This window comes from Micromonospora sp. RV43 (genome assembly GCF_001029515.1).
GTDB classification, from domain to species: Bacteria; Actinomycetota; Actinomycetes; order Mycobacteriales; family Micromonosporaceae; genus Micromonospora; species Micromonospora aurantiaca.
Genome location: NZ_LEKG01000003.1, coordinates 1 through 57,671, shown reverse-complemented (window position 1 = coordinate 57,671; position 57,671 = coordinate 1). Strand labels below are relative to the sequence as shown.

Sequence of the window (57,671 nt, the reverse complement as noted above, 5' to 3'; positions counted from 1 at the left end):
CGCGCGGGGTCGCGCGGTCGCGCCGCGGCGCCGGATCCGGCGAGGCAGGCCGTCGCCGTCGGCGGGTGGCTCCACGGTCGAGGCGCGGGCCGACTGCAACGGGACGACTGTGTTCTCCGACCGGTCCCGGCCCGGCCGGGCCGGCCGCCCCGGCCGGGGCACAGTGGTCAGCCGGGTCACCTTGGCCAGGCGCCGCCGTTCCGGCCCGGCGGAGGCGTCCGCGCCCACCGGCGGCTCGTCGGTGATCAGTTCCGACGGTACGAACACCGCGGCGACGATCCCGGCCGGGCGGGACGGCCGCAGCTCCACCCGTACGCCGTGCCGGGCGGCCAGGCGGGCCACCACGAACAGCCCGAGCCGGGCACTGCCGGCCGGGTCGAACTCCGGCGGCTCGGCCAGCTTGCGGTTGGCCTCGGCCAGAGCCGGCGCGGACATGCCCAGCCCCCGGTCGGTGATCTCGATGGTGTAGCCGCCCGGGACGCTCCGGCCGCTGACGTCCACCCGGGTGCCGGGCGGGGAGAACGTGGTCGCGTTCTCGATCAGCTCGGCGAGCAGGTGGATCACGTCGCCGACGGCCCGCCCCAGCACCCCGGCCGACGCCACCTCGCCCACGTCGACCCGGTCGTACGCCTCGACCTCGGAGATCGCGCCGCGCATCACGTCGACAGCCGCGACCGGGCGGCGCCAGCCACGTCCGGGCGCGGCACCGGCGAGGATGACCAGGTCCTCGGCGTGCCGCCGCAGCCGTGTCGCCAGGTGGTCGACCTGGAACAGCCCGGCCAGCTCGTCCGGGTCCTCGGTCCGCCGTTCCAGCCGGTCCAGCAGCGCCAGCTGCCGGTGCACCAGCCCCTGGCTGCGCCGGGCGAGGTTGAGGATCACCTCGTTGAAGCCCCGGCGCAGCGTGACCTCGTCGACGGCGGCGCGGACAGCGGTCCGGCGCACCTCGTTGAAGGCGCGCGCCACCTGGCCGATCTCGTCGCCGCCGTGGTCCAGCTCGGGCGCCTCCCGGGCGACGTCGACCTCCTCGCCCCGGCGCAGCCGGGCGACCACGTCGGGCAGCCGGCGTTCGGCCACCTCGGTCGCGGCGGCGCGTACGCCGGTCAGCCGCTGCGCCAGCGACCGGCCGACCCGCAGCGCCACCAGCACGCACACCACGATCGCGATCAGGCCCAGCACACCGGCGGCGGCGAGCTGCACGAGGATCCGGGTGGCCATCGGCACCGACCGCTCGGCCAGGGCGTCCGCGCCGCGCAGCTCGAAGTCGCGCAGGCTCTGCCAGACCTCGGCGTGACCGGTGTCCCACGCCCGCATGTCGAACCGGGCGGGCAGCGCGGACGAGCGGATCAGGCTGTCCTGGAGCGCGCGCAGCTTGAGGAACCCGGCACCCTCGGTCATCCGCTGGTACGCGGTCCGCTCCCCCGGCGGCAGGTCGGCGACCGCGATCTCGGCCAGGAAACGCTGGTTCTCGACTGTGCGTACCAGTTGCTCGTGCTCGCCCTCGGCGTACCGGCCCGCGGTGACGGCGCCGGCCAGCAGCGCGTCGGCCTGGCCGAGCAGCTCCCGGGACCGGCCCAGCGCGGTCAGCGCCGTCGCCTCCCGGTTGAGCTGCGCGTCGGGCAGCGCGGCCATCGCGCCGAACGCCTGGAACGCCGAGCCGATCATGCCGCTGTAGAGCCCGACCGCGCCGGCCCGGTCGACCTTGCGGTCGTCGATGAAGGCGCGCCCGGCGGGCAGCGCGTCGAGCGCCGAGACCAGTTGGTCGAGCCGGTTGTCGAGCTGGGCGTCGGCGACGTCGCGCAGGTCCCCGCCGTCGACCTTGCGGCGCAGCTCGACGATCGCGTCGTCGGTGCGTACCCGCTGCTCGGTCAGCTCGGGGAGGGCGCGGTCACCGGCGAGCTGGACCACCGACAGCCGCCGCTCCCGTTGCAGCTCGGCCACCACGGCCTCGCCGGGACGGCCCAGATCGTAGAGGAGGGTACGCGCGGAGAGCAGGTCGAGCGCGGGCCCGAAGGTGAGCGTGGTGGCGAAGATCCACAACGCCAGCAGCCCGGTCACCGGGCCGATGACCAGCGCGGTCAGCTTGGCGCGGATCGGCCAGTCACGGGTGTTCAATCAGACCTCGCCCGGGAAGGTGTCGCTCGGTGGCGCCGGCAGCGGCCGTCACGTTCGGCGGCCACGACGCCGGGCCCCGGCCCGGACGCCTTGGGCAGGATACGTAATCCGGGGCGGATGCACTACCGGCCGTCTCGGCTCTCGCTACGGTCCGAGACGGGCAGGAGGGCCTCAGTCGGACATCGGCCCGGCACCGGACGGCGGTCGCGACATCGCGCCTTTTCCCGGCCGGGGCGGAAAGTACGGCACAACGGGATTGGCGATCACCCGCGCGAGGGAATACCAGCGTGCGAAGGAGGAGCCATGTCGTCCACCCAGGTAGTCGTCATAGTCATCGTCGTCGCCGTCATCGCCGCGCTCGTCGCGGTCGCCGTGGTCGCCAGCCGCCGCCGGGCGCTGCGCGAGCGCTTCGGCCCCGAGTACGACCGGGTCGTCGCCGAGCAGGACAGCCGCAGCGCCGCCGAGCGTGAGCTGCGGGAACGCGAGCGCCGGCACGCCGAGCTGGAGCTGACCCCGCTGAGCCCGGAGTCCCGGGCCCGCTACGCCGCCGCCTGGGAGGAACTCCAGGTGCGCTTCGTCGACTCCCCCGCGGAGACCGTCGGCGAGGCCGACGAGCTGGTGAGCCGCCTGATCGCCGAGCGCGGATACCCCACCGGGGACTTCTCGGACCAGATCGCCCACCTCTCCGTCGAGCACGCCCGCACCCTCACCCACTACCGCGACGCCCACGAGATCCGGCAGCGCAACGAGCGCGGTGAGGCCGGTACCGAGGACCTCCGGCAGGCGCTCGTGCACTACCGGGCCCTCTTCGCCGACCTGCTCGGCGAGGAGCCGGTGCCCACGTCCACGCAGCAGCCGGAGCAGCGCCACCCCGACCACGACCACGACGTCCCGAGCCGCTGAGGAGGCCGCCGCCATGCGCCAGGAGGAACAGCAGGTCACGCAGGACCACCCCGAGGCCGTCCGGTCCGCACCGGTGCCGGTGCCGCAGCCGGGTGAGCACACCGACGCCGGCCGGCGCGACGCCGACCGGGCCGACGTACCCGAGGACGCACTGGACGACCGGGGCACCTTCGACGACCCGGCGGTCGCCGACGAGCGGCGCGACGCCGAGGTCGACGAGACCCGCGCCTACGACGCCGGGGAGCTGCGCGACGCGGCCGACCGGACCGACGACGACGGGCGGGCCCCGTACCACGAGCCGGCGCCGCTGCCGACGGCGTTCGGGGCGGCCACGGTGGGCGACGCGGTCGCCGCCTCGGCCCTGGCGGGCGGTCGCCCGCAGGACGAGCGCGACGCGCGCGACGAGGACACCGCGGCGCCGGGCGACGGCGCGCCGGGACGTACCGGCCCGCTGGACGACGAGCGGGCCGACCCGACGGCCGGGGACCGCCTGCACGACCGCGACCGCTGGGACGCCGAGCACACCGACGGCGACGGCCGGGACGACCGAACCGGCGACGACGTGGCCCGGGACGACCGCGTGGTCGACGGCGTCCGCCGGGACGACGCGGTCGCCGATGGCGCGGTCGGGTACGGCAGCGCCGAGCCCGGCCTGGTCGACCCGGACGCCGAGCCGGTCCCCGCCACCGACGACACCGACCGGCGGCACGACCGGGTGGACACCGACACCGCCACCGCGGCGGCGGGCGCGGCAGCCGCCGGCGCGGGCCTGGCCGGCGGCGAGCGGCCCACGCCCGGCGCGGTACCGGCCGACGCGGCGACGCTGTTCGCGCCGGAGGCCGCGCAGGGTTTCCGGGACCGCTGGCGCGACGTGCAGCTCCGCTTCGTGGACGACCCGCGCGCCGCGGTCGGCGAGGCGGAGTCGCTGGTCGAGGAGGCGATCGAGGCGCTCTCCACCGCCCTGCGGGAGCAGCGCACCCGGCTCGGCGCCTGGCAGGAGTCCGGCTCCACCGACACCGAGCAGCTCCGGGTGGCCGTACGCGGCTACCGCGACTTCCTGGACCGCGTGCTGGGCCGCTGAGAAACCGCCACGAAGCCCCGGCCGGTGACCGGCCGGGGCTTCCGCGTACCCGGACCGAACAGCAGGTATGAAACCTCGCAATCCGGGTAGGTGCAGGCAGCGGTGCACACGAGGGGAGCACGGGCATGGGCGGCGGCGGCCTGCGGTTGAACATGAACGCCCTGGACTATCTGATCCTGGCGCTCTACTTCGTCACGGTGCTCGGCGTCGGTTTCGCCGCCCGGCGCGCGATCCGTACCAGCGTGGACTTCTTCCTCTCCGGCCGATCTCTGCCCGCCTGGGTCACCGGCCTGGCGTTCGTCTCGGCCAACCTGGGCGCGCTGGAGATCATCGGCATGGCCGCCAACGGCGCCCAGTACGGCATCATGACCGTGCACTACTACTGGATCGGCGCCGTGCCGGCGATGGTCTTCCTCGGCATCGTGATGATGCCGTTCTACTACGGCTCCAAGGTCCGCAGCGTCCCCGAGTACCTGCGGCTGCGCTTCAACCGCCCCACCCACCTGCTCAACGCGATCAGCTTCGCTGTCGCGCAGGTGCTCATCGCGGGCGTGAACCTCTACGCGCTGGCCCTGATCATGCAGGCGCTGCTGGGCTGGCCACTCTGGTTCGCGATCATCGTCGGTGCGGTGATCGTGCTGGCGTACATCACCGTCGGCGGGCTCTCCGGCGCGATCTACAACGAGGTGCTCCAGTTCTTCGTGATCATCGCCGGTCTGGTGCCGATCACGGTGATCGGGCTGGTCAAGGTCGGCGGCGTCAGCGGCCTGATGGACGCGGCCCGCGACTCCAGACTCGGCGAGGCCGGACTGCACGCCTGGGAGGGCACCGGCAGCACCGGCAACCCGCTCGGCGCGCACTGGCTGGGCATCGTGTTCGGCCTGGGCTTCGTGCTCTCCTTCGGCTACTGGACCACCAACTTCGCCGAGGTGCAGCGCGCCCTGTCCGCACGGAACATGAGCGCCGCCCGGCGTACGCCGATCATCGCCGCGTACCCGAAGCTGCTCATCCCGGCGGTCACCGTGATCCCCGGCCTGATCGCCCTGGTCACCGTGAAAGGGCTGGGCGCCGACGAGGGCGACCTGGTCTACAACAACGCGATCCCGCTGCTCATGCGCGACCTGCTGCCCAACGGCGTCCTCGGTATCGCGGTCACCGGCCTGGTGGCCTCGTTCATGGCCGGCATGGCGGCGAACGTCAGCGGGTTCAACACCGTCTTCACGTACGACATCTGGCAGGCGTACTTCCGGCGGGACCTGCCGGACGAGCACTACGTGAAGGTGGGCCGGATCGCCACCGTCGGCGCGGTGGTCATCGGCATCGGCACCGCGTTCATCGCGGCCGGGTTCAGCAACATCATGAACTACATCCAGGCGCTGTTCTCGGTCTTCAACGCGCCGCTGTTCGGCACGTTCATCATCGGCATGTTCTGGCGGCGGATGACGCCGCTGGCCGGGTTCTGGTCGCTGCTGTCCGGCACTGTCGTCGCCACCGCCACGTACCTGCTCTACAAGGGCGGCGTGATCAGCTTCAACTCCGACCTGGAAGAGAGCTTCTGGGGCGCGGGCCTGGCCTTCGCCACGGTCGCTGTGGTGGCCGCGATCGTCACGCCGCTGACCCGGCCGAAGACCGACGACCAGCTGACCGGGCTGGTGTACGGCCTCAGCGACACCACGCTCGCCGACGACTCGCTGGCCGGCGACACCGCCTGGTACCGCTCCCCGGTGCTGCTCGGCGTCGTCGCCGTGATCCTCGCCGCCCTGTTCTACATCCCGGTCTTCTGAAGGAGGGGACGCACGCCATGGCAGACAACGCGGACCGCCACTACCAGGGCGGCGAGGCGCACGACCCGCTGGTCGACGAGACCGAGGACGCCCGGGAGGAACGCTCCGCCGCGGCCCGGCTGTTCGACATCCGCCGGGTCATCGGCGGCCTGTTCGTGGTGTACGGGCTGATCGTCGGCCTGATGGGGCTGTTCGACACGTCCGCCGAGATCGACAAGGCGCAGGGCGTCCGGATCAACCTGTGGGCCGGCGCGGCGATGCTGGTGTTCGGCCTGCTGATGCTGCTGTGGCAGCGGCTGCGCCCGACCGAGACGCCGGAGCCGCACCGCGACGAGTCCTGACCCCTCCGCCCGCATGGCGCGGCCCGCACCGGGTAGGCCACGGGGATCACGCGAAGGGACAGGAGGGCAGCAGCATGACCGATCGTGACCGCGGTGGCGAGCGGCCGCTGGAGGAGACCCCCGAGGTGGCCGCGGCGGTGGACGACGACAGCACGGTGGCCCAGTTGCGCAACGACGGCACCGACCCGGACAACCCGACCTTCACCGAGCCCGACGGCGCGGTGCCGGACACCGGGTCGCCGAACCTCATCGGTGACCCGTACGCGGCCGGGACCGGCGCGACCGGCACCGGTACCGGCGCCGCCCCGGACGACATCCGCACCGGCGCCGAGCAGCCCTGGGATCCGGAGGACCTGGTGCAGGCCCGGGGTCAGGACGTGACGCCGGAGAACCTGGAGCGGGCCCGCCGCGACCTGGCCGAGCTGGGCCGGGCGGCGATCGAGCGCACCGTTCCCTGACACCGGAACGGCCGAGGGCCCCTGGCCGACGTGGGCGTCGACCAGGGGCCCGGGGAACCCGCGCGGCGGTGCCTCACTCCCGCCGCCGCGGGTGGCCCTCACCGCGGCTCAGGAGAGCGGCGGGTACGCGTTCTGCATGAGCTGCTGGAACTGGGCCGGGAACCACGCGCCGGAGATCGGCGCGTCCGGCAGGGCGCCGGACATGCTGTTGCCGTTGCGGGCGTTACCGGTGTAGGTCGGGTCGCACATCCGGTCGAAGCCCTTGCCCTCGTTGTTCGGGATCTCCTTGCTGGAGCCGTCCGACTCACCCGGGGGCTTCACCCAGACGTAGGCGTCGATCCCGGTCTCCGGGTTGGCCCGCGGCCGCTCGCCGAGACCCGCGCCGGCCTGGTTGCACCAGTTGCCGGCGTGAATGCGCCGGTCGACCCGGCCACCGTCGACGTACGCGTCCACGCTGGTCATGGGGCCCGGGCCGGTGGGCCGGGCGGAGCCGCCCCAACCGTTACGGGAGGTGTCGATCAGCATGCCGATGTTGCTGTCGAAGCCGACCGAGACCAGCTTCTGCCGGAACGCCTGGGCGAACGACAGCTCGTCGACGTACTGGTTCCAGTCGATCCACTTGGACTGCCGGACCGTCTGGCCGTTCACCGAGTCGGTGACCTTGACGTACGGCTCCTTCAGGGCGGAGTAGTTCGCCGTGTTGACGATGAAGCCCTGCACGTTGGCGACGGTGCTGCCGGACGCGACGGCGGCGGCCTTGAGCTGGTCGGCGACCGGGCCGAAGTTGCTGTCCCAGCCGATCCAGCCGTGGTGGGCGGCGTCGATGTAGTTGTAGACGTTGCCGATCGCGCCCAGCTTCGCCAGGGCGTAGCCGACACCGTTCACGTACGCGCCGTTGGCCTTCACCGTGTCGCACATGACCGTGCCGCCCGGGTTGCCCGAGGTGTTGGTCACCAGGTTGGGCAGCGAGTCGATCTCGATGATGTTGACGATGCGCAGGTTCCGGTACTTCGAGTCACCCTGGATCGCGGCGATCGGGTCGATGTACTCGGCCTTGTAGCGGGGCAGTTCGTCCGGGCCCAGCTCGCCGTTGGAGGCCAGCGCTGCGCAGTCCCGGCCGGGCAGGTTGTAGATGACGAACTGGATGTAGCCGGCGCCCTGGGCGAGCGCGGCGTCCAGGTGGTCACGGACGCCCATCGCGCCGTTGGAGCTGCTGTCCGGCGTGCCGTTGATGGCGGCGATCCGGTCGATCCAGACCGCGGTCGGGTTGTTCGACACCCGGCTGCCGCCGGACACCGATTCGGCCTTGGCCTTCCACTCGGGGTTCACGTACCCCTTCACACCGACGTACGGGTTGTCGACCCGCTGCCCGGGCGGCGGGGTGCTCGTCGGCGGCGTCGAGGTCGGCGGGGTCGACGTCGGCGGCGTGCTCGTGGGCGGCGTGCTGGTCGGCGGCGTGCTCGTCGGCGGCGTGCTGGTGGACGGCGTGCCGCCGTTGCACACAGTGCCGTTGAGCGTGAACTGGGTCGGCTTCGGGTTGCTGCCGCTCCAGGAGCCGTTGAAGCCGATGGTGGTGCTGGCGCCGCTGGCGAGCGACCCGTTGTACGACTCGTTCTGCGCGGTGACGTTCTGGCCGCTCTGGGACCACCTCGCGGACCAGCCGTTCACCACCCGCTGCGAGCTGTTCGGGAAGGTGAAGCCGAGGTTCCACGAGCTGAGCGCGTCACCGATGTTCTTGATGGTCACGGTGCCGGTGAATCCACCGGGCCAGTCGCTGGTCGTGTACGTCACGCTGCACTGGGTGGCGGCCTGCGCCGCGGTGACCGGGAGGGTCACCAGTCCACCGGCTACCAGGACGCCGGCGCCGGTGAGCGCGAGCGTCCGGTTCCGGCCGGACAGCCTTCTCCACAGATTCATGCCACTGATCTCCTTGGGCGAGACCGGATCCGCGTACGGCCCGGCGCAAATGGCGGCGGCAGTCGTCCTGCGGGAACGACCGTGCGCGCCACGGGTTTCTTCGGGGGACGCCCGACCCGGACGGGCGTTGTGGGGGTGGTGGTGCCGACCGGTCCGCAGGACCGGCCGATGGAGCCGGACGTCGGCCGGTGGTGCCGGCTGCCCTCGACGTCTGAGCTCGCGGTGTGGCTCCCCGAACCGCGTGCAGCGATTCTTGCATGGGAGCGCTTCCATGGCAATGGCTCGATACGCCTGCCGCCCACCCTACCGGCGCCCGGCGCCACCACACCCCCACTCCCCGCCGCCCACCGGCGCCCTTCAGCTCGGGTGGAACGTCATGGGTGTCAAAACGACCCGGAGACACCCATGACGTTCCACTCGGTACGCGGACCGCGCGGAGGGGCGCCGACAGCACGAGTGGGACCGGCGTCGCGGGACCGCCGTGGAGAGCCTGATCGGCGCTACCGGTCGGGCAGCGCGCCGGGGCCACATCACCGGCAAATCCCTAAAAGCGAATCTTTCCCCGGATAAGTCGCGAAAAGGTCTAACGTCAGCCTTAGCTCGACTGACGTCGGGCTCAGGACGAACAGGGATGGAGACGCTGGTCATGGCTAAGAAGATGCTCGGGAAGGTGGTCGCGGGCGCCGCCCTCGGCGGAGCCGGCCTTCTCGCGTTCACCCCGGGAATGGCCTACGCGGGCGGGCACGACGAGGGCAAGGTCATCGCCAAGCCCCACGTGGTGAAGGCGGGGGACACCGTCGAGCTGCTCGCGATCTGCTCCGAGCCGCAGAAGCACGTCACCGTCTGGTCGAAGGTGACCGGCAAGGTCGACCTGCACCCGGCCCGCGACGGCGAGCACGGCGACTGGGCCGACCGCGGCGGCGACTGGGGCGGCGACCAGGACTGGGGCTGGGACGACAAGGGCCCGGACGGCAAGGACGACCACGGCAAGGGCCCCGACGGCAAGGACGAGCACGGCAAGGGCCCGGACGGCCGCGGCGAGCCGGGCGGGGAGGGACACGGCCCGGACGGCAACGGCCCCGGTGGCAACGGCCCCGGTGGCGACGGGCCGGGCGGGAACGGGCCGGGTGGCGACGGCATGCCGCAGCCTCCGGCGAACCAGCCCCAGCCGCCCGCCGGCCAGCAGGAAGGGCAGCCGCAGCCGGGTGGCGCGGGCGCCGGCGCGGCCGTCGACCCGGGCGACTGGCAGGGGCACGACGAGTACGGCCAGGACGCCGAGCCGGGCTGGGAGAAGGAGAAGGCGGGCGCGCCGGACTGGACCAAGGACGAGCACGGCCCCGACGGCAAGGACCGGTACGGCAAGGACGCCAAGGACGAGCACGGCAAGGACGACCGTGGCGGCCGGCCGGACGACAAGGGCAAGGACGGCAAGGACGAGCACGGCTCCTGGCAGGACGGCAAGGACGACTGGCAGGGCGGCAAGAACGACTGGCAGGCGAGCGGAGGCGCCTGGCAGGAGGACAAGGGCGACTACGGCAAGGACGCCGAGCGCGACTACGGCAAGGACGAGTGGGAGCACGGGAAGGACTTCGTCTACTACGGCGAGGCCACCGTGTCGCACGACGCCCGGCCGGGCCGGTACGAGCTGCGGGGCACCTGCGGTGAGGGCGAGCTGGTGGTACTGCCGCGCGGTGGGGTCGACGGCGGCGACGGTGGCATGACGACCACCGGCGTGGACCGCAACCTCGCCACCGGTGGCGCGGGCATGATCGGCGCCGCGGCGCTGGGCGGCCTGGTGCTGCTGCGTCGGCGGCGGGCCGGTGGCCTGGTCTGACCGGACGACGACCCGGGCCGGCGGCCGTCACGGAAGTCCGTGGCGTGCCGCCGGCGCGGCCGTCGTCGTCCTGCTCGCCATGGCCGGGGCCGGTCTGATCGGCGCGTCCGTCCGGACCGCCCCGCCACCGTCCCCACCGCAGCCGATCTCGCAGGCGGCTCCCGTCACCACCGACCCGCTGAGCGATTCCCCCGGCGCCTACGCCGACCCGGACGCCGAGGGCCGGCCCGCACCGGGCACCGAGGGCCAACCGGCACCGGGCACCACCGGCCAGTCCACACCGGACGGCACCGGCCAGCCGGCAGCGGACGCCGCGGGGGGCGGCCCGGCGACGCCGGGGCCACTGACCGGCGCACCCGGCGCCACCCCGGGCGCCGCAGCCGTCCCGGGCACCCCGGACACGACGGGCGCCGCCCCGGCTCCACTTCCCCGGTCCGCGCCGGTCACCATCTCGATCCCCCGCATCGGGGTGCAGGCGCCGATCATGTCGCTCGGCACGAACCCGGACGGCACGGTCCAGGTGCCCCCGCTGGACCAGGCCATGAACGCCGGCTGGTACTCCCCCGGCGCCAGCCCGGGCGAGGCCGGCAACGCGGTGATCGTCGGTCACGTCGACTCCGCCCAGCTCGGCCCGGCGGTGTTCTTCAACCTCGGCGCGCTGGTGGCGGGCGACACGATAGTGGTCGCCCGGCAGGACGGCTCGTCCGCCACGTTCACCGTGCGGGAGGTCGCGTCGTACCCGAAGACCGCCTTTCCCGCCGCGCAGGTCTACGGTCCGTCGGACGTCCCGGCCCTGCGCGTGGTGACCTGCGGCGGGGTGTTCGACAAGACGGCCGGGAGCTACCTGAACAACATCGTCGTCTACGCCCCGATGACCAGCTGAGGGCGGCAACGGCAGTGGCCCGGTGGTCGGGGAACCGACCACCGGGCCACTCGTGCGTCAGCGGTCAGGCCGCCGCCGAGGTCCGGACCAGGGTACGGATCTGGCGCAGCAGCACCGACAGCGCGGACAGGTCGGCACGGGACTCGTCGAACTCCCCCATCGCCCGGTGCGCCCGGTGGATCGAGGTGGCGTTCGCCTGCTCCCACTCCTGCACCCGCTCCACCGGCGGCACGTCCTCCGGCGTGGACCCGAGCACCTCGGCGGTGAGCGCGGCCAGCGCGGCGTACAGGTCGTAGCGCAGCGCCATCCGGGCCAGCGTCTGCCACCGGTCCTCGCGGGGCAGCAGGGAGATCTTCGACAGCAGCGCGTCGACCCGGAACCGGTCGGAGAGCACGAAGTAGACCGAGGCCACCTCGCTCACGTCCCGCCCGGTGCCCTGCGCCGTCTCCACGATGTCCAGCAGGCCGAAGCTGTACATCAGGCGGGTCGCCTGCTCGGCCAGGTCACGCGGCAGCCCACGCTCGACCAGCGACTCGATGTGCGCCGCGATGGCCTCCCGCTCGGTGCCCCAGAACCGGTTCTCCAGGTCCGGCAGGAGCCGGGCCACACCGTCGCGCAGCCGGGCGATCTCCGCCGGCACGTCGATCGGTGACCTCCGGTTGGTGACCAGCCAGCGCACCGCGCGGTCGAGCAGCCGCCGGGTGTCCAGGTAGACGGCCGTCTGCAACTCGGGCGAGACCTTGTTGTCCAGCGCCTCGACCGCGTCCCACAGGTCACGCAGGCCGAACACCTCGCGGACCACCACGTACGCCCGGAGCACGTCCGCCGCGGACGCCGCCGTCTCCTCGACCACCCGGAAGACGAACGAGATGCCGCCCCGGTTGATCGCCTCGTTGACGAGGACGGTGGTGACGATGTCCCGGCGCAGCCGGTGCCGGCCCATCCGCTCGGCGAAGCGCTGCCGCAGCGGCGTCGGGAAGTAGTTGACCAGGACGTCGGTCGTCCACTCCTCGTCCGCCAGGCCCTCGCCGACGATCTCGCGCTCCAGCACGATCTTGACGTACGCGAGCAGCACCGCGAACTCCGGCGCGGTCAGGCCGCTCTCGGTGCGGACCGCCAGTTCCTCGTCCGACGGCAACGCCTCCAGCGACCGGTTCAGCGCGCCGGACCGCTCCAGCTCGTTGATCATCCGCCGGTGCACCGGGAGCAGCGAGGCGGCCTGGGCCTGGGCGTTGTTGAGCGCCCGCGCCTGGTCGTAGTTGTCCCGCAGCACCAGCTCGGCGACCTCGTCGGTCATCTGGGCCAGCAGCTCGTCGCGCTCCGGCCGGTCCAGCTCGCCGTCGGCGACGGCCGTGTTGAGCAGGATCTTGATGTTGACCTCGTGGTCGGAGCAGTCCACACCGGCCGCGTTGTCGATGAAGTCGGTGTAGATGCGGCCGCCGGTCGAGGCGTACTCGATCCGGCCCTGCTGGGTGAAGCCCAGGTTGCCGCCCTCGCCGACCACCCGGCAGCGCAGGCTCTTGCCGTCCACCCGGATGGCGTCGTTGGACTTGTCCCCCACCTCGGCGTTGGTCTGGCTGGACGCCTTGACGTAGGTGCCGATGCCGCCGTTCCAGAACAGGTCGACCGGCGCGGTGAGGATCGCCTTCATCAGCTCCTGCGGGCTGATCTGCGTGACGTCCTCGTCGAGGCCGAGCACCGCGCGGACCTGCGGCGAAACCGGCACCGACTTCGCCGTACGCGGGTAGACGCCGCCGCCGGCGGAGATCAGCTCGCGGTCGTAGTCCTCCCACGACGAGCGCGGCATGTCGAACAGCCGCTTGCGCTCCTCCCACGACCGGGCCGAGTCCGGGTCCGGGTCGAGGAAGATGTGCCTGTGGTCGAACGCGGCCACCAGCCGGATGTGCTGCGACAGCAGCATCCCGTTGCCGAACACGTCACCGGACATGTCGCCGACGCCGACCACAGTGAAGTCCTGCGTCTGGGTGTCGTGCCCCAGCTCCCGGAAGTGCCGCTTGACCGACTCCCAGGCACCCCGGGCGGTGATGCCCATCTTCTTGTGGTCGTAGCCGGCCGAGCCGCCGGAGGCGAACGCGTCGCCCAGCCAGAAGCTGTGCGCCTCGGAGATCTCGTTGGCGATGTCGGAGAACGTCGCCGTGCCCTTGTCGGCGGCCACCACCAGGTACGGGTCGTCGCCGTCGTGCCGGACCACGTCCTCGGGCGGCACGATCTCGCCGCTGACGATGTTGTCCGTGACGTCGAGCAGCGCGGAGATGAACTCCTTGTAGCAGATCACCGCCTCGTCCCGGTCACCCGGCTTCTGCTTGAGCACGAAGCCGCCCTTGGCGCCGACCGGCACGATCACGGCGTTCTTCACCATCTGCGCCTTGACCAGGCCGAGCACCTCGGTCCGGAAGTCCTCACGCCGGTCGGACCAGCGCAGGCCGCCGCGGGCCACCGGCCCGTAGCGCAGGTGCACGCCCTCGAACCGGGGCGAGTAGACGAAGATCTCGAACTTGGGCCGCGGCGCCGGCAGGTCCGGGATGGCCTGCGGGTCCAGCTTGAACGCCACGTACGCCTTGGGCCGCCCGCCCACCGGCTTCTGGTAGAAGCTGGTACGCAGCGTGGCCTGGATCAACGTCAGGTACGACCGCAGGATGCGGTCCTGGTCGAGGCTGGCCACCTCGTCCAGCGCCTCGCCGATCGCGTCGACCAGCTCGCCGCTGCGCTGCCGGCGCTCGTCGAGCGTGGTGGCGCCCGGCGCGAACCGGGTCTCGAACAGCTTCACCAGCAGTTCCGCGATCTGCGGGTACGCGATGAACGTCTGCTCCATGTACTCCTGGGAGAAGACGGTGCCGGCCTGCCGCAGGTACTTCGCGTACGCGCGCAGCACGACGACCTGCCGCCAGGTGAGCCCGGCCCGGAGCACCAGCTCGTTGAAGCCGTCCACCTCGGCCTCGCCCCGCCAGGCGGCGGCGAAGGCGTTCTCCACGTGCGGACGCACCTCAGCCAGGTCCTGGTGCCGCTCGGGCAGCTCCAGACCGAAGTCGTAGAGCCAGATCCGGCCGTCGACGCGCTCCACCTCGTACGGGTGCTCGTCGACCACCTTCACGCCGAGCGAGTGCAGCACCGGCAGCACGGCGGAGAGCATCATCGGCTCGCCGTACCGGTAGACCTTGAACCGCACGTCCATCGCCTCGTCGGCGTCGGCGGCGCGGGCGGCGTACGGACGCGGCGGCGCCTGCTTGCGGAACAGGTGCATCTCCAGCTGGCCGGGCTCCTCCAGCAGCTCCAGCTTCGCCAGGTCCTTCATCGCCTCGTACGGCGTGTGCCCGTCCTTGTAGCCCTCCGGGAACGCGTCGGCGTACCGGGCGAACAGGTGCTTGGCCTGCTCGTCGCCGAGCTTGCGTTCCAGCACCAGCCGGTAGTCGTCGTCCCAGAGGCGGGTCGCGTCGGCCAGCTCCTCGGCGAGCAGGTCGGCGTCGATGTCGCCGGGCGGGTTGTTCGGGTCGGTACGCACGATGAAGTGCACCCGGGCCAGCATCGACTCGGTCACCCGCGTGGTGTAGTCGACGCCGACGCCGTTCAGCTCACGCAGCAGGATGTCCTGCATGCGCAGCCGGTTCTGCGTGGTGAACCGGTCCCGCGGCAGGTAGATCAGGCAGGAGATGAACCGCCCGTACGCGTCGCGGCGCAGGAACACCCGCAGCTGCCGGCGGCCCGCCATCCGCAGCACGCCGATCACCGCGTGGTAGAGGTCGTCGGTCTTGATCTGGAACAGCTCGTCGCGCGGGTAGGTCTCCAGGATCTGCAACAGGTCCTTGCCGGAGTGGCTGCGCAGGCTCAGGCCCGAGCGGTCGAGCACCTCGGCGACCTTGCGCCGGACCACGGGCAACTCCTGCACGCTGGTCCGGTACGCGGCGGTGGAGAACAGGCCCAGGAAGCGCCGCTCCCCGACCACCTCACCGGCCTCGTTGAAGATCTTGAAGCCGATGTAGTCGAGGTACGCCGAGCGGTGCACAGTGGCACGCGAGTTGGCCTTGGTGATGATGAGCAGGCGCTTCTCCAGCACCTTCTCGTGCGCCTCGGGCGTCATCGAGTTCAGCGACCGGGCCTCCGGCGAGTCGGAGCGCAGGATGCCCAGCCCGGTGCCGAGCACCGCCTCCAGGGCCTGCCCGCCGCGCGCGCCGTCGGTGTCGACCAGCCGGTACTCCCGGTAGCCGAGGAACGTGAAGTGGTCGTGCGCCAGCCAGCGCAGCAGCTCCACCGAGTCGGTGATGTCCTTCTCCGGCACCGGCGGGCGGTTGTCCGACGTCCGGGCGGCGGCCAGCTCGTCGGCGAGCGCGAGGGCCCGCTGCCGCATCTTCGGCCAGTCCTCGACCGCCTCGCGCACGTCGGTGAGCACCCGCTGCAACTCGCGCCGCAACGTCTCCCGCTCGGCCGGGTCGCGGACCGGGTCGATCTCGATCCGCATCCAGCTCTCGACCAGGTCACCGGCGATCGCGTCGTCCGGCTCCACGTCCGCCGACACCTCGGTGAGCCGGCCCAGCGGCTCGCGCCGCACCACGACCAGCGGGTGCACGAGCAGGTGCACGTCCAGGTGGCGGGAGTTCAGCAGGGCGGTCACCGAGTCGACCAGGAACGGCATGTCGTCGGTGACGATCTCCACGACCGTGTGGTGCTGCTCGGCGTCCGGCTCGTGGATGCGGAGCTTCAGCTCGCCCGGCACCCGCTGCTGGGCCAGGTCCCGGTGGGCCCGGGCCGCCTCCAGCATCTCCTCGGCGGTGAAGCCGATCAGCTCCTCGTCCGGCGCGAACCGCCAGAAGCGGTCCACGAGTGTGGCCGCGTCGTGGTCGTCGCCTGCCAGCGCGACCGCCTGGGCGACCAGCCGCTCCGCGTTGGGAACGGGCTCGTCCAGCTCGGCGTCCTCCGACTCGTCGGCCAGTGCCTGCGCAGGCAGGCCCAGGTCGTAGAGGGTGTCGATGCTGGAACCGGTCATCCCGGTCACTCCTGTGTCGAGACGGCTGAAACCGTCTCCGTCGGTCGCCGAATCGAAGCTGTCGTCGTCCCGGCCGGTGTCAGCCTGCCGGAGGTCGGGTCCCGGTTTGATCGCCGGACGCCGGTCCATCGGTGCCACTCCCCTCGACCCACCGCGTTGTGGGTCACTCTGCCGCCCAGCCTAGGCCCTACCGCGCGGTACCTCCCGCGGCGGACCACTGGCCGGACGTCCGGATCGGGACTCTGTCCTTTCACCCGTTGCGGGTCCGTGGTCGGCCGCTCGCGGAGTACCCCGACTGGCGATGTTCATCACACTGCCACACGCCGCTTCTGGCGCTGCCGGAGGCCGTGGCGGGGCGGTGGGGAACGCCGGGCCGTACTAGCGTGCAGGGCAGTTGAGCACCGGAGGGACTGCTTCATGCCCGTGTCGTACCCCGTCCGCCCCCGCCGTCACACCCGTCACCGCGCCCTCGCGGCACTGACCGCCGTCCTGGTCACGGCCGGCGCGCTGACCGGATGCTCCGGGGACGACGGCCCGGAGACAGCCGTCGAGGCGTTCCTCGGCGGCTGGCGCTCCGGTGACCTCCAGGCGGTCGGCTTCGTCGAGCCGACCGGCGGGCGGCTGCCCGCCGGTGAGGTGACCAAGCAGATCCAGGCACTCGCCGGCGCGCTCGCGGCCGACCCGCCGGAGCTGGCCCGCACCGGCGACATCACCACCAAGGGTGACGTCGCCACCGCCCGGGTCAAGGTGAGCTGGGCGCTGCCCGGCGGCGGCACCTGGGCCTACGAGAATCCGGTACGCCTCAAGCGCGGCGGCGACGACCGGTGGCAGGTGATCTGGGAGCCGTCGGTGGTGCACGAGAAGCTGGAGAGCGGTGACAAGATCGCGCTGCGGCGGGAGCCGGCGCAGCGCGCCGGTGTGCTGGACGCGGCCGGTCAGCCGATCGTCGCGCCACGCCCGGTGGTCCGGGTGCAGCTCGTTCCCGGCGAGGTCGACGACGTCCCCGGCATGGTCCGGAAGCTGGACGCCGCGTTCAAGGCGATCCGGCCCGCGCTCACCCCGCCGGTCGACCTGGGCGACCTGCCGAAGCGGCTCAAGGAGGCCAAGCCGGACGGCCTGGTCGAGGTGGTGACGTTGCGCGACGAGGCGTACCGGCAGATCAAGCCGCGCATCTACGACCTGCCCGGCACCCGGTTCGTCTCGGAGCAGCTCATGCTGGCGCCGACCCGCGAGTTCGCCCGGGCGCTGCTCGGCTCGGTCGACCAGGCCACCGCCGACGACCTCCAGGCCCACCCCGACCGGTACGCGCGCGGCGACCTGGTCGGCCACGGCGGTCTCCAGGGCCGGTACGACGAGCGGCTGCGCGGCGTCCCCGGCGTCACCGTGATCACCCAGCGGACCACCCCGGACGGCAAGGTGGAGCCGACCGGCACGGAGCTGTTCCGCGCCGACCCGAAGCCCGGTCAGCCGGTGAAGACGACAATCGACGCGGCCACCCAGAACGCCGCCGACGCCGCGTTGCGCGGGCAGACCCGCCGCTCCGCCCTGGTCGCCGTGCGGATCAGCGACGGCGCGGTGCTGGCCGCCGCGAACGGCCCGGGTGCGGCGGGCGACAACCTCGCCTTCACCGCCCAGGTGCCGCCCGGCTCGACGTTCAAGATGGTCAGCGCGCTCGGCCTGCTCGACCGGGGCGCGGTGACGCCGCAGACGACAGTGGACTGCCCGAAGACGTCGACAGTCGAGGGCCGGGTCTTCAAGAACTCGGACGACTTCGAGCTGGGCCCAGTGCCGTTCGCCACCGACTTCGCCAAGTCGTGCAACACCGCGTTCACCGCGCTGGCGCCGAAGCTCGGCCCGGACGGGCTGGCCCAGGCCGGCCGTACGCTCGGCCTGGAAGCCGCGTGGGATCTGGGCACCGAGGCGTTCACCGGCAAGATCTCCGCCAACGGCTCGGCCACCGAGCAGGCCGCCGCCGCGATCGGCCAGGGCACCACGCTGGTGAGCCCGCTGGCCATGGCGAGCGCCACCGCGGCGGTGGCCCGGGGCAGGTTCGAGCAGCCGAAGCTGCTGCTCGAACCGGCGCCGGCCAAGCCCGCGCCGGCCGGCGAGGCGCTCAAGCCGGAGTCGGTGGCGGCGCTGAAGACGATGATGCGCGGGGTGGTCACGTCGGGCAGCGGCAGCGTGCTCGCCGACGTCCCGGGCGAGCCGGTGCACGGCAAGACCGGCACCGCGGAGTACGACAACAACCCGGCGCACACGCACGCCTGGTTCGTCGGCTGGCAGGGCGACGTGGCCTTCGCCGTCTTCGTGGAGCAGGGCGGGGCGGGCTCGAAGGTGGCGGCGCCGATCGCCGAGAAGTTCCTGCGCGGCCTGGCCGCGAGCTGAGGCGTACCGGTCAGGCGATGTCGATGCCGGAGCGGGCCGGGTCCGGCTCGTCTCCGGCGGGGGCGCGGCGCAGCAGGCCAGGCCCCAGCGGGTCGTCGCCGAGGTCGTCGCCGGCGGTCGGGTCGGGGCCGATCGGCTCCACCGCGACCGCCGGCGCCGGTACGGCCGCCGGGGCGGGCAGCGGCTCGGGCTCCGGCCGGCTGTCGGCGGCGCGGGGCGCCGGTGCGACAGGCCCAGCCGGCAGCAGCCGGGGCGGCACGGCACCCGGCGCGACCACCGGGGCGAGCCCGGCCACCACTGTGTTCACGATCTCGGCCGCGTACGCCCCGTCCGGGTCGTAGTCGGGGTCGAAGACTGTCAGCTCGACGCCGAGGCAGTGCGGGGTGTCGACCAGCCCGGCGAGCAGGATCTCCAGCTCGGCGAAGGCGATGCCGCCCGGGTCGGGCGCGTCCACGGCGGGCATCACCGCCGGGTCGAGCACATCCACGTCGATGTGCACCCAGTAGCCGGCGCAGTCGACGAGCTGCTCGTGCGCCCACTGAGCGGTACGGGCGGCGCCCTCGGCGCGCAGCGCCGGCACCGGCCGGGTGGTGATGCCGGCGGCCTGGAGGTCGAGCCGGTACTCGTCCTGCGCGCGGATGCCGAGCACCACCACGTCGATGTCCCGGAAGTACGGCCTTCGGCCCTCAATCGCGGCCAGGTCGGGCTGTCCACGGCCGGTGACCAGGGCCAGGTCCTCCCCGGCGGCGGCGCCGACGTAGGAGGCGTTGCCGGGGTGCCGGAAGTCGGAGTGGCCGTCGACGAAGACCAGCCCGATCCGCCCGCCGACCGCCTCGCCGAGGCGGTGCATGGCCAGCGCCGAGCCGAGCAGCACCGAGCAGTCGCCGCCGAGCACCAGCGGGAACTCGCCCCGGTCGATGATCGCGCCGATCCGGTCGGCGAGCGCCACCGAGTACGCGGAGATCTCCGGCGCGTGGCAGACGCCGTCGCCGGGCCGCCAGTCCCCCGGGTCGTACCGGGGCGGGGTGAGGCAGCCGGCGTCGCGGGCCCGCAGCCGGGCGAGCAGGCCGTGGTCGCGCAGCGCACCCGGCGCCTTGGCGCAGCCGGGGACGGAGCTCGCGGTGGGCGGGCGCAGTCCGAGGTTCGTCGGCGCGTCGAGGACGGCGATCCGGCGCATCATGGGCTCCCGTCCTCGGTGGTCGGGCGGGCCGGCGGTGCGCCGGCCCGCGCGGGTTGACTCAGAACAGTGCGCTGGCCAGGGCGCGTCGGGCGGAGGCCACGGCGGGGTCGTCCGGGCCGGCGATGGTGAACAGGCCGAGCAGGTGCTGGCGTACCCGGTCCCGGTCGTCCCCGGCGGTGCGCCGGACCAGGCCGACCAGCCGCTTGTACGCCTCGTCGGCGAGGCCGCTGAGCACCTCGATGTCGGCGGCCAGCAGCTGGGCGTCCACGTCGTCGGGGGCGGCCGCAGCGGCGTCCAGCGCGCCCTGCGGGTCGGCGCCCGCCACCCGGCGGGCCAGCCCGACCTGCGCCAGGCCCGCCTCCGCAGCCGCGTCCGCCGGCGACTCGGCCAGGATCTTCCGGTACGCCGCCTCGGCCGCGTCGAGGTCACCGCTCATCAGCGCGTCGTCGGCGGCGTCGAGGCGCGGGTCCTCCGGCTCGGCGACTGTGACGCCACCGGCCTTGAGGACCGCCTGGAGCCACTGTCGCAACTGCGACTCCGGCACCGGGCCGGGGAAGGCGTCGATCGGACGGCCGCCGACGATGGCGTACGTGGTGGGCAGCGTCTGGAGCTGGAACATCTGCGCGAGCCGCGGCTGCTGCTGCACGTCGACCCGGGCCAGCAGCCACGCTCCGCCGCCCTCGGCGGCCAGCCGCTCCAGCACCGGGGCGAACTGGTCGCTCTCCGGGTAGCCGGCGGCGCCGAAGAAGACCACCACCGGTGTGGTGAGCGAGCGTTCGAGCACCTCGGACTGGATGTTCGCCTCGGTCACGTCGATCACGGCGGCGGAGCCGGCGGGGCTGCCCGGCAGCCCGGTCGGCCCAGCGCCCTGGGACGGTGTGGCGGAGGAGGTGTCGGCCGGTGCGGGGGTGCGCAGCGCGCTGAGGTCGACCGCGCCGCGGGTGAAGATCGACGAGGTGATCCGTGGGTCGCTCATGGTTGTCTAGTCTCGCACGTACGCGACGGATCTCCGACCAGCCGCGACGGCGACAGTCGCCACTCTCCCCCAGCTCAGCCCGCCCGCAAGGAAGGGCCCCCTGTTAACGCCTCCGGTAGAGGAAGGGCCCCTTCTTAACAGCAGCTGTTAACAAGGGGCCCTTCCTTGCAGAGCGGGGTCAGAAGCGGGCGGGCTCTCGGTAGACGCCCCACTCGGCGCGGAGGGCGTCGCAGATCTCGCCGAGGGTGGCCTCGGCGCGGACCGCGTCGAGCATGGCGGGGATCATGTTCTCGCCGGTCCTCGCCACCTCGACCATCCGCGCGACGGCGGCGGTGACCGCGGCGTCGTCGCGGGCCGACTTGCGCTCGGTCAGCACCCGGCGCTGCTCCAGCTCCACCTCGTGCGAGATGCGCAGGATCTCCAGGTCCTTGGCGACGGTGCCGGTGTGGCAGTTGACGCCGACGATCCGCTTGTCGCCCTTCTCCAGCGCCTGCTGGTAGACGAACGCCGACTCGGCGATGTGCCCGGTGAACCAGCCGTCCTCGATGCCGCGCAGGATGCCGGAGGTCATCGGGCCGATGGTGTGCGGACCCTCGCCGCCGAGCTGCTTGATCCGGGCGAAGATCTCCTCCGCCTCGGCCTCGATCCGGTCGGTGAGCGCCTCGACGTACCAGGAGCCGCCGAGCGGGTCGGCCACGTTCGTCACCCCGGTCTCCTCCATCAGCACCTGCTGGGTCCGCAGGGCGATCTCGGCCGACTCGTCGGTGGGCAGGGCGAGCGTCTCGTCGAGGGCGTTGGTGTGCAGCGAGTTGGTGCCGCCGAGCACCGCGGCCAGGGCCTCCACGGCGGTGCGGACCACGTTGTTCACCGGCTGCTGAGCGGTCAGCGACACCCCGGCGGTCTGCGTGTGGAACCGCAGCCACTGGGCCTTCTCGCTGGTGGCGCCGTACACGTCGCGCAGCCAGCGGGCCCAGATCCGGCGCGCGGCGCGGAACTTGGCGATCTCCTCGAAGAAGTCCACGTGGGAGTCGAAGAAGAAGCTCAGGCCGGGGGCGAACGTGTTCACGTCCAGGCCGCGCGACAGGCCCAGCTCGACGTACCCGAATCCGTCGGCCAGCGTGTACGCCAGCTCCTGCGCGGCGGTCGAGCCGGCCTCGCGGATGTGGTAGCCGGAGACGGACAGCGGCTTGTACCGCGGGATCTCCCGGGCGCAGTACTCCATCAGGTCGCCGATGAGGCGCAGGTGCGGCTCGGGGTCGAACAGCCACTCCTTCTGCGCGATGTACTCCTTGAAGATGTCCGTCTGGAGTGTTCCGTCCAGCGTGGACAGGTCGGCGCCCTGCCGTTCGGCGGCGACCAGGTACATGCAGAAGACCGGCACGGCCGGGCCGGAGATGGTCATCGAGGTGGTCACGCCGGCCAGGTCGATGCCGTCGAACAGCACCTCCATGTCGGCGGCCGAGTCCACAGCGACACCACAGTGGCCGACCTCGCCGAGGGACTGCGGGTCGTCGGAGTCGCGGCCCATCAGCGTCGGCATGTCGAAGGCGACGGAGAGACCGCCGCCGCCCGCGCCGAGGATCATCTTGTAGCGCTCGTTGGTCTGCCGGGCGTTGCCGAAGCCGGCGAACTGCCTGATGGTCCAGGTCCGCCCGCGGTAGCCGGTCGGATACAGACCCCTGGTGTACGGGAACTCGCCCGGCCAGCCGATCCGCTCGAACCCGGGGTACGCGGTGTCCTCCGGCGGGCCGTACACCGGCTCGACCGGCATTCCGGACAGCGTGGTGAAGTCCGCGTCGCGCTTGCGGGCGGCGTCGTAGCGGGCCTGCCAGCGGGCCCGACCGGCGGCGATCTCGTCAGCGTCCATGCGCGGAGCTCCTTCTCAAGTCGTCGTCCCGAGTCCGAGTGTAGAGCGAGATCCTGAACGATCCTTAAGGGCTCGCGTACCGGCCGGTAACCCGGCGATCGGCCCCACCGAGGCGACCCATCACCGTCGATCCGCAGGTCAGGGCCCTGTCTCACGTGGCGGACGGCTGCCCGGCGCAGCCTCCCGGCGAGCCGGTTCCCGTGCCACACTCCCGCCGTGGGCAATCGAATCGCGACCCGGCTGATTACCTAGGCGGCGTACGCCTCCGCGTGCGTCGCCGGCCAAGCGATCCTGTCGGCTCGTCCTAGTGAGGCCCCCGTGAGCGTGTCCGCATCCACCCCCGCAACCGTCGACCATCCCCGGCCCGCCCCCGGCCGCCCGTACGACGAGCCCGCCGCCGAGCACGGCACGCCGAGCACGATGGTGATCCACCTCGGCGTGGGCCACTCCACGACCGGCCTGCTCAAGGTGCTGTCCGTGCTGCACTCCCGCCGGGTCGCCGTCTCACACGTCCAGTACGTGCAGTGCCCCGACCGCTCCGCGGTGATGATCGTCGAGTGCACCCCCGGCACGGCGCCGCTGGAGACGGTCCGCAAGAGCGTCGCGAACGCCGTACCTGTGGTCAGCGTCAGCGTGCACAGCGCGCCGGCCCGCGACGGCGTCCGGCGCCTGCGGTCGGGCCGCGGCACCCACAGGTGACCGTCAGCCGGTGGCCTCCGGGCCACCGGCGCGCATGACGTCCCGGGCGGTGAGCGCCACGTGCAGCGACAGGCGCCGCTCGCTCGAATCCAGGTCGACGCCGAGCACCCGCTCGATCAGCTCCAGCCGCTGGTAGAGCGCCGACCGCGACAGCGACATCGCATCCGCCGCGCGCCGCTTGTTGCGCCCCTCCACCAGGTACGTCTCCAGCAACGCGACGTGGTTCGTGCCGTGGCGCTGGTCGTAGGAGAGCAGCGGGCCCAGCTCGCGCTCGACGAACGTCTGGAGGCGCACGTCGTCGCGCAGCAGGTACAGCAGGCCCCGGAGGCGGACGTCGTGCAGCCGGTAGAACGGGCGCGGCTCGGCGGTGTGCACTGTCGCATCGGCCACCTGCGCCGCCTCGACCAGCGAGCGCCGGGCCAGGTCGAGCGTCCGGACCACCGACCCGGCGGCGACCACGACGTCCGCGCCGGCCCGGTGGCCCGCCCGGGTGAGCGCGGCGGACAGGCTCCCCAGCGCCGCCTCGTCGGAGCCGGTCTCGTCGAGCGCGACGAGGAGGGTGACGCCGGTGCCGCCGGCCGCCTCGTCCACGTCGCCGGCGAGCGCGGCGAGCCCGCACTCGCGTACCGCCGTCTCCACCGCGTCGAGCAGTGCCCGCCGGTTCGCGTTCCCGTCGGCGCCGGTGCCCGGGGCCGGCCGGCGCCGCCGGACCACGACGCCGAGCAGCAGTCGCTGCTCCAGTACGACACCGAGCCCGCGCGCCCGCAGCGCCACGTCCCGGGTGGGCGCGGAGTGGTTGACGATGCTCAGCAGCAGACTGCTGCGGGCCTGCCGCTCGACCGACGACGAGTCCCGGGCGACGAGCTGGTTCAGCGCGATGGTGGACGCGGCGCGTTCCAGCAGCACCCGGGTCCGGGCCGGTGGCTCCTGGTCGCACAGCAGCACGAGCCGCCCCCACCGGTTGCCCCGCGCCTCGACGCTCGTCACCAGCCAGCCCGATCGCGGCTCGTAGCCGGTGCCGGACGGGACCTCGACCGCGCGCGAGCGGGTCTCCCAGCGGTCGAGCAGCTCCTCGGCGGTCAGCGGGCCGGTCTCGTACGCCAGCACCTGGTGGGCGAGGTTCTCCAGCACCGCGGGACGCCGGGACAGGCGGGTGACCTCGCGGAGCACCTGCCGGGGCTCGGCGCCCTCCACCGACAGCTCGGTGAAGATGCGGTGGATCTCGTCCTTCGCGAGCAGGTCCGCCGTCTGCTCCTCGACGATCACCGAGTGGACGACCTCGGTCACCGCGACGAACCGCATCTCGCGCCGCAGCGCGATCAGAGGCAGGTTCCGGCTGCGGGCGTGCTCGACCAGGCCGGCCGGCAGCGTGCCGCCGAACCGGCGGCCCAGCTCGACCACCACACCCGCCACCCCGACGGCCGCCAGGCCGTCGATCCACCGGCGCAGCCCGTCGTCGTCCGGGGGCAGGCCGATGCCCGTGGTCAGGACCAGCTCGCCACCGCGGAGCAGGTCGGCGATCTCGGGGATCTCGGCGACGTGCACCCAGCGCACCGGCGCGTCCAGCCGGTCCCGGCCCGCCAGGACGCGCGGCCCGGCCTGCTGCAGAGCCGGCAGTTCGAGCACGTCACGGACGGTCATCGGCATCGGAGCGCCTCCCCCTCTCCTCCGGCGCACAGTATGTGCGCTTCCCGCGGACGGGAACGACACAGTGCCCATTGCCCGGACCTGGGGAAGCACAGATGATCCCGGGCATGACCCAGACAGCACCCGGCACCGCGCCCGCTCCCGTCCCGCTGGAGCGGGTGACCCACTGGATCGACGGCAAGCCGTTCGCCGGCGTCACCGAGCGTACGGCCCCAGTTTACGATCCGGCGCTGGGCGCGGTCCGGACGGAGGTGCCGCTGGCCTCGGTCGACGAGGTGGACCAGGCGGTCGCCTCCGCCGCCGCCGCGTTCGCCTCCTGGCGGACCTCGTCGCTGACCAAGCGCACCCAGGTGCTGTTCGCGTTCCGGGAGCTGGTCAACCGGCACAAGCAGGAGCTGGCCGAGCTGATCACGGCCGAGCACGGCAAGGTCGTCTCGGACGCCCTCGGCGAGGTCACCCGCGGCCTGGAGGTCGTCGAGTTCGCCTGCGGCATCCCGCACCTGCTCAAGGGCGGCTACTCCGAGGGCGTCTCCACGAACGTGGACGTCTACTCGATCCGGCAGCCGGTCGGCGTCTGCGCCGTCATCTCGCCGTTCAACTTCCCGGTGATGGTCCCGATGTGGTTCGTGCCCATCGCCATCGCGGCGGGCAACACCGTCGTGCTCAAGCCCAGCGAGAAGGACCCGTCCGCGTCGCTGCTCGTGGCCCGGCTGTGGGAGCAGGCCGGCCTACCCGCGGGCGTCTTCAACGTCGTACACGGCGACAAGGTCGCGGTCGACCGGCTGCTGGAGCACCCCGAGGTCAAGGCGGTGTCGTTCGTCGGCTCCACGCCGATCGCCCGGTACGTGTACGAGACCGGCACCCGCAACGGCAAGCGCGTCCAGGCCCTCGGCGGCGCGAAGAACCACATGGTGGTGCTGCCGGACGCCGACCTCGACCTGGCCGCCGACGCGGCGGTCAACGCCGGGTTCGGCTCGGCCGGCGAGCGGTGCATGGCCATCTCGGCCCTGGTGGTCGTCGAGCCCGTCGCCGACGATCTGGTGGCCCGGATCCGGGAGCGCATCGCCACCCTGAAGGTCGGTGACGGGCGGCGCTCCTGCGACATGGGTCCGCTGGTCACCAAGGAGCACCGCGACCGCGTCGCGTCGTACCTCGACGCGGGTGTCGAGGCCGGCGCCGAGCTGGTGGTGGACGGCCGCGACGTGCGGGCCGACGGCGACGAGTCCGGGTTCTGGCTCGGGCCGAGCCTGCTGGACCGGGTGTCGCCGGAGATGAGCGTGTACACCGACGAGATCTTCGGGCCGGTGCTCTCAGTGGTGCGCGTCGGCAGCTACGACGAGGCGCTCGCGCTGGTGAACGCCAACCGGTACGGCAACGGGACGGCCATCTTCACCAACGACGGCGGCGCGGCCCGCCGCTTCCAGAACGAGGTCGAGGTCGGCATGGTCGGCGTCAACGTGCCGATCCCGGTGCCGATGGCCTACTACTCCTTCGGCGGCTGGAAGGACAGCCTCTTCGGCGACTCGCACGCCCACGGCGCCGAGGGCGTGCACTTCTTCACCCGCGGCAAGGTCGTCACCTCCCGGTGGCTCGACCCCAGCCACGGCGGCATCAACCTCGGCTTCCCCGAGAACGTCTGAGCAGCGGAGAGAGAACGCCGATGAGCAGCAGCGCACAACGCACCTACGAACTCGACCGGGCGCACGTCTTCCACTCCTGGTCCGCCCAGTCGCTGCTCGACCCGATGGTGGTCGAGCGCGCCGAGGGCTCGTACTTCTGGGACGGCGACGGGAACCGCTACCTGGACTTCTCGTCGCAGCTCGTCAACACCAACATCGGCCACCAGCACCCGGTGGTGGTCGCGGCGATCCAGGAGCAGGCGGCCCGCCTGTGCACGATCGCGCCGTCGTACGCCAACGACGCCCGCGGCGAGGCGGCCCGGCTGATCACGGAGCTGACCCCGGCCGGCCTTTCCAAGGTGTTCTTCACCAACGGCGGCGCGGACGCGATCGAGCACGCCGTCCGGATGGCCCGGCTGCACACCGGCCGGCCGAAGGTGCTGTCGCAGTACCGCAGCTACCACGGCGGCACCCAGACCGCGGTGAACCTCACCGGCGACCCGCGCCGCTGGCCCAGCGACAACGGCACCGCCGGGGTGGTGCACTTCTTCGGCCCGTTCCTGTACCGGTCGGAGTTCGGCGCCACGACCGAGGAGGAGGAGTGCGCGCTCGCGCTGCGCCACCTCGAACGCGTCGTGGAGATGGAGGGCCCGTCCACCATCGCGGCGATCGTGCTGGAGACGGTGCCGGGCACCGCCGGCATCATGCCGCCACCGCCGGGCTTCCTCGCGGGCGTACGGGAGCTGTGCGACAGGCACGGCATCCTCTACATCGCCGACGAGGTGATGGCGGGCTTCGGGCGTACCGGCGCCTGGTTCGCGCTGGACCACTACGGCGTGACGCCCGACCTGATCACCTTCGCCAAGGGCGTCAACTCCGGTTACGTCCCGCTCGGCGGTGTGGTGATCGCCGAGCACGTCGCGGAGACGTTCGCCACCCGTGCCTACCCCGGCGGCCTGACCTACTCCGGTCACCCGCTGGCCACCGCCGCCGCCGTCGCGACCATCAACGTGATGCGGGACGAGCGGATCGTCGAGAACGCCGCCACGATCGGCGCCGACGTGCTGGGCCCGGGGCTGCGCGAACTCGCCGAACGGCATCCGAGCGTCGGTGACGTCCGCGGACTCGGCGTGTTCTGGGCGCTGGAACTGGTACGCGACCGCGAGACGAAGGAGCCGCTGGCGCCGTACGGGTCGTCGTCGCCGGAGATGAACGAGGTGCTGGCCGCGTGCAAGCGCGGCGGCCTGGTCGCGTTCGCGAACTTCAACCGGATCCACGTGGTGCCCCCGTGCACCGTGTCGGAGACGGAGGCCAAGGCGGGCCTGGCGATCCTCGACGAGGCGCTGACACTCGCCGACCGCCACACGGTCTGAGGCACTGCCCACCACCGCCCGCCGGGTCCACCCCGGCGGGCGGTCCCGTATCCGAGAGATCCGCGAGACGGCCGGCGACCCCGGTGACGCGGAGACCGACGCACCCAGAAGGTGACGAATGACTACCGTAGATCTCGCCGACCCACCGGTCACCAACCCCTTCACCGGCACCACCGACCTTCCGCGTACGTCCGAGGGCTGGACCCAGCTCGTCACCCCGGACGGGCGCCTGCACCCGGACGTCGACGCCGACCGCGACGCCCTCGGCCGCCTCACCCGTGACCTGTACCGGGGGATGCGGCTCGCACGCCGCCTCGACGACGAGGCGTTCGCGTTGCAGCGGCAGGGCGAGCTGGGCCTGTGGCTGCAGTGCCGCGGCCAGGAGGCCGCCCAGGTCGGCTCGGTCGCGGCGGCACGCGCCGACGACTACGTCTTCCCGAGCTACCGGGAGCACGCCGCGGCGCTGTGGCGCGGCATCGGCCCGGCCGACCTGCTGCGGCAGTGGCGCGGCGTCGCGCACAGCGGCTGGGATCCGGAGCCGTACTCGTTCCACATCTACACGCTGGTCCTGGCCGCCCAGCTGCTGCACGCCACCGGGTACGCCCTCGGTGTGCAGCGCGACGGCAGCGACACGGTGGTCGTGACGTACTTCGGTGACGGCGCCGCGAGCGAGGGCGACGCGAGCGAGGCGATGAACATCGCCGCCGTCAACGCCGCGCCGATGGTGTTCTTCTGCCAGAACAACCAGTGGGCCATCTCGACGCCGACGGCGTCGCAGACGCGTACCCCGATCCACCGGCGCGGCGCCGGATTCGGCCTGCGCAGCGAGTGGGTCGACGGCAACGACGTGCTGGCGGTGTACGCGGTGACGTCCGCGGTGACCGAACACGCCCGGTCCGGCGCCGGCCCCGCGATCGTCGAGGCCACCACGTACCGGATGGGCGGGCACAGCACGTCGGACGACCCGACCCGGTACCGCACCGACGACGAGCTGGCGGCGTGGCGGGCGCGGGATCCGCTGGCCCGGGTGGAGGCGCTCATGCGCGCCGAGGGCTGGAGCGACGAGGCGTTCCTCGGCGGGATCCAGGCCGAGGCGGACGAGCTGGCCGACCGGACCCGCCGGGAGTGCCTGGCGCTGACGGCGCCGGACCTCGCCGACGCCTTCGCCACAGTGCTGGCCGACGTGCCCCCGCTTCTGCGGGAGGAGCGCGACGCGTTCGTCGCCTACCGCGCCTCCTTCCTCGACTGACGCCCGCCCCGATCGGAGAACTCGTTCATGCTCACTCTCTGTCAGGCACTGAACTCAGGCCTTCGCCGTGCCATGGAGGACGACGACAAGGTCCTCCTGATGGGCGAGGACGTCGGCCGGCTCGGCGGCGTCTTCCGGGTCACCGACGGTCTCCAGAAGGACTTCGGTGAGGCCCGGGTGGTGGACACCACCCTCGCCGAGTCCGGGATCGTCGGCACCGCCATCGGGCTGGCGCTGCGCGGGTACCGCCCGGTCTGCGAGATCCAGTTCGACGGCTTCGTCTACCCCGCGTTCAACCAGATCGTCTCCCAGCTCGCCAAGATGCGGGCCCGCACCGGCGGCCGTACCGCCCTGCCGGTGGTGGTGCGCATCCCGGTCGGTGGCGGCATCGGCGCGGTGGAGCACCACAGCGAGTCGAACGAGGCGTACTTCGCGCACACCGCCGGGCTTCGGGTCGTCTACTGCGCCAACCCGGACGACGCGCACTGGATGATCCGGCAGGCCGTCGCCGGTGACGACCCGGTCATCTTCTACGAGCCGAAGCGACGCTACTGGGTCAAGGGCGAGGTCACGCCCGAGGAGGCCGGGCCGCCGCTGCCGCTGGACCGCGCCCGGACCGTGCGGCCGGGCACCGACGTGACGCTGCTGACGTACGGCGGCACTGTCGCCACCTGCGTCGCCGCCGCCGAGGCCGCGGCGCAGGAGGGCCGCGACATCGAGGTGATCGACCTGCGGTCCATCTCGCCGCTGGACGTGGCCACCGTCGAGGAGTCGGTGCGCCGCACCGGCCGGGCGGTGGTGGTCCACGAGGCCCCCACGTTCGCCGGGTTCGGCGCCGAGGTCGTCGCGCAGGTGACGAGCCGGTGCTTCTACTCGCTGGAGGCGCCGGTCGAGCGGGTCGGCGGATTCAACCTGCCGTACCCGCCGGCCAAGGTCGAGGAGGAGTACCTGCCCGACCTGGACCGGATCCTCGACGCCGTCGACCGCGTCCTGGCCGCGTGAAGGGAGAGGTACCAGTGAGCGTTCAGCAGTTCCGTCTGCCCGACGTCGGCGAGGGCCTCACCGAGGCCGAGATCGTCACCTGGCGGGTCGCCCCGGGCGATCCGGTCGGCCTCAACGACGTCATCGTGGACATCGAGACCGCCAAGGCCGTGGTCGAGCTGCCCAGTCCGTACGCCGGAGTGGTGGATCGCCTCCTGGCCGGGGAGGGGCAGACAGTCGAGGTCGGCTCGCCGATCATCGCGATCCGGACCGGGGACGGCTCGGACGCCCCGGATGCCGCGCCGGCCGCCGCATCGCCGCCGGCCGAGGAGCCCGCCGAGGAACGTACCGCGGTGCTCGTCGGCTACGGGGTGTCCGCCCAGGCGCGGACGCGGCGGCCCCGTCGCGCCACACCGTCCGTCCGGCCGGCCGACACCTCCCGCCCGGCGCACACGTCCCGGCCGCCGGTGCTCACCAAGCCGCCGCTGCGCAAGCTCGCCAAGGACCTCGGCGTGGAGCTGGCGGACGTCCGCGGCAGCGGCCCCGACGGCCGGATCACGCGCCAGGACCTGCTCGACCACACCACCGGCCCGGCGCCGGTGGCCGACCAGCGGCGGGACGAGCGCCTGCCCGTGCGCGGGGTGCGCAAGGCGACAGCCGCCGCCATGGTCGCCAGCGCGTTCACCGCGCCGCACGTCACCGAGTTCCTCACCGTCGACATGACAGGCACCGTCGAGTTCGTGGACCGGCTGAAGCAGGACCCTGCCTTCCAGGGGGTGAAGGTCAGCCCGCTGCTCGTGGCGTCGCTGGCGGTGCTGGACGCCGTCCGCCGGCATCCGGACGTGAACGCCAGCTGGGACGAGGAGAACCAGGAGATCGTTCGGTTCGCCGACGTCAACCTGGGCATCGCCGCCGCGACGCCGCGCGGCCTGCTCGTGCCGAACATCAAGGCCGCGCAGAACCTTCCGGTACGCGATCTCGCGGTCGCCCTGAACGAGCTGGCGAGCACCGCGCGGGAGGGCCGCACCCGTCCCGCCGACCTGTCCGGCGGGACCATCACCATCACCAACATCGGGGTGTTCGGGGTGGATGCCGGCACCCCGATCCTCAACCCGGGTGAGGCGGCGATCCTCTGCCTCGGCGCGCTGCGCCGGATGCCGTGGGTGGTCGACGAGCAGGTCGTTCCCCGGTGGACGGCGCAGTTGTCGCTGTCGTTCGACCACCGGCTGGTGGACGGGGAGCTGGGCAGCCGGGTGCTCGCCCACGTCGGGCGGTTCCTGGAGGACCCGCTCTGGGGCCTGGCCCTGCGCTGAGGCCCCCGACAGACGGACGGCGCGTGGACGGACGAGGAGGTCCGTCCACGCGCCGTCGTCGTACGCGCGGGCGCGCGTCAGTCCACCACCTCGAACCCGACGCCGGCCGACGGACGCGGCGCGACGCCGCCCGCCGGCGCGATGGGCTCGCCGACGTCCTCGGACGCGGCGAGCCGGAACCGCACGTACTCCAGTTCGCCGGAGAACTCGTGCCGGGCCGGGTAGCTCTGTGACACCGGCGAGTGGATGCTGCGACCGACGTCCATGCCGGCGAAGCCGTGGAAGAACGGCAGCAGGCGCGGGAACAGCGCCTCCCCCGCCGCCTCGCCGTCCACGTACAGGCGGCCGGTGCCCTGGCAGTCGGCCGTCTTCGTCAGCTCGAAGGTCAGCTCCACCGGGCCCAGCGGCAACTCGCCCTCGGACCGCAGCACGTAACGGGTACCGAGGTGGTTGTACTCGTACACCAGGTGGTTGTCCTTGATGTGCAGCACGTACCCGCCGCTGACGTTGCCGAGCACCACGATCACGCCGCCCTGGGTGGCGTCGGTGCGGTGCACCCGCGCGGTGATGGCGTGCGAGCGGTTCATCGTCGGCGGCACCGCCGCGCCGGAGATCGTCGGCACGCCGGCCAGGTAGGTGAAGTCCAGCCGGTCCCGCACCGAGCCGGGGCGCGGCACCCGGGCCCGGATCGCGAATCCCCTGTCGTCCAGCGGCAGCACGTCGTAGCGGGCCGCCTCGATCCAGAACTCCTCGATAAGACGCCGCAGCACCTCCGGATGCTCGGCGGCCAGGTCCCGGCTCTCGGTCGGGTCCTCGTCGATCCGGTACAGCTCCCAGCGGTCCTCGTCCCAGGAGGTGCCCCGCTCGTGGAACGCGACAGCCTTCCAGCCCTGGTGGTAGATGCCGCGGTGGCCGAACATCTCGAAGTACTGGCGGTCCCGCGACGGCGGCGCCGCCGGGTCGCGCAGCCCGTCGCGGAAGCTGCGGCCGTGCAGCGGCATCTGCGGGATGCCCCGGCGCACCGCCGGCGGCTGCACCCCGACCAGGTCCAGCACCGTCGCGGTGACGTCGATGCTGTGCTGGAACTGCGTCCGCACCTGCCCGCCGGGTACGTCACCGGCCGGCCAGCTCAGCACGAACGGCACCCGCACCCCGCCCTCGTGGGTGTGCTGCTTGTAGCGGCGGAACGGGGTGTTGCTGACCTGCGCCCAGCCCAGCGGGTAGTTGCTCTGCGCCCGCGGGCCGCCGATCTCGTCGATCCGGTCCAGGCTGTCCTGGAGGTTCTCCGGCACCCGGTTCTGGAACGCGGTGGGGTTGAGCGTGCCGAGCGGCGTGCCCTCGGGGCTCGCGCCGTTGTCCGACATGACCACGAAGATCGTGTCGTCCAGCCGGCCGATCCGCTCCAGGAAGTCGACCAGGCGCCCGAGCTGGGCGTCGGTGTGGTCGACCATCGCCGCGTACGCCTCCTGCATGCGGGCGAACAGGCGCCGCTGCTCCGGCGGCACGTCGTCCCACGGCACGACGCCCGGGTTGTGCGGCGGCAGCGGCGCGTCCGGCGGGATGATGCCCAGCCCGATCTGCCGCCGGTGCCGGTCCGCGCGGATGACGTCCCAGCCGGCGTCGTAGCGGCCGCGGTACTTCGCCAGGTACTCCGGCGGGGCCTGGTGCGGCGCGTGCGCCGCGGCGTACGCCAGATAGAGGAAGAACGGCTTCTCCGGGGTGAACGAGGTCTGGTCCCGGACGAACCCGATGGCCCGGTCGGTCAGGTCCTCGGTGAGGTGGTAGCCCTCCTCCGGGGTGGCCGGCGGGTCCACCTGGTGGTTGTCGTACACCAGCTCCGGATAGAAGTTGTCGGTCTCGGCCTCCAGGAAGCCGTAGTACCGCTCGAAACCGCGTCCCAGCGGCCACTGGTCGTACGGCCCGGACGGCGTGGTCTGCTCCAGCGGCGCGACGTGCCACTTGCCGACCGCCATGGTGTTGAACCCGGCGTCGGCGAGCATCTCCGCGACGGTGGCGGCGGCGTGGGTGATCCGCCCCCGCCCGCTGGGGAAGCCGCTGTCGAAGTTGGACAGCATGCGCATGCCGACGCTGTGGTGGTTGCGGCCGGTGAGCACGCTGGCCCGGGTCGGCGAGCACAGCGGCGAGGTGTGGAAGTTGGTGTACCGCAGCCCGGAGGCGGCCAGCCGGTCGATCGTCGGGGTGTCGATCTCGGCGCCGAAGCAGCCGAAGTCGGCGAACCCGACGTCGTCCAGCAGCACGTACACCACGTTCGGGGTACCCGCGGCGGCCGACGGCGGCGTGCTCCAGTGCTCCGTCGACTCGCCGTAGGTGCGTCCGATGGTCCCCTCGTACGGAGGGTCCGCCAGAGGTCCGGTCACGGTACGCCTCAGCCGGCCGTCGTGCCGCCGTCGAGGACGAGCGTGTGGCCCGTGACCATGCGCGCCTCGTCGCTGGCGAGGAAGACCACCGCGTCGGCGGAGTCGCGCGGCGTCGCCATGCGGCCCAGCGGGATCGACGCCCGGAAGTTCTCCCGCGCGCTGTCCGGCACGTCACCCATCCCGCCCAGGAACGCCGAGAGCATCGGCGTCTCGGTCGCCGCCGGGGCGATCGCGTTGACCCGCACGCCGTGCGGCGCGAGTTCCAGCGCCAGCGCCTTCATCAGGCCGATGACGCCGTGCTTGGCGGCGGTGTACGGCGCGTACCGGGGGCGGGCGATGACGGCCTGGAGCGACGCGGTGAACACGATCGCGCCGCCACCGGCCTCGATCAGCGCGGGCGCGGCGGCCTGCGCGGTCCAGAACGCCCCCTTGAGGTTGACGTCGACCACGCGGTCCAGCGTCGCCTGGTCCACCTCGTCCAGCGGGCCGGTGAACGGCGTACCGGCGTTCGCGTGCATGAGGTCGAGCCGGCCGAACCGCTCGACGGCGGTCTCGACGGCGGCGCGGCAGTCAGCGGCCCGGGTGACGTCGCAGGCCACGCCCACGACGGCGGACCCGAACCCGGCGGCCGCCTCGGCGGCGCGGTCGCCGTCGAGGTCGGCGATGACGACGCGGGCGCCCTCCTCGACGAGCCGGCCGACTGTGGCCAGTCCGATGCCGCTGGCGCCTCCGGTGACGACGGCGACGCGGTCAACCAACCTCATGTGCTGCTCCTGTTGAATCGGTCCAGGAGGTCGCCGCTCAGGGTGGGCACCGCGGACAGCAGCCTCTGGGTGTAGGGGTGCCGGGGGTCGGAGTAGATCGATTCGGTGTCACCCGTCTCGACGATCCGGCCCTGGTTCATCACCGCGATCCGGTCGCAGAGGTACCGGACGACGGACAGGTCGTGGGAGACCAGGATCAGGGTCAGCTTGAACTGTTCGGCCAGGTCGGTGAGCAGGTTGAGGATCTGCGCGCGCACCGAGACGTCGAGCGCGCTGACCGGCTCGTCCCCCACGATGACCTTCGGCCCGGCCGCGAGGGCGCGGGCGATGGCGATGCGCTGCCGCTGGCCGCCGGAGAACTGGTGCGGGTAGCGGGTCACCGCCTCCTCGGGCAGACCCACGGAGTGCATCAGCTCGGCGACGCGGGCCCGGTGGTCGCCGGGCAGGCGCAGCGCGCGCATCGGCTCCGCGATGATGTCCGCGACCCGCATGCGCGGGTTCAGCGACGACATCGGGTCCTGGAGCACCATCTGCACGTCGCGGCGCAGGAACCCGAGCCGCCGCTCCGGTACGCCGCTGATCCGCTGCCCCTGGTAGAACGCGGTGCCGGAGGTCGGCTGGTCGAGTGCCATGAGGATGCGCGACAGCGTGGACTTGCCGGAGCCGCTCTCCCCCACGATGCCGAACGCCTCGCCCTCGTGGACCTGCACGCTCACGCCGTCGAGCGCGCGGATCGGCCGGCCCGGCGTACGCAGCGACCGCCGCGGGGCGCGGTACTCGCGCACCACGTCGACGGCTTCCAGCAACGGGGTGGTGGTCATGCGCTGGCCTTCCCGCTTCCTAGGGGCTGGTCGCTCTCGATCGGGTGGTGGCAGGCCGCCCGCTGGGTGCTGCCGGGCGGCGCCGTCAGCAGCGGCACCGTGCCGCAGACGTCGTCGGCGCGCGGGCAGCGGTTGCGGTACACGCAGCCGGTGGGGAACGACCCGAGCGACGGGACGCGGCCCGGGATGGTGGACAGCCGGCCGCTCCCGTCGGTGCTCTCCAGCACCGTGGACGCCCGCAGGCCCGCCGTGTACGGGTGCCGGGGCGAGTCGAACACCGTCGCCACGTCGCCGTGCTCGACGATCGAGCCGCCGTACATGACGAGCAGTTCCTCGCAGATGCTGGCGACCACCGGCAGGTCGTGGGTGATGAGCAGCAGCGACGCGCCCTCCTCGCGCACCAGCGTGTCCATCAGCCGCAGCATCTCCGCCTGCACCGTGACGTCCAGCGCCGTGGTGGGCTCGTCCGCGATCAGCACGGCGGGGTCGCACGCCAGCGCGATGGCCAGGACGACGCGCTGGCGCTGGCCGCCGGAGAGCTGGTGCGGGTACTTGCGCGCGGTGCGGTCGGGCTCGGGCAGCTGGACCCGTTCGAGCAGTTCGACGGCCCGGGCCGAGGCCGCCGCGCGGCTCATCCCCTTGTGCAGCCGCAGCGACTCGGCGACCTGGTTGCCGACCCGCATCAGCGGGTTGAGCGCCGTCATCGGCTCCTGGAACACCATGGCGATGTCGTTGCCGCGGACCGCGCACATCTGCTTGTCGGACAGGTCGAGCAGGTTACGGCCGTTCAGCAGCACCCGGCCGGACGCTGTCACGCCGTGGGGCAGCAGGCCCATCAACGCGAGCGCGGTCAGGGACTTGCCGCAGCCGGACTCGCCGATGAGTCCCATCCGGCGGCCCGGCCCGATCTCGAACGAGACGCCCTTGACGGCCTGGATGTCGTGGACCTCGACGACGAGGTCCTCCACCACGAGCCCGCTCACGCCGCTCACCGTCCTCTCAGCCGCGGGTCGAGGGCGTCGCGCAACCCGTCGCCCATGAGGTTGAAGCCGAGCACCGACAGGGCGATCGCCAGACCGGGCCAGACGGCGAGCATCGGCTGCACGACGAAGTAGTTCTGGGCCTCCTGGAGCATCCGGCCCCAGGTGGGGGTCGGCGGCGGGGTGCCGTACCCGAGGTAGGACAGCGCCGCCTCGGCGAGCACCGCGTGCGCGAACGACACCGACGCCTGCACGATGAGCAGGGCCGCGATGTTGGGCAGCACGTACCGGACCATGAGCACCACGCCCCGGCGGCCGTAGCTGCGCGCGGCCAGCACGAAGTCGCTCTGCAGCACCTGCATCGCGCCGGCCCGGGTGAGACGGCCGAACACCGGCACGTTGGCGACGCCGATCGCGATCATGCCGGTGAGCGTGGAGGCGCCGAAGCCGGCGGCCAGGATGATCGCCAGCAGGATGGCCGGGAAGGCGAACACGATGTCCAGTGCCCGCATCACCGGCTCGCTGAGCCAGCGGTGCCCGGTGGCGGCGAGCAGACCCAGCGGTACGCCGACGGCGGCGGCGATCGCGACGGCGACCACACCGACGAACAGTGTGGTCCGCGCGCCGACGAGGAGCTGGCTGACGATGTCCCGGCCGAAGTGGTCGGTGCCGAGCCAGTGGTCCCCGCCCGGGGACAGCAGCGTCTGCGACGGGTCGACCCGGGTGGGGTCGTACGGCGTCCAGAGAAACGACGCGAGCGCGGTGAGGACGACCAGGCCCACCAGGCCGGCGCCGATCACCAGCGTGAGGTTCCAGCGGCGGCGCGGCTTGACCGGGCCGGCCGCGACGACGTCGGCGGTGGCGTCCGGTGGGGCGTCGGCGACTGATGTCATGCCTTGCTCCTCAGCCTGGGGTCGACCGCGTGGTACACCACGTCGACGACGAAGTTGATCAGAAGCACCGCGGCGGTCAGCACCATCACGGTGCCCTGCACCTTCAGCAGGTCGCGGTTGCCCACGTCCTGCAGCAGCATCCGGCCGAGACCGGGCAGGCCGAAGACGTTCTCGATCACGACGGTGCCGATGAGCAGCGTCGCGAGTTGCAGACCGAGGACCGTGATGACCGGGATGGCCGCGTTGCGCAGCGCGTGCCGGGTCAGCGCCTGCGAGCGGCTCAGCCCCTTGGCCCGCGCGGTCTGGATGAAGTCCTCCTGCATGACCTCGACCACAGCGGACCGGACGTAGCGCATCAGGATCGCGCCCTGGGCCACGCCGAGGACCAGCGCCGGCATCAGCAGGGCCTGCACGGCGCCGCCGACGTCGTCCCATCCGGTGAACCCGCCGGCGGGCAGCCACTGCAACTTCACCGCGAACACGGTGATGAGCAGGATGCCCAGCCAGAACGACGGCACGGCGATGCCGACCTGGCTCAGCGCCGACAGCGCCGTTCCGATCGCGGTACGGCTCTTCACCGCGGCGAGGATGCCCAGCGGTACGGCGATGAGCAGCGCCAGCGTCATCCCGGCCAGGATCAGCGGCACCGTCACGCCGAGCTTGTCGGCGATCTCCGAGCCGACCGACACCCCGCTGAGCGGCGAGATGCCGAAGTCACCGCGGATCAGGCCGCCGGCCCATTCGAGGTACCGCTCGGTGAACGGCCGGTTCGTCCCGAACTGCTCCCGCAGCGCCTCCAGCGCCTCCGGGGTGGCGTTGACGCCGAGCATCGCCTGCGCCTGGTCGCCCGGCAGCAGCGCCAGCATCGTGAAGACGAGGATCGACGCGGCGAACAGCGATACCGCGAGGATGGCCAGCCGCCGGACGAAGTAGATCACCATGCGTGTGTGCTCCCACTCCGAGTCATGGCCTGATCATCACCATCTTGGTCACGGTCAGCTCCTCCATGGCGAAGCGCGGTCCCTCCCGGCCGATGCCGGAGTCCTTGACGCCGCCGTACGGCATGTTGTCGGCGCGGAAGCCGGGCACCTCGTTGACGAGCACGCCGCCGACGTCGAGGCGGCGTACGACGTCCAGGGCGACAGCCAGGTCGCGGGTGAAGACGGCGGCCTGGAGCCCGTAGCGGGACCGGTTGACCAGCTCGACCGCCGCGTCCATGTCGGGCACCGACCGGACGCAGACCACCGGACCGAAGATCTCCTCCGCCCAGCACTCGGCGTCATCGGGGACGTCGACGAGCACAGTCGGTTGCAGCACCCGGCCCTGCGCCGTACCGCCGGCCAGGCAGCGCGCCCCGGCGGCGACCGCGCGGTCCACCCACGAGTGGACCCGCTCGGTGGACGCCTCGTCCACCAGGGCGGACACCCGGGTGTCGGCGGACCGGGGGTCGCCGGTGGTGACCGAGGCCAGCAGCGGCCGGAGGCGGTCCAGCAGCGCCTCCCGGACCGGCTCCTCGACGATCACCCGCTGCACGCTGATGCACGCCTGGCCGGAGGCGTAGAACCCGCCGCGTACGACGGCTTCGGCGGCCCGGTCGAGGTCGGCGTCGCGGCCGACGACGAGCGCCGCGTTGGACCCGAGTTCGAGCAGCACCTTGCGCGGGGCCGCGGCGCGGGCGATCTGGTGGCCGACGTGCGCCGACCCGGTGAAGGACACGGCCGCGACGCCGGGGTGCGTGGTCAGGAGCTTGCCGACCTCGACGCCGCCGGTGACGAGCTGGACCCCGGCGGCCGGGCAGCCCGCCCGGCGGAACAGGTCGACCAGCACCAGCGTGGCCAGCGGCGTGTTCGGCGCCGGCTTGACGATCACCGGGCAGCCCGCCGCGACCGACGGCGCGACCTTGTGGGCGGCCAGGAGCAGCGGGTAGTTGAACCCGGTGATGCCGACGACGACACCGACCGGACGGCGTACCCAGAAACCGAGCATGCCCTCGCCGGACGGCTGCATGTCCAGCGCCACCGTCTCGCCGGTCAGGTGCCCGACCTCCTCGGCGGCCGTCTCCAGCGTGACCAGCGTGCGGGCGACCTCGACCCGGCAGTCCACGAGCGGCTTGCCGGTCTCCAGGACCAGCAGCTCGGCCAGCGAGCCGGCGCGGGCGCGCACCTCGGCGGCGACTGCCGTCAGGATCGCGCGCCGCCGGTGGCCGGGCAGCCCGGCCATCTCCGCGGCGACCTCCTGCGCGGCTTCGACAGCCGCTTCCGCGTCACCGGGGTCGCCCCACGGCGCCTGGGTGACGGTGCTGCCGTCGTACGGGAAGCGCACCGGCGCGGTCTGCGCGGTGCTGGTCCAGCCCGCGCCGATCGGCAGGCCGGTGGGCAGCCCGGTCAGCAGCTCCTGCGCGGTCACGACGCCGCACCCGCCCGGGCGCCGGTGGCCCCGGTCAGGAAGGCCAGGGCCGCCTCGGCGTAGACCTTCGTCTTACGGACGACGTCGTCGACCTCGACGTACTCGTCGGGCTGGTGGGCGATCCACTTCGGGCCGGGTCCGTACACCACGTTCGGGATGCCGCTGTCGCGCCACAGGATGGTGCCGTCGGTCGCGCCGGGCACGCCGCCGAAGACGGGCTCGGCGCCGGTGACGGCGCGGTGCGCCTCGGCCACGGCGAGCGAGACGGGGTGGTCCTCCGGGGTGACCGCGCACGGCCGGTCGTCGACGACCTCGACGGCGAAGGTGACGCCGTGCCTGGTGCCGATGGCGTCGGCGTCGGAGCGGACGCGCGCGGCGAGCGCGGCGTGGTCGACACCGGGTACGGTCCGGCAGTCCACGCCGAGGACGGCGCGCCCGGGGATGACGTTGAGCTGGTCGGCGGAGCCGGCGTCCAGGACCGTGGGGGTCAGGTACGGCAGGCCGAGGTGCTCGTGCTCACCCGGGTCGGCCTGCAGCTCCTTCTGGTACCGGCCGAGCGCGGCGACCAGCTCGGCCACCGCCGGGACGGGGTTGCGGCCGTGCTGCGGCATCGCGCCGTGCGCCATCTTGCCGGTGCAGGTGACAAGCAGCCGGACGGCGCCCTTGGCGACCGCGCAGATCTCCTCCGCCTCCGGCTCACAGATGATCGCGGCGTCCACCTCGCGGGCGAGCGCGGTGGTGGTGAAGTGCTTCGCCCCGAGCATCTGGCCCTCCTCGTCCACCAGGGCCGCCACCACGATCCGGCCCGGGAACGGCCCGGCCAGCTCGACGGCCCGGGTCGCGTGGATCATCGCGGCGACACCGGCCTTCATGTCGGCGGAGCCGCGACCGTACAGCCGCCCGTCGACGATGTCGCCGCCGAACGGGTCGACGGTCCACTCCTCGGGAGCGCCCTCGGTGACGACGTCGGTGTGCCCCTCGAACATCAGCGTCGGACCGGGCAGGCCGCCGTCCACCACCGCGACGACGTTGGGGCGCCCGGGGACGACCTCGGTGACCTCCGGCCGCCAGCCGAATCCCCGCATGACCTGCGCGACGAGTTCCGCCACTGGCTGCTCGCTACGCCCTCGGCCCGCGTCCCAGGTCGAGGGGATGCGGACCAGGTCCTGGGTGAGCGACACGACGGCTTGTTCGTCCACGAGATGGCCGGCGCGGAGGGAGGCGTGGGTGTCCGACGTCATGGCGTCGGAGGTTACGAACTCCGCCCTCGGAGGGGAACGTCCAGTTTCCGGGTCGGTGGGGGTACCAGCCGTGGCCGGACCTGGTCTTCTACGGCAGCGGCGACCCGCCGCACCCCCTCCTCGATGCGGTCCAGCGGCATCACCTGGTACCCCAGGCGCAGGTGGTGACGCGGGGCGGGCCGGGTCGCCCAGTACGGCGCGCCGGGGTCCAGCAGGACGCCCTGCCGGCGCAACTCCCGGGCCAGTTCTCCGGCGTCCAGCCCCGGCGGGCCGGTGATCCAGCGGGCCAGCCCGCCGCGCGGCACCGGCTGCGGTCCCCAGCGCACGTGCCGCTCGACCGCCCGCACCATCTCCTCGTACAGCCCCTGGTAGTGGGCGCGGACGCGGCGCACGTGGCGGGCCAGGTCCCGGCTGGCGATCATCTGCGCGAGCGCGCGCTGCATCGGGCCGGGCGGGTGACGCAGCACGTAGCGGGAGCGGGCCCGCATGGCGTCCACGAGCGCCGGGGACGCCACCACGTAGCCGAGCCGCAGCCCGGGTGCCAGCAGCTTGCTGAAGCTGCCGAGGTAGACCACGCGGTCCTCGTCGTCGAGCGCCCGCACCGCCACCGCGGGCATCCCCCGGAACGTCATCTCCGGGTCGTAGTCGTCCTCGATCACGACCGCGTCCGCCGCGCCGGCCCGGCGCAGCAGCTCCTCACGCCGGGACGCCGACATGGTCGCGCCGGTCGGGTACTGGTGGCTCGGCGTGACGTACACGAGCTGGGCGCCGTGCAGGTCCGCCGGCAGGTCCTCGACGACCAGGCCGTCCTCGTCGACCCGGCCGGGCACCACGTCGGCGCCGGCCATCTGCATGATCGTCCGGGCGTCCGGGTAGCCGGGGTCCTCGACGAGCACCACGCTGCCCGGCCGGACGAGGACGCTCGCCAGCAGGTGCAGCGCGTGCGTCGAACCCAGCGTGATCATCACCTGGTCCGGGTGGGCGGAGATGCCGCGCGCGGGCAGCACGTGCTCGCAGAGCTGACGCACCAGCTCCGGGTCGTCGGCCTGGCCGGCGTCCCCGATGACCCGGGACAGCCCGTCCTGCCGCAGCGCCTCACGCTGCGCCCGCTCCCACGCGCCGATCGGGAACATGGACGGGTCGGGCTGGCCGACCACGAACGGGAACGGCGCCCGCGCCCAGGCCGGATCCCGGTGCACCGGAGTGGGCGGCGGTTCCGGCAGCCGCGCCTCCCAGTCGATCGGCTGCATCGGCGAGCGGGCGGTCCGCCGCGCGGCCCGCATCCGCACCACCGCGTCGGAGGAGACGTAGAGACCGCGCCGCGGGACGGTCACGATCAGACCCTGCTCCATGAGCCGGTCGTACGCGGTCAGCACGGTGTTCCGGGAGACGCCGAGCGCCTCGGCCAGGCGGCGCGTGCTGGGCAGCGGGCCGTCGTCGTACTGCCCCGCGAGGATGGCGTCCTCAAGCCCGGTGATGATCTGCTCGTAGAGCGGAACCGTGCTCTGCGGGTTGACCGGCAGCAGGAAATCCGCCACCTCGACCTCCCACTCCCGCGGGGGTCTCGCCTCGTCCCGTCGTCGTACGCCCTGCACACGCCCTGTGCGTCCCGCTGGTACTAGCCTAGCCGGAGACCTGGACCTGTTGCGGAGGGCCCGTTCCCGCCACGCTTGGCCGGGCGATGGCAGGTGACGGTCTCCTGCACGCGGACAGGGGTGGACTCATGAGCGCCCAGCGAATCGCGCTGGTGCCCGGCGACGGCATCGGACCGGAGGTCACCGCGCAGGCGGTCAAGGCGTGCGACGCCGCCGCCCGACGGTTCGGGATCGACCTGGTCTGGGAGGACTACGAACTCGGCGCGGACTACTGGCGGATAACCGGCCAGGTCGTACCGCCGGACGTGGAACAGGAACTGGCCAAGGCGGACGCCATTCTCTTCGGGGCCGTCGGTGACCCGTCGGTGCCGCCCGGCGTGCTGGAACGCGGCCTGGTCATCCACCTGCGGACCGCGTTCGACCAGTATGTGAACCTGCGGCCGGTCAAGCTGCTGCCAGGCGTGCCCACGCCCATCGGCGGGCTCCGCCCGGAGCAGTGCGACCTGGTGATCCTGCGGGAGAACACCGAGGGCGCCTACGTCGGCGCCGGCGGCTTCATCCACCGGGGCGGGCCGGACGAGATCGCCACCCAGGAGTCGGTGAACACCCGCAAGGGCGTCGAACGCCTCATCCGGCACGGCTTCCGGCTGGCCCTGAGCCGCCGCAAGCACGTCACCCTGGTGCACAAGGCGAACATCCTCACGTACGCCGGCGACCTGTGGCAGCGGACCTTCGCGGAGGTCGCCGCGGAGTATCCGGACATCGAGGTGGACTACGTGCACGTCGACGCGATGTGCCTCTACCTGGTGACGCAGCCGGAGCGGTTCGACGTCGTGGTCACCGACAACCTGTTCGGCGACATCATCACCGACCTGGGCGCGGCCGTGCAGGGCGGTCTCGGCCTGGCCGCGAGCGGCAACCTCAACCCGACCGGGTCGGCGCCGAGCATGTTCGAGCCGGTGCACGGTTCCGCGCCGGACATCGCCGGCCGCGGCTGGGCCAACCCCGCGGGCTCGATCCTCAGCGCCGCGCTGATGCTGGAGCACCTGGGCCACCCCGAGGCGGCCCGCTGCCTGGAGGACGGGGTGAAGGCGGTGCTGCCGCGTCTGGGCGCCATGCGCGGGCCGGAGATGGGCATGTCGACCGAGGACTTCGGCGACGCGGTCGCCGCCGTCATCGGCGAGGGCGCGTACCAGGCGGACGCCCTGCCGGCGTGACACGGATGTGAGCACCGAACCGGTCGATCCGGGCGACGGCGGGGGCACTCCCCCGCCGTCGCCGTGTTGCGCGCCGCGACGCCCGCCCGCCGCCGCCGACACCGGCGCCGCGGCGGGCGCGAGCGCCGTCCGCTCACCACACGGGGGTACGGACGACCTGATCGCGCTGCCCGGCGGCACCTTCCTCATGGGCACCGACGACCCGGAGGGCTTCCCGGAGGACCTGGAGGGACCGGTCCGGCCGGTGGCTGTGGCCCCGTTCGCGATCGCCGCGACACCGGTGACGAACCGGCAGTTCGCCCGCTTCGTCGACGCCACCGGCTACCGCACGGACGCGGAACGGTACGGCTGGTCGTTCGTCTTCCACCTGCTGCTGGCACCGTCCGCGCACCGGTACGTGCTGGACGCGTCGGTGCCGCAGGCGCCGTGGTGGCTGGCCGTCGAGGGAGCGCACTGGGCCGCCCCGGACGGGCCCGGTTCGGACGTACGCGGGCGCGAGCGGCACCCCGTCGTGCACGTCTCCCACCGGGACGCCGAGGCGTACTGCCTGTGGTCCGGCACCCGGCTGGCCACCGAGGCCGAGTGGGAGTACGCGGCGCGCGGCGGCCTGTCCCAGGCGCGCTACGCCTGGGGCGACGAGCTGACCCCGGACGGGCGGCACCTGTGCAACATCTGGCAGGGTGCCTTCCCTGCTGTCAACACCGCGGAAGACGGGTTCGCAGGCACCTCTCCGGTGACCGCGTTTCCGCCGAACGGCTACGGCCTGTACGACGTCGCGGGCAACGTTTGGGAACTCACGGCCGAACCCTGGCGCGACCGCCGCGGCCGTATCTCACCAGGTGAGAGCGTCATCAGGGGTGGTTCGTACCTGTGCCACGACTCTTATTGCAACCGTTACCGCGTGGCAGCACGGAGTCGGACCACCGTTGACTCCTCAAGTGGCAACACCGGGTTCCGCGTGGCGCGGTAGTCCGGCGCTGATTGGTACCTGCCGACCCCGCTGAACTGGCCCTTTTGCATCGGGTAGCACGCTCATAGTGTCCCGCCTCACAGGCTACGAGCGCCCTTGGCGTTCTTCGCGATGGGACACACGAATGAATCGGCTGAAGATAACGCTGCCCGCCGTGCTGCTCGCCACGGCGCTGGCTCTGACCGCGTGCAGTAGCGATGGTGACTCGGAGACCACCTCCGGCGGTGGTTCCGGCAACGGTACGGTCACCCTCGGCGCCTACCTGGAGCCGGTGAGCCTCGACCTGACCGCCGAGGCCGGCGCCGCGATCCCGCAGGTCCTGCTCTACAACGTGTACGAGGGCCTGGTGCGCCAGAACGCCGGCACCGGCGAGGTGGAGCCGCTGCTGGCCAGCGAGTGGAAGGTGTCCGACGACGGCACCAAGTACTCGTTCAAGCTGCGCGACGGCGTGACCTTCCACGACGGCCAGAAGCTCACCGCGCAGGACGTGGTGTGGAGCTTCAAGCGGGTCACCGCCGAGGGCTCGACGAACCCGTTCAAGTCGCAGATGACAGTCGTGAAGACCGTCGAGGCGCCTGATGCCTCCACCGTGGACGTGACGCTGTCCCGGCCCAGCCAGAGCTGGCTGTTCGACGTCGCCGGCCGCGTCGGCGTGGTGCTCAAGGAGAACTCCACCGACCTGGGGACGAAGCCGAACGGCACCGGCCCGTTCAAGTTCGACAAGTGGAACCGCGGCGACAGCATCACGCTGGTGCGCAACGACGGCTACTGGGGTGAGAAGGCCAAGGTCGGCACCGCCGTCTTCCGGTACATCACCGACGCCAACGCGCTGAACAACGCGATGCTCTCCGGTCAGCTCGACATCGTGGCCAACATCCAGGCGCCGCAGCTGCTCGAGGTGTTCAAGGGCAACAAGCAGTTCGAGGTGGTCGAGGGCAAGACGACCGGTGAGGTCGTCCTGGCGATGAACAACGCCAAGGGCCCGCTGGCCGACGCCCGCGTGCGCCAGGCCATCCGCCACGCGATCGACCACGACGCGCTCATCAAGACCGTCTGGTCCGGGTACGGCACGAAGATCGGCAGCATGGTGCCGCCGAGCGACCCGTGGTACGAGGACCGCACCGGAGACTTCCCGCACGACCCCGCCAAGGCCAAGCAGCTGCTCGCCGAGGCCGGCCACGCCAACGGGCTCACCCTGACCATGGACGTCCCGCCGCCCGGCTACGCCCGCGCCTCCGCGCAGTTCGTCGCCTCGCAGCTCGCCGAGGTCGGCATCAAGGTGACCCAGAACAACGTCGAGATGCCGCAGTGGCTCGACAAGGTGCTCGGCAAGGCCAACTACGACCTGTCCATCATCGCCCACGTCGAGCCGCGTGACCTGGTCCGCTACGGCCAGCCGGAGTACTACTACCGCTACAAGAACCCGGCCGTCACGCAGCTCATGAACGAGGCCGACACGGCTCTGGACGCGGCGACCCGGGACAAGAAGTTCGCCGAGGCCGCGAAGGTCATCTCGCAGGAGGCCGCCAGCGACTGGCTGTTCCTGCTGCCGAACCTCGCGGTGATCCGCGACGGCGTCGAGGGTTACCCGAAGGACGCGGTGACCCAGTCCTTCGACGTCACCAAGGTGTCCAAGAAGTAGTCCAGCACCACGCACAGAAGGACCTGGTGGGCTCCCGCCCACCAGGTCCTTCCGTCATTCCCCCGCTCCCCCTCCCCGCTCCCGCTCCCGTTCCCGCTCCCCGCGATCTTGCACTTGCTGCCCCTGGTGCGGGGGATTTGACCCCGTTCGTCGGGACACCAAGTGCAAGATCGACGGTCCAGGAGGGCCGGGGTTGCCCGGGAGCCGTATTCGGTGCGCAGTGGACTGACGCAGTCGAGGTGTGTTGCCTCCGTGAAACCCTGCGTGCCCGGGGGCTCGGGGCGTCGACACAACGCACGGCCGAGCGAGGGCTGAACCGCGGGTGTACGCGTTCCGCCCCGTCGACGACCACGCCCAGCCCTACGGTGTGGCCTCTGTGCTCTGCGCCAGCGCGACGCAACGAGCTGCCGAGGGCAGCTCGTTCCCGCTCCCTCGGCACACCGAAGGGCTGACGTGCTGCCAAGTGGCTCGGCCTTGAACGCCCTCCTCCGTCGATCTTGGAGTTGTGGCGCCTGGGATGCCCTGTATGCGAGCTGCGCGAGGTGCCACAGCTCCAAGATCGACGGTCACACCGAGCGTGGACGATCCACCGGCCGGCGACCTGGGAACGACGCGAGGCGGGCCCCGTCCGGGTGGACGGAACCCGCCTCGATCGTCACGCGCCCACTGTGCCGGCGCGAGGTGAGACAGCGGCCGTGTCAGCTGAGCCCGCCGGACGGCGCCCGGCGGCGTCCCCGCAGGTGCATGCCCAGCAGGCCGACACCGAGGACGGCGGCGGCCAGCAGGCCCGTGGTCACGCCCGTCGAGAGCGTGGGGCCACCGGTGTTGCCGGAGGCGAGAACCATGCCGTTCTGCGACTCCTGACCGGCGTCGTTCGTGGTGTTGCCCGCCGGAGCGGCGTTCGGCTTGCCCTTGTCCTTGCCCTTGTCGGCACCGGTCGGCGCGGGGACCGGCGTCTGCGCCAGCGCCTGGGTCGCCTGGGCGAAGGTCTCCGGCGTCACGTCCGGGGCGTTGCCCTGCGTACGCCACTGCTTGAGCTGCTTCATGCCCTTGCAGGCCGAGGGGTAGCGGTCGCAGTAGCTGGTGGTGTTGCCGATGCTCTCGGACGAGAGGACCGCCTTGGCGATGGCACGGGCGAGCGTGCTGGCGCCGGCGTTGAAAATGGCGTTGAGCTGGCGGCTGTCGGCCGGGTCGTTGATCTGGAGCGCCTCGCCCTTGCCGGTGGACACCGCGAACACGGTGTCGCCGTCGCCGAGCGTGTGGATCGGGCTGATCGCGCGGGCCATGCCGTCGTGCGCGTTGCCGGACATGCGCTGCGCGGCGGCCTTCTCCAGCGGGGCGTTGGTGGCCACCACGGCGATCGTGGTGTTGGCCGGCTGCTCGGCGGCGGCGGCCGGCGGGGTCGGCGGGTTGCACTCCTTCTTCTTGGGAGCCTTGTACCCGGCGAACTCGTTGCCGATGCCGTACTTGACGCCGTACAGGGTGCAGTCGGCCGGGTCGACCGGGGAGCCGGCCGGGTTCACGATCACCATCGCGCCGACGTAGATGCCGTCGCCGAGGTGGACGCTCGCGGTGCCGACGCCGCCGCGCATGCCGCCGCCACGGGCGCCGGTGCCGCCGCCGACGCCGCCCTGGCGAACGGGACCGTCCGAGGTGGCCTGTGCCGCGAGGTAACCCCACTCGGCGGAGGTGCGGGCCTTCGGGTCGCCGCCGCGGCCGAGGTCGAAGATGTCCGCGGCCGGCACGATCGGGGCCACGCCGCCGGCGCCGACGCGTACGCCCTCACCGCGGTCCTCCAGCCAGCGGATGATGCCGTTGGTGGCCGACAGCCCGTACATGCTGCTGCCGCCGAGCTGGATCGCGTTGACGCCCGGGTTGGAGTTGAGCGGGCTGAGCAGGTCGGTCTCCTTGGTGGCGGGGGCGCCACCACGCTGGTCCACACTCGCCACGGACATCTGCGGCATGTAGACGACCGAGGTGCCGGTCAGGTACGGAGCGGTGTCGGACTGGACCTGGCCGACCTGGATGCCGGGAACGTCGGTGATGGCGTTGTGGGCACCCGGTGCGCCGGCGGCGGGGTTGGCCGACGCGGGCGACGCGACGAGCACGAGTCCCGGACAGACCAGGGCTGCCGCGGCGAGCGCGGCGAATCTGGACGACTTCATGCAGCTTCTCCCATGCGAAGCGGTGCGACCTCCGCCCCGATCCGGGGCGGTCGATGCATTGGGCAACTGGTGGTCCCCCGTGGTACACGACGAGATGTGGGGGAGGCTACTGGTCAGACCAGTTGAAGGGAAGAGCCTGCTCAGCTGATGGCCGCCTCGGATAATCCGAGGTCAGGCCACATCAGGCGGATTCAGAGCAATACGTCCACCATCGAGCGCCGCGCCTCCGGCACGTACTCGGCGTAGTAGTGGTGCAGCTCCTGGCGGGTCAGCCGGGCCACCTCGTCGGCCTCGCCCGCGCGCATCGCGTCGATGACCCGGCGGTGGTGCGCGAGCGTGCGCTCCATCAGCGCCTCACGATCCGGGGCCTCCGCGAGCTTCGTGGAGATCAGATCGAGCACCATGCTGCGGACCGCGTCGAGGCAGAGCACCAGAAGTTCGTTCCCGGACAGGCGGGCGACGTGCTCGTGGAAGCGGACGTCCGCCGCGCTGAACGCCTCGTAGCCGTCGGCCACCGCGTCCCGCATGCCCGCCAGCGCCTGCTCCAGTTCGTCCAGCTCGGACGGTGACGCCTGCCGGGCCGCGACCGATCCCGCCGCCGATTCGATGATCATGCGGAACTGGAGCAGCTCCGCCACGCCGAGCCGCCGGCTGTCCACGACCCGGGCGAACAGCTTGCGCATCGCCGAGGCGGTCGAGGCGATCACCTGGGGCCCGAGCGGGTCACCGGGGCGCGAGCGGACCAGGCCGCTGCTCTCCAGCACGCGCAGCGCCTCACGCACGGTCGACCGGCTGACGTCGAACTGGGTCGTCAGCTCGCGCTCGCTGGGCAGCCGGTCCCCCGGCCGCAGATCGCCGGCGGCGATCCGCTCCTCGACCTGCCGGACGATCCCCTCGTACGCCCTCACGGTTCGCACTGGAGCGAACGAGACAGCCTTCGGCATGGCGAACCTCCCGACGCACGGCGGCCTCGCGCCGCTGGGAACAACGGTACGGGTCGTCTGCCCGCCGGAGGGGGAGGGTCAGGCGGCAGGAGGCGGCGAGCCCATCGCCACGTCGTCGACCTTGATGTTGATCTCGTCGACCCGCAGCCCGTACGCCTCGACGGCGGACGCGACAGCGGCCCGCACCTCGTCGGTGACCTGCGGAACCGGGTGACCGGCCGCGATCACGAGGACCAGGTTGATCACCGCCGCGCCGTTCGTGACGTGGGCCGAGCAGCCCCGGCGGGCGTCGCCGACCTGATCGAGCCCGACCCGGTCGAGCACCGCGTTGAAGAACCGGGCCACGTCACCGCCCAGCTCGGCCACCCCGGGCACCCCGCGGGTGGCGGCCACCGCGATCTTCTCCACCACCTCGTCGGAGACGTGCGTGGTCCCGCCCGCCACCGCGTCCGGCGTGATCGACAGTTCCTGGGTCGCCTCGTCAGCCATGCTCTCCCACCCGTCGCACCGCCCCGCGCCGACGGCGTGGGGCGGTGCGAGCGTACTAGGCGCGGGCGCTCCGCAGTGGACGGAGCCCGGTTCAGCGCGCCCCGGCCGGCGCCGGCTCGCCGACGATCCCGTCCAGCTCGCCGGAGGTGTCCGGCGCCGGGTGCGGCCCGGTTCCGCCGGCCGTCCGCTCCCGGCGCCGGAGCCACCAGTCGACGCCGAGGTTGAGCAGCAGGCCGACCGCGGCCCAGATCGCCACGACGGCGAGGTTCCGCCCGACGCCGACGCCGTCGAAGTAGGTGAGCGACCGGGCCGTGTCCACGGCGGCGGGCAGCGGCAGGACGCCCTGGAGCGTCCGGAAGAACTCCGGCACCATGTAGATCGACAGGCCGCCGCCGGAGGCCGGTACGCCGGCCATCATCAGCACCACCATCATCGGGACGATCGCGGCGAGGCCGAAGGTGCGGGTGAAGACCCCGGTCACCGACGACACGGCGAAGATGGTGAGGGCCCCGAAACCGATCATCTCCAGGGCGCTCCGGTCGACCGCGCCGATGATCACGTCGAACAGCAGCCACAGCCAGGTGGCCATGCCGATCGCCCAGCCGCCGAGGATCGGCAGGAACTGGCGCAGCCGCCGCAGGTGCGGTGCCCCGCCCCGGAGCACTGCGAGCATCAGGAACCCGGACATGATCCAGGACATGCCGACGTACAGGCTGTTGCTGCCCATCGTGTCGGTCCTGCTGAGCGGCGCCACGTCGGTGACCGCCAGCGGCGTCTGCTGCCCGGCGGCGACCTGGCGGAACATGGTCTGCACCATCATGTGCTGGCTGGAACCGGCGGCCGACGACGAGTACAGGGTCGCCTCGCCGCCCGGTGTCGCGGGCAGCACGTACGCGGCGACCAGGTCCTGGGCGAGGATGCGCTCCCTCGCCTCGTCCACCGACGCGGCCACGGAGACGTCGGCGACCCCGCCGAGACCGGCCCGCAGGCCGACGGCGACCTGCTCCGCCTGCTCGGGGACGGCGGCGACCACGGCTACCGGGATGTCGTGCGGCTCGGGCTTGTGCATGGAGAAGCTCATCAGGCCCACCACGGCGACCAGGATGCTCAGCGGGAACGCCGCCACCGTCACGTACCGGAACCGCTTGGACCGCGGCGGGCCGCCGGCGAGTGCGGGCAGCGGCGTGTCCGGGCCGTCGACCTGCGGCGCCTGCGGGATCGGCGCCCCGCCGCGCTCCTTGAGCAGGCAGAGCAGCACGGCGGCGACGATCCAGGCGGCGAGCGTCAGCAGGTGGACGCCGATGCCCCGGCCGTCGAAGTAGAGCGCCGACCGCAGCGCCTCACCGGCCGCCGGCAGGGGCAGCACCCCGTGCAGGAACTGGAAGAAGCCGGGCATCGTGTCGACCGGCAGCGCCAGGTTCGACGCGGGCATGCCGAGCACGACGAAGAACAGCATCCCGAGCAGGACCGCCAGCGGCCCCATCACCTTGGTGAAGAGCAGCTGGGCGAGACCGACGGCACCGGTCGTGAGCATGCCGACGCCGAGGAACGTGAGGTAGTGGCCGTCGACCGCGCCCACACCGGGTCCGAGGATCAGCCAGATGATCGTGCTGGTCAGCGCCGACCAGCCGGCCGCCAGCGGAACGAACCGCCGCAGGCGCAGCAGGTGCGGGGTGGCCATCAGGAGCATGCTCAGCGGTACGTAGCCGGCGAGCATCATGCCCATCGCGGCGAACAGCACCGAGATGCCGGCCCGGTCGTCGTCGGGCAGCGGCGCGACGTCCTCGGTGGTGGACGCCCACTGCTGCTGCACGGCGACCGGGGCGAGGAGCTGTTGCGCGGTGCCGGCGCGGGAGGCGCCGGCCGCCGACGCGGTGATGATCGTCGCCTGGTCCGAACCCGCCACCGGGAGCTGCAACGCGCCGCTGATCTCCCGGTCCCGCAGGAGTTCCACGGCGGCGTCCCGGGACGCGACCAGCCGGGCCTCGACCGGCTCGCCAGCTGCGGCGTTCAACGCGTCGACGACGCCCTGAGCCTCGGCACCGCTGCCGATCACCGCCACCGGCATCTGGCGGGGGTGCGGCGAGTGCATCGTTCCCACGTAGGTCGCGAACATCATCGTGACCATGAGGAACGGCATGACGAAGAGGGCGACCGAGCGGATGATCCGCTCCTTGCGGTCGGCGGCGGTCGGCTCGGCGGGCGCCGGGTCGGTGGAGGGCGGCACAGGCAGGCTCCGGAGGGGTTCACGGCTGCGTCGGCAGCCAAACGTAAGTCAAGTGACTTACGAAGTGTAGGTGACGCGGTCGCCGGAGGACGAAACGACTAGGTTTGGCCTGCGCCACAGCTGGGCGCCGGTCCAGGGGAAGAGAGGGTTCATGGCACGGTCGGAGGCGGCCCGTACCGCGCTGCTCGACGCCGCCGAACGCCTGTTCGCCGAGACCGGGATCGCGCAGGTCTCCGACCGCAGGATCGCCGAGGTCGCGGGCAACACGAACCACTCCGCGGTGCGGTACTACTTCGGCGGCCGGGAGGGCCTGCTCCGGGCACTGGTCGCCCGGCACATGGACGCCCTGGCCGAACCCCGCCGGGCCATGCCCGAGCAACCCGACTCGGTGCTCGGCGACGTCCGCAGCCTCGTACAGCCGTCCATGGCGGTGCTCGCCGGCCTGCCCCGGCCGAGCTGGCGGGCACGTTTCCTCGCCCAGGCCCTGCACGACCCGACGCTGCGGGTGCTGATGCGCGAGGCGTTCGAGTCGGCCTTCGTCGACCTGCCGGTCCGCGCCTCACTGGCGTCCCGCCTGGCGCACCTCGATCCGGGGGTGGTGGCCGGCCGGGCAGCCCTGATCGCCCGCATCGTCATGACCGCCACCGCCGAGGTCGAGGCCCGCGCCGAACAGGACGGGCAGGACCCGCGCTGGCTGGACGTCGGGGACTTCCTCGCCGACGCCATCGCCGGCATGCTGGCGGCCCCGGTCAGCCGGGCCGGAACCGCCAACCCGCTCACCGAAGCGGAACTCTGAGAGGCCGGCCGGGGCGACCCGGCCGGCCGCGCCTCAGGAGCCGAGCTGGGAGAGCAGTTCCTCCGCCGCGGCGTACGGATCGATGGCGCCCTCGGCCACCTTGGCCGCGAGCGTCGGGAGCTGCGTACCGTCGCGCAGTGAGCCGATCCGGGCGCGCAGCACGCCCAGCGCGATGGCCTCGATCTCGGCGGCGGCCCGCGCCTCCCGGCGGCGGCGCAGCTCGCCGTGGCGCTCCAGCCAGTCGCGGTGCTTGTCGATCGCGGCGGCGATGTCGTCGATGCCCTCGGCGCGGGCGGCGATCGAGCGCACCACCTGCGGCCGCCACTCCCCCGGCCCGCGCTCGCCGAGCGCGATCATGCCCTGGATGTCGCGGACGGTGGCGTCCGCGCCGTCCCGGTCGGCCTTGTTGACCACGAAGACGTCGGCGATCTCCAGGATGCCGGCCTTGACCGCCTGGATCGCGTCGCCCATGCCCGGCGCGAGCAGCACGAGCGTGGTGTCGGCCAGCGAGGCCACCTCCACCTCGGCCTGCCCGACGCCGACGGTCTCGACGAGCACCACGTCGCAGCCGGCACCCTCCAGCACCCGCACCGCCTGCGGCGTCGCCGCGGAGAGCCCGCCCAGATGGCCCCGGCTGGACATCGAGCGGATGTAGACGCCCGGATCGGTCGCGTGGTCCTGCATCCGGACCCGGTCACCGAGGATCGCGCCGCCGGTGAACGGGCTGGACGGGTCGATGGCCAGCACGCCGACCCGGTGACCGCGCGCCCGCAGCGCCCGGACCAGCTCGTTCGTGGTCGTCGACTTGCCCACGCCGGGCGAGCCGGTCAGGCCGACCACCTGGGCGTGCCCGGCGTACGGCGCGAGCGCCGCCGCCACCTGCGGCAACACCTCGTCGCCGGACTCGACCAGGGTGATCAGCCGGGCCACCGCGCGGGGATCACCCGCGCGGGCCCGTTCCACCAGCATGGGTACGTCCCGGCTGCGGCGCACCGGGCCGGTGGCCGCCGCCGGGGCGTTACTCGCGTCGTTCAAGACAATCAGCTCTCGGCGCCGTTCGGTACGTGGATGATCAGCGCGTCGCCCTGCCCGCCACCGCCGCAGAGCGCGGCCGCGCCGGTGCCGCCGCCGCGCCGCTTCAGCTCCATCGCGAGCGTGAGGACGAGGCGGGCGCCGGACATGCCGATCGGGTGGCCGAGCGCGATCGCGCCGCCGTTGACGTTGACCTTGTCGGGGCTGATGCCGAGGTCACGGGTGGACTGGATGCCCACCGCCGCGAACGCCTCGTTGATCTCGATGAGGTCGAGGTCCTCGATGCTCAGGCCACCCTTCTTCAGGGCGTGGTTGATCGCGTTCGACGGCTGCGAGTGCAGGGAGTTGTCCGGACCGGCCACGTTGCCGTGGGCGCCGATCTCGGCCAGCCAGGTCAGGCCCAGCTCCTTGGCCTTGGCCTTGCTCATCACGACCACGGCGGCGGCACCGTCGGAGATCGGCGAGGAGCTGCCGGCGGTGATGGTGCCGTCCTTGGCGAAGGCGGGACGCAGCTTGCCGAGCGACTCGGCGGTGGTGTCCGGGCGGATGCCCTCGTCCTCGCTGATCACCAGCGGGTCGCCCTTGCGCTGCGGGATGACCACCGGGGTGATCTCGTCGCCGAAGTGGCCGTTCTTCTGCGCGGCGGCGGCGCGCTGGTGGCTGGCCGCGGAGAACGCGTCCTGCTCCTCGCGGCTGATGCCGTGCTTCGCGCCGTGGCGCTCGGTGGACTCGCCCATCGAGCAGCAGTCCCAGGCGTCGGTGAGGCCGTCGAGGGCCATGTGGTCCTTGACGGTCACGTCGCCGTACTTGTAGCCGGAGCGCTGTCCGAGCAGCAGGTGCGGGGCGTTGGTCATGGACTCCATGCCGCCGGCCACCACGACGTCGAACTCACCGGCCCGGATGAGCTGGTCGGCGAGCGCGATCGCGTCCAGCCCGGAGAGGCAGACCTTGTTGATGGTCAGCGCCGGGGTGGACATCGGGATGCCGGCCTCGACGGCCGCCTGCCGGGCCGGGATCTGCCCGGCGCCGGCCTGGAGCACCTGGCCCATGATCACGTACTGGACCTGCTCGGGCGCGACGCCGGCGCGCTCCAGGGCCGCCTTGATCGCGATGCCACCGAGCCTGGTCGCGGGGAGGTCCTTGAGGTTGCCCAGCAGGCGCCCCATGGGGGTCCGCGCGCCGCTGACGATCACCGAAGCCATTGCCTGCCTCCGAGGGGGTGCCGACCTGTACGCCTTAACGATTGTTCGGTCAGACTAGCGTCATGGCTGAGAACTCCCCCGTCGAGCCCGCTGCCGAGTTTGTCACAGACATCGGCCTGCGCCGCATCGACCACGTCGGGATCGCCGTCGGCGACCTGGACGCCGCGATCGACTTCTACCAGCGCACGTTCGGGATGCGCTGCGTGCACACAGAGACCAACGCCGAGCAGGGCGTACGCGAGGCGATGCTCGCGGTCGGCCCGGACGCCTCCGGCGGCATGGTGCAGCTGCTCGCCCCGCTCTCGCCGGACACCACGATCGGCAAGTTCCTGGACAAGCGTGGTCCCGGCATCCAGCAGGTGGCGTACACGGTGGCGGACATCGACGTGGCCTGCGCGGCGCTGCGCGAGCGCGGCGTACGGCTGCTCTACGACGCGCCCCGGCGCGGCACCTCGGACTCCCGGGTCAACTTCGTGCACCCCAAGGACGCCGGCGGTGTGCTGATCGAGCTGGTCCAGCCCGCCTGAGGCGTAAGGAAGGGCCCCTTCTTAACAGACGTCTGTTAAGAAGGGGCCCTTCCTAACACGTGGGAACACGCGCGGCAGTGCGCGCTTGCACGTTCCCACGGACACCTCCACGCATCGGTGGATGCAGTTTTTCACAGAGGGGTTCCCGCTTTAGCTACCGTTCAGTAACGTCCGCCCGAACAGCAGCGGCGACCGGTGCCGGAAGTGTCGATTGCCGACATGGCGGTCCCGTCGCACCGGCGCCGACGATGGCAGCACCCCTGCCCGCGTCGTGCGGGTGCGGACTAACGGGAGGTCACCGTGCAGGACATCCTCGAAGCGATCATGGCGGCGGAGGGTTCGTCGCAGCCGGAGCGGGAGCTCGCCGGCCTCGCCGGACTGCCCGTGCCGGAGAGCTACCGGGGCGTGGTGGTGCGTGCCGAGGACACCCGCATGTTCGAGGGCATGGCCACCCGCGACAAGGACCCGCGCAAGGCGCTGCACGTGCAGGAGGTGCCCACCCCCGAGCTGGGCCCGGGTGAGGCGCTCGTCGCGGTGATGGCCAGCGCGATCAACTACAACACGGTGTGGACGAGCATCTTCGAGCCGCTGCCCACGTTCAAGTTCCTCCAGCGCTACGGCCGGCTCTCCGAGCTGACCCGCCGCCACGACCTGCCGTACCACGTGGTCGGCTCGGACGCCGCGGGCGTGGTGCTGCGTACCGGGCCGGGCGTGACCAAGTGGAAGGCCGGCGACGAGGTGGTGGCGCACTGCCTGTCGGTCGAGCTGGAGGACTCCGCCGGTCACGACGACACGATGCTCGACCCGCAGCAGCGGATCTGGGGCTTCGAGACCAACTTCGGCGGCCTGGCCGAGCTGGCGATCGTCAAGGCCAACCAGCTGATGCCGAAGCCGCGCCACCTGAGCTGGGAGGAGGCGGCCAGCCCGGGGCTGGTCAACTCCACCGCGTACCGGCAGCTCGTCTCGCACCACGGCGCGAACATGAAGCAGGGCGACGTGGTGCTGATCTGGGGCGCCTCCGGCGGCCTCGGCGGGTACGCCACCCAGATGGCGCTCAACGGCGGCGCGATCCCGGTCTGCGTGGTCTCCTCCCCGGAGAAGGCCGAGCTGTGCCGCAAGATGGGCGCCGAGCTGGTCATCGACCGTACCGCCGAGGGGTTCAGGTTCTGGAAGGACGAGCAGACCCAGGACCAGGACGAGTGGCGCCGCTTCGGTGAGCGCATCCGCGAGCTGACCGGCGGCGAGGACCCGGACATCGTCTTCGAGCACCCGGGCCGGGAGACGTTCGGCGCCAGCGTCTACGTCGCCAAGAAGGGCGGGACGATCGTCACCTGCGCCTCCACCAGCGGCTTCAACCACCAGTACGACAACCGCTACCTGTGGATGCACCTCAAGCGGATCGTCGGCAGCCACTTCGCCAACTACCACGAGGCGTGGCAGGCCAACCGGCTGGTCGCGCTGGGCAAGGTGCACCCGACCGTGTCGAAGACGTACGCGCTGGAGCAGACCGGCCAGGCCGCGTACGAGGTGCACCGCAACGCGCACCAGGGCAAGGTCGGCGTGCGGTGCCTCGCCCCCACCGACGGGCTCGGCGTCCGGGACATCGAGATGCGTTCGCGCCACGAAAGCGCCATCAACCGGTTCCGCGGTCACTGACCGTACGGTCGCCCCGGATTGCCTTTCCGGCCGACCGGGGCGCCATTCGACCGGCGTACGCACAAAGGGCCGCGGGTGCCGACCCGCGGCCCTTTTCGCGCCGCCTTCCCCGCAGAAGCCCGACC

The 57,671-nt window shown here is 72.4% G+C and carries 42 protein-coding genes (1 of these 42 running past the window's edge); 20 read left to right on the top strand and 22 right to left on the bottom strand.

The features are described 5' to 3' along the window. A protein-coding gene (locus ABD52_RS01940; protein WP_047890559.1) for a nitrate- and nitrite sensing domain-containing protein crosses the window boundary here: on the bottom strand, positions 1 to 2,112 show its 5' portion. 237 nt of this gene lie to the left of the window's left edge; 2,112 of the gene's 2,349 nt are visible here — the first part of the coding sequence; the start codon lies at positions 2,110 to 2,112; its stop codon lies off the left edge, out of view. A gap of 303 nt (positions 2,113 to 2,415) precedes the next feature. On the opposite strand from ABD52_RS01940, the gene ABD52_RS01935 reads away from it, so the two are divergent. From ABD52_RS01935 to ABD52_RS01915, 5 genes are all read left to right on the top strand, one after another. After that, positions 2,416 to 3,015 carry a hypothetical protein gene (locus ABD52_RS01935; RefSeq protein WP_013288183.1) on the top strand — a complete coding sequence of 200 codons (600 nt, stop codon included), beginning with the start codon at positions 2,416 to 2,418 and terminating at the stop codon, positions 3,013 to 3,015. Between the two features lie 13 nt (positions 3,016 to 3,028). Continuing rightward, on the top strand, positions 3,029 to 4,096 hold the full coding sequence (locus ABD52_RS01930) for a hypothetical protein (RefSeq protein WP_047890558.1): 1,068 nt from the start codon (positions 3,029 to 3,031) through the stop codon (positions 4,094 to 4,096). Positions 4,097 to 4,221: 125 nt separating this feature from the next. After that, positions 4,222 to 5,880: a sodium:solute symporter family protein gene (locus ABD52_RS01925; protein WP_047890557.1), complete on the top strand. Its 1,659-nt coding sequence runs from the start codon at positions 4,222 to 4,224 to the stop codon at positions 5,878 to 5,880. A 17-nt stretch (positions 5,881 to 5,897) separates the two neighbouring features. Continuing rightward, on the top strand, positions 5,898 to 6,221 hold the full coding sequence (locus ABD52_RS01920) for a hypothetical protein (RefSeq protein ID WP_013288186.1): 324 nt from the start codon (positions 5,898 to 5,900) through the stop codon (positions 6,219 to 6,221). A 74-nt stretch (positions 6,222 to 6,295) separates the two neighbouring features. Further along, positions 6,296 to 6,679 (top strand): hypothetical protein, encoded by a 384-nt coding sequence (locus tag ABD52_RS01915; RefSeq protein ID WP_047890556.1) that lies wholly within the window; start codon positions 6,296 to 6,298, stop codon positions 6,677 to 6,679. A 108-nt stretch (positions 6,680 to 6,787) separates the two neighbouring features. Here the strand turns inward: ABD52_RS01915 and ABD52_RS01910 are convergent, their stop codons facing one another. After that, positions 6,788 to 8,596 (bottom strand): glycoside hydrolase family 6 protein, encoded by a 1,809-nt coding sequence (locus ABD52_RS01910; protein WP_013288188.1) that lies wholly within the window; start codon positions 8,594 to 8,596, stop codon positions 6,788 to 6,790. 646 nt (positions 8,597 to 9,242) lie between these two features. Here ABD52_RS01910 and ABD52_RS01905 point away from each other — a divergent pair. Together ABD52_RS01905 and ABD52_RS01900 are read left to right on the top strand one after the other, a co-directional pair. Next, positions 9,243 to 10,430 carry a hypothetical protein gene (locus tag ABD52_RS01905; RefSeq protein WP_235437304.1) on the top strand — a complete coding sequence of 396 codons (1,188 nt, stop codon included), beginning with the start codon at positions 9,243 to 9,245 and terminating at the stop codon, positions 10,428 to 10,430. Positions 10,431 to 10,509: 79 nt separating this feature from the next. Beyond that, positions 10,510 to 11,313: a class F sortase gene (locus ABD52_RS01900; RefSeq protein WP_063778285.1), complete on the top strand. Its 804-nt coding sequence runs from the start codon at positions 10,510 to 10,512 to the stop codon at positions 11,311 to 11,313. Positions 11,314 to 11,377: 64 nt separating this feature from the next. Here ABD52_RS01900 and ABD52_RS01895 read toward each other — a convergent pair whose 3' ends face one another. Further along, positions 11,378 to 16,441 (bottom strand): NAD-glutamate dehydrogenase, encoded by a 5,064-nt coding sequence (locus ABD52_RS01895; protein WP_047890553.1) that lies wholly within the window; start codon positions 16,439 to 16,441, stop codon positions 11,378 to 11,380. 288 nt (positions 16,442 to 16,729) lie between these two features. Between ABD52_RS01895 and ABD52_RS01890 the strand changes: the two genes are divergently transcribed. Continuing rightward, on the top strand, positions 16,730 to 18,697 hold the full coding sequence (locus ABD52_RS01890) for a penicillin-binding transpeptidase domain-containing protein (RefSeq protein ID WP_047890552.1): 1,968 nt from the start codon (positions 16,730 to 16,732) through the stop codon (positions 18,695 to 18,697). Positions 18,698 to 18,707: 10 nt separating this feature from the next. Here ABD52_RS01890 and ABD52_RS01885 read toward each other — a convergent pair whose 3' ends face one another. The 3 genes from ABD52_RS01885 to ABD52_RS01875 all read right to left on the bottom strand — a co-directional run bounded on the left by ABD52_RS01885 (position 18,708) and on the right by ABD52_RS01875 (position 22,720). Further along, positions 18,708 to 19,877, bottom strand: a complete 1,170-nt coding sequence (locus ABD52_RS01885; RefSeq protein ID WP_047890551.1) for an arginase family protein — start codon at positions 19,875 to 19,877, stop codon at positions 18,708 to 18,710. Between the two features lie 58 nt (positions 19,878 to 19,935). After that, on the bottom strand, positions 19,936 to 20,853 hold the full coding sequence (locus ABD52_RS01880) for a tetratricopeptide repeat protein (RefSeq protein WP_047890550.1): 918 nt from the start codon (positions 20,851 to 20,853) through the stop codon (positions 19,936 to 19,938). 178 nt (positions 20,854 to 21,031) lie between these two features. Further along, on the bottom strand, positions 21,032 to 22,720 hold the full coding sequence (locus ABD52_RS01875) for a methylmalonyl-CoA mutase (RefSeq protein WP_013288195.1): 1,689 nt from the start codon (positions 22,718 to 22,720) through the stop codon (positions 21,032 to 21,034). A gap of 318 nt (positions 22,721 to 23,038) precedes the next feature. On the opposite strand from ABD52_RS01875, the gene ABD52_RS01870 reads away from it, so the two are divergent. After that, positions 23,039 to 23,419 carry a hypothetical protein gene (locus ABD52_RS01870; protein WP_013288196.1) on the top strand — a complete coding sequence of 127 codons (381 nt, stop codon included), beginning with the start codon at positions 23,039 to 23,041 and terminating at the stop codon, positions 23,417 to 23,419. 3 nt (positions 23,420 to 23,422) lie between these two features. Here the strand turns inward: ABD52_RS01870 and ABD52_RS01865 are convergent, their stop codons facing one another. Next, positions 23,423 to 25,066 carry a PucR family transcriptional regulator ligand-binding domain-containing protein gene (locus ABD52_RS01865; protein WP_013475394.1) on the bottom strand — a complete coding sequence of 548 codons (1,644 nt, stop codon included), beginning with the start codon at positions 25,064 to 25,066 and terminating at the stop codon, positions 23,423 to 23,425. Between the two features lie 149 nt (positions 25,067 to 25,215). Between ABD52_RS01865 and ABD52_RS01860 the strand changes: the two genes are divergently transcribed. From ABD52_RS01860 to ABD52_RS01840, 5 genes are all read left to right on the top strand, one after another. Next, positions 25,216 to 26,706 carry a CoA-acylating methylmalonate-semialdehyde dehydrogenase gene (locus ABD52_RS01860; protein ID WP_030271370.1) on the top strand — a complete coding sequence of 497 codons (1,491 nt, stop codon included), beginning with the start codon at positions 25,216 to 25,218 and terminating at the stop codon, positions 26,704 to 26,706. A gap of 20 nt (positions 26,707 to 26,726) precedes the next feature. Next, positions 26,727 to 28,058: an aspartate aminotransferase family protein gene (locus tag ABD52_RS01855; RefSeq protein ID WP_047890549.1), complete on the top strand. Its 1,332-nt coding sequence runs from the start codon at positions 26,727 to 26,729 to the stop codon at positions 28,056 to 28,058. A 118-nt stretch (positions 28,059 to 28,176) separates the two neighbouring features. Then, positions 28,177 to 29,307 carry a thiamine pyrophosphate-dependent dehydrogenase E1 component subunit alpha gene (locus ABD52_RS01850; protein WP_047890548.1) on the top strand — a complete coding sequence of 377 codons (1,131 nt, stop codon included), beginning with the start codon at positions 28,177 to 28,179 and terminating at the stop codon, positions 29,305 to 29,307. A 27-nt stretch (positions 29,308 to 29,334) separates the two neighbouring features. Continuing rightward, complete coding sequence (locus tag ABD52_RS01845; RefSeq protein ID WP_047890547.1) at positions 29,335 to 30,309, top strand: alpha-ketoacid dehydrogenase subunit beta; 975 nt, start codon at positions 29,335 to 29,337, stop codon at positions 30,307 to 30,309. 14 nt (positions 30,310 to 30,323) lie between these two features. Then, complete coding sequence (locus ABD52_RS01840; RefSeq protein ID WP_047890546.1) at positions 30,324 to 31,601, top strand: dihydrolipoamide acetyltransferase family protein; 1,278 nt, start codon at positions 30,324 to 30,326, stop codon at positions 31,599 to 31,601. Between the two features lie 77 nt (positions 31,602 to 31,678). Here the strand turns inward: ABD52_RS01840 and ABD52_RS01835 are convergent, their stop codons facing one another. From ABD52_RS01835 to ABD52_RS01795, 9 genes are read right to left on the bottom strand one after another with little or no spacing between them, the layout of a single operon-like run. Next, positions 31,679 to 33,979, bottom strand: a complete 2,301-nt coding sequence (locus tag ABD52_RS01835) for an arylsulfatase (protein WP_047890545.1) — start codon at positions 33,977 to 33,979, stop codon at positions 31,679 to 31,681. An 8-nt stretch (positions 33,980 to 33,987) separates the two neighbouring features. Continuing rightward, complete coding sequence (locus tag ABD52_RS01830; RefSeq protein ID WP_013475388.1) at positions 33,988 to 34,743, bottom strand: SDR family NAD(P)-dependent oxidoreductase; 756 nt, start codon at positions 34,741 to 34,743, stop codon at positions 33,988 to 33,990. Beyond that, on the bottom strand, positions 34,740 to 35,564 hold the full coding sequence (locus tag ABD52_RS01825) for an ATP-binding cassette domain-containing protein (protein WP_013288205.1): 825 nt from the start codon (positions 35,562 to 35,564) through the stop codon (positions 34,740 to 34,742). Before ABD52_RS01825 ends, ABD52_RS01830 begins: the two co-directional genes overlap by 4 nt. Beyond that, on the bottom strand, positions 35,561 to 36,547 hold the full coding sequence (locus ABD52_RS01820; RefSeq protein WP_235437303.1) for an ABC transporter ATP-binding protein: 987 nt from the start codon (positions 36,545 to 36,547) through the stop codon (positions 35,561 to 35,563). Before ABD52_RS01820 ends, ABD52_RS01825 begins: the two co-directional genes overlap by 4 nt. Before the next feature lie 5 nt (positions 36,548 to 36,552). Further along, positions 36,553 to 37,437 carry an ABC transporter permease gene (locus ABD52_RS01815; RefSeq protein WP_047890543.1) on the bottom strand — a complete coding sequence of 295 codons (885 nt, stop codon included), beginning with the start codon at positions 37,435 to 37,437 and terminating at the stop codon, positions 36,553 to 36,555. After that, complete coding sequence (locus ABD52_RS01810) at positions 37,434 to 38,378, bottom strand: ABC transporter permease (RefSeq protein WP_013288208.1); 945 nt, start codon at positions 38,376 to 38,378, stop codon at positions 37,434 to 37,436. Before ABD52_RS01810 ends, ABD52_RS01815 begins: the two co-directional genes overlap by 4 nt. A gap of 22 nt (positions 38,379 to 38,400) precedes the next feature. Next, a complete protein-coding gene (locus ABD52_RS01805; protein ID WP_047890542.1) occupies positions 38,401 to 39,843 on the bottom strand; it encodes an aldehyde dehydrogenase family protein in 1,443 nt (480 codons plus the stop codon). Beyond that, entirely contained in the window at positions 39,840 to 41,084 is a 1,245-nt protein-coding gene (locus ABD52_RS01800; RefSeq protein ID WP_047890541.1) for a M20 family metallopeptidase, read from the bottom strand. Before ABD52_RS01800 ends, ABD52_RS01805 begins: the two co-directional genes overlap by 4 nt. 11 nt (positions 41,085 to 41,095) lie before the next feature. Next, complete coding sequence (locus ABD52_RS01795) at positions 41,096 to 42,622, bottom strand: PLP-dependent aminotransferase family protein (protein ID WP_013288211.1); 1,527 nt, start codon at positions 42,620 to 42,622, stop codon at positions 41,096 to 41,098. A gap of 185 nt (positions 42,623 to 42,807) precedes the next feature. On the opposite strand from ABD52_RS01795, the gene ABD52_RS01790 reads away from it, so the two are divergent. The 3 genes from ABD52_RS01790 (at position 42,808) to ABD52_RS01780 (ending at position 46,508) form a co-directional block, all read left to right on the top strand. Further along, the gene (locus ABD52_RS01790) at positions 42,808 to 43,896 is read left to right on the top strand and encodes a 3-isopropylmalate dehydrogenase (protein ID WP_013288212.1); all 1,089 of its coding nucleotides are present in this window, start codon (positions 42,808 to 42,810) and stop codon (positions 43,894 to 43,896) included. Between the two features lie 7 nt (positions 43,897 to 43,903). Beyond that, positions 43,904 to 44,866: a formylglycine-generating enzyme family protein gene (locus ABD52_RS01785; protein WP_047890540.1), complete on the top strand. Its 963-nt coding sequence runs from the start codon at positions 43,904 to 43,906 to the stop codon at positions 44,864 to 44,866. Between the two features lie 124 nt (positions 44,867 to 44,990). Next, entirely contained in the window at positions 44,991 to 46,508 is a 1,518-nt protein-coding gene (locus ABD52_RS01780; RefSeq protein ID WP_047890539.1) for an ABC transporter substrate-binding protein, read from the top strand. Positions 46,509 to 47,206: 698 nt separating this feature from the next. Here ABD52_RS01780 and ABD52_RS01775 read toward each other — a convergent pair. From ABD52_RS01775 to ABD52_RS01760, 4 genes are all read right to left on the bottom strand, one after another. Beyond that, on the bottom strand, positions 47,207 to 48,673 hold the full coding sequence (locus ABD52_RS01775; RefSeq protein WP_053065257.1) for a P1 family peptidase: 1,467 nt from the start codon (positions 48,671 to 48,673) through the stop codon (positions 47,207 to 47,209). Positions 48,674 to 48,864: 191 nt separating this feature from the next. Beyond that, positions 48,865 to 49,581, bottom strand: coding sequence for a FadR/GntR family transcriptional regulator (locus ABD52_RS01770; RefSeq protein ID WP_225319458.1), 717 nt, complete (start codon positions 49,579 to 49,581; stop codon positions 48,865 to 48,867). 114 nt (positions 49,582 to 49,695) lie between these two features. Then, positions 49,696 to 50,106, bottom strand: a complete 411-nt coding sequence (locus ABD52_RS01765; RefSeq protein WP_013288217.1) for an Asp23/Gls24 family envelope stress response protein — start codon at positions 50,104 to 50,106, stop codon at positions 49,696 to 49,698. Between the two features lie 91 nt (positions 50,107 to 50,197). Beyond that, entirely contained in the window at positions 50,198 to 52,333 is a 2,136-nt protein-coding gene (locus tag ABD52_RS01760; RefSeq protein WP_047890538.1) for a DUF3533 domain-containing protein, read from the bottom strand. A gap of 151 nt (positions 52,334 to 52,484) precedes the next feature. Here ABD52_RS01760 and ABD52_RS01755 point away from each other — a divergent pair, with 151 nt between their 5' ends. Next, entirely contained in the window at positions 52,485 to 53,129 is a 645-nt protein-coding gene (locus tag ABD52_RS01755) for a TetR/AcrR family transcriptional regulator (RefSeq protein ID WP_047890537.1), read from the top strand. A gap of 33 nt (positions 53,130 to 53,162) precedes the next feature. On the opposite strand, the gene meaB is transcribed toward ABD52_RS01755, so the two are convergent. Together meaB and ABD52_RS01745 are read right to left on the bottom strand one after the other, a co-directional pair. Further along, positions 53,163 to 54,164, bottom strand: a complete 1,002-nt coding sequence (gene meaB, locus ABD52_RS01750) for a methylmalonyl Co-A mutase-associated GTPase MeaB (protein WP_013288220.1) — start codon at positions 54,162 to 54,164, stop codon at positions 53,163 to 53,165. A 5-nt stretch (positions 54,165 to 54,169) separates the two neighbouring features. Further along, the gene (locus ABD52_RS01745) at positions 54,170 to 55,363 is read right to left on the bottom strand and encodes an acetyl-CoA C-acetyltransferase (protein ID WP_047890536.1); all 1,194 of its coding nucleotides are present in this window, start codon (positions 55,361 to 55,363) and stop codon (positions 54,170 to 54,172) included. Between the two features lie 62 nt (positions 55,364 to 55,425). Between ABD52_RS01745 and mce the strand changes: the two genes are divergently transcribed. Next, entirely contained in the window at positions 55,426 to 55,890 is a 465-nt protein-coding gene (gene mce / locus ABD52_RS01740) for a methylmalonyl-CoA epimerase (protein ID WP_013288222.1), read from the top strand. 300 nt (positions 55,891 to 56,190) lie between these two features. Beyond that, positions 56,191 to 57,546: a crotonyl-CoA carboxylase/reductase gene (gene ccrA / locus ABD52_RS01735; RefSeq protein ID WP_047890535.1), complete on the top strand. Its 1,356-nt coding sequence runs from the start codon at positions 56,191 to 56,193 to the stop codon at positions 57,544 to 57,546. Positions 57,547 to 57,671 lie beyond the last annotated feature (125 nt).

Bases quoted from the DNA above. Each gene is read 5' to 3' on its own strand.
- ABD52_RS01895 (WP_047890553.1), bottom strand. From the start codon at position 16,441: ATGGACCGGCGTCCGGCGATCAAACCGGGACCCGACCTCCGGCAGGCT.
- ABD52_RS01800 (WP_047890541.1), bottom strand. From the start codon at position 41,084: ATGACGTCGGACACCCACGCCTCCCTCCGCGCCGGCCATCTCGTGGAC.
- ABD52_RS01825 (WP_013288205.1), bottom strand. From the start codon at position 35,564: ATGACCACCACCCCGTTGCTGGAAGCCGTCGACGTGGTGCGCGAGTAC.
- ABD52_RS01830 (WP_013475388.1), bottom strand. From the start codon at position 34,743: ATGAGGTTGGTTGACCGCGTCGCCGTCGTCACCGGAGGCGCCAGCGGC.
- ABD52_RS01880 (WP_047890550.1), bottom strand. From the start codon at position 20,853: ATGAGCGACCCACGGATCACCTCGTCGATCTTCACCCGCGGCGCGGTC.
- ABD52_RS01935 (WP_013288183.1), top strand. From the start codon at position 2,416: ATGTCGTCCACCCAGGTAGTCGTCATAGTCATCGTCGTCGCCGTCATC.
- ABD52_RS01930 (WP_047890558.1), top strand. From the start codon at position 3,029: ATGCGCCAGGAGGAACAGCAGGTCACGCAGGACCACCCCGAGGCCGTC.
- ABD52_RS01855 (WP_047890549.1), top strand. From the start codon at position 26,727: ATGAGCAGCAGCGCACAACGCACCTACGAACTCGACCGGGCGCACGTC.
- mce (WP_013288222.1), top strand. From the start codon at position 55,426: ATGGCTGAGAACTCCCCCGTCGAGCCCGCTGCCGAGTTTGTCACAGAC.
- ABD52_RS01745 (WP_047890536.1), bottom strand. From the start codon at position 55,363: ATGGCTTCGGTGATCGTCAGCGGCGCGCGGACCCCCATGGGGCGCCTG.
- ABD52_RS01780 (WP_047890539.1), top strand. From the start codon at position 44,991: ATGAATCGGCTGAAGATAACGCTGCCCGCCGTGCTGCTCGCCACGGCG.
- ABD52_RS01910 (WP_013288188.1), bottom strand. From the start codon at position 8,596: ATGAATCTGTGGAGAAGGCTGTCCGGCCGGAACCGGACGCTCGCGCTC.
- ABD52_RS01845 (WP_047890547.1), top strand. From the start codon at position 29,335: ATGCTCACTCTCTGTCAGGCACTGAACTCAGGCCTTCGCCGTGCCATG.
- ABD52_RS01755 (WP_047890537.1), top strand. From the start codon at position 52,485: ATGGCACGGTCGGAGGCGGCCCGTACCGCGCTGCTCGACGCCGCCGAA.
- ABD52_RS01920 (WP_013288186.1), top strand. From the start codon at position 5,898: ATGGCAGACAACGCGGACCGCCACTACCAGGGCGGCGAGGCGCACGAC.
- ABD52_RS01850 (WP_047890548.1), top strand. From the start codon at position 28,177: ATGACTACCGTAGATCTCGCCGACCCACCGGTCACCAACCCCTTCACC.
- ABD52_RS01915 (WP_047890556.1), top strand. From the start codon at position 6,296: ATGACCGATCGTGACCGCGGTGGCGAGCGGCCGCTGGAGGAGACCCCC.
- ABD52_RS01765 (WP_013288217.1), bottom strand. From the start codon at position 50,106: ATGGCTGACGAGGCGACCCAGGAACTGTCGATCACGCCGGACGCGGTG.
- ABD52_RS01865 (WP_013475394.1), bottom strand. From the start codon at position 25,066: ATGCCGATGACCGTCCGTGACGTGCTCGAACTGCCGGCTCTGCAGCAG.
- ABD52_RS01790 (WP_013288212.1), top strand. From the start codon at position 42,808: ATGAGCGCCCAGCGAATCGCGCTGGTGCCCGGCGACGGCATCGGACCG.
- ABD52_RS01890 (WP_047890552.1), top strand. From the start codon at position 16,730: ATGCCCGTGTCGTACCCCGTCCGCCCCCGCCGTCACACCCGTCACCGC.
- ABD52_RS01885 (WP_047890551.1), bottom strand. From the start codon at position 19,877: ATGATGCGCCGGATCGCCGTCCTCGACGCGCCGACGAACCTCGGACTG.
- ABD52_RS01925 (WP_047890557.1), top strand. From the start codon at position 4,222: ATGGGCGGCGGCGGCCTGCGGTTGAACATGAACGCCCTGGACTATCTG.
- ABD52_RS01810 (WP_013288208.1), bottom strand. From the start codon at position 38,378: ATGGTGATCTACTTCGTCCGGCGGCTGGCCATCCTCGCGGTATCGCTG.
- ABD52_RS01905 (WP_235437304.1), top strand. From the start codon at position 9,243: ATGGCTAAGAAGATGCTCGGGAAGGTGGTCGCGGGCGCCGCCCTCGGC.
- ABD52_RS01815 (WP_047890543.1), bottom strand. From the start codon at position 37,437: ATGACATCAGTCGCCGACGCCCCACCGGACGCCACCGCCGACGTCGTC.
- ABD52_RS01900 (WP_063778285.1), top strand. From the start codon at position 10,510: ATGGCCGGGGCCGGTCTGATCGGCGCGTCCGTCCGGACCGCCCCGCCA.
- ABD52_RS01775 (WP_053065257.1), bottom strand. From the start codon at position 48,673: ATGAAGTCGTCCAGATTCGCCGCGCTCGCCGCGGCAGCCCTGGTCTGT.
- ABD52_RS01875 (WP_013288195.1), bottom strand. From the start codon at position 22,720: ATGGACGCTGACGAGATCGCCGCCGGTCGGGCCCGCTGGCAGGCCCGC.